Here is a 55,239-nt window from a genome sequence, read left to right as displayed (position 1 = left end):
ATCGTTTTCGACGAGGGCATCGCAGCCGGCAAGCCCCAGCGCCGATGCCGTCATGGTCGCGCCGATCAGGAAGCGACGCCTGGTGATGATGCGGCTCATGACTTTCCTCCCTGCCCGATGTCGTAATAGCCTGTGACCATCGAACGCAAATTGTTGAACACGCCCGAGACCAGCACCATCGCCACATGCACGGCGACGAAGGCGACGAGCGAGAAGGCGGTCAGGAAATGCAGCGTGCGGGCCGATTGCCGGCCGCCGAACAGATCGAGCAGCCAGGGCGCGACCGCGTTGAAGCCCGGCGACATGGTAAGCCCTGTCCCGATCATCAGCGGCAGCAGCACGAAGATCACGGCGACATAGGCGAGTTTCTGCAGCGTATTATAGTGGCGGGCCTCGGCCCCCTTGGGAAAGCGCAGCCGGGCGTGACTGACGATCTCATGGCCGAGATGCGAAGGCTTCAGCTCTTCGGCCGCCGGCAGCAGATCGCGGCGGAAATGCCGGCTGACGAAACCATAGGCGAGATAGATGAAGCCGTTGATGACGAACAGCCAGGCAAAGAAGAAATGCCAGCGCCGGCCCGATGCCAGATCCTGGTAGCTCGGCAAGGTCAGCCAGTTCGGAAAACCGCGCACCGCGGCCTCGCCGTCGACATTCGAAACCCCGAGAATGCCCGTCGTGTTGAAACTTAATCCGCCCAAGCGCGTCACGCCCTTCAGCGCATCGCCCTCCTGTTCCGCCTCCATGGAAATGAAGGACGGATCGTCGTCGGCGCCGTACTGGCCCCAATAGAGCGCCGGATGGGCGTTGAATATCTGCAGGCCGCTGTACAGCAGCACCGTCATGCACAGCACGTTTACCCAGTGCGACAGGCGCACCAGCGGGCCATGGCGGTAGAAAAGCGTACGTCCGCTCGCCATGCCAGCATCGGTCGTGGCCATTGTAGTTCCTCCGGATCGACATGAAAGGTCTTCGCGAGAAAGGACGCGGCCGCCGGCCAAATAGTTTCAGCGGCCGCGGCCAGAGCTTACTTCATCGCCTCGCAGGCCTTCATCATCGTGTCCTTCTTCATCGTGTCCTTCTCCATGCCGGCATTGTGCATGCGGTCGGCCTTGGTGCTGCCGGTCGCCATTGTGTCCTTCGACATCGCATCCTTGGACATGGCGTCCTTCGACATCGTGCCGGTCTTCATGCTGTCTTTCTTCATGGCATCGCTGCTTTGGGCGCTGGCGGCGCCGGCAAGCGACAGGCCGATGACGAAGGTGCAGGCGGCAAGGCTGGAAAGGATCTTGATCATGAGAGTCTCCTCGGATCGATTGACATGTCCGCCGGCACCAGCGGACGGCTCACAGTCCTGAATTCGATCCCCTTGCGAAGGCGGTTACAGCCTCACTCTTATGTGATAGCGCTACAGCGCCGCGTGTCTTTTGGAGACGCGCAAGGGAGGCTGTACACTTTAAATTGCCGCCGGAAGATTTATTGAACCTGCCTGTAACCAAAGCGTCATCCACCCGAATGATATTGCAGACGACATGACGAGCGCCCATTCGGAACAAGCACTGAAGATGCTGATGCTTCTTTCCCTCGACGGGGACGAGGCAGCCTACCGGCGTCTGCTCGTGACGTTGCGAACCCTGCTCGTCGGTTATTACGGCGGGCGGATCGGCACTACCGCGAAATCCGACACGGAAGATCTCGTGCAGGAGACGTTGCTGGCGCTGCATTCGCGCCGGGCGACCTATGACAGGGAGCGGCCGTTCACCGCGTGGTTCTTCTCGATTGCCCGCTACAAGCTGATCGACCATCACCGGAAGCATGGCGGCCGGTACAAGGCGGAAATAGAACTGGACGAGGATATCGAAGACGATTTCAGGGAGGATGCGATTTCAGCGCACATGGATGTCGAACGCCTGTTGAACGGCCTGCCGCAGCGCCAGCAGGATCTGATCCGTCAGGTCAAGCTCGAGGGGCAGTCGGTGGCCGACACGGCAAGCCGCACCGGACAATCGGAATCGGCGGTCAAGGTCGGCGTTCACAGGGGTATCAAGGCGCTGGCGGCAAGATTGCGAGGTGGAATGTGAGAGAGACTGAGGACGTGATCGACAGCCTTGTGCGGGATCTGAAGCCGGTGCCGAGACATGCGCTCGAACGCCGCTTCGCGCTCGCCATCCTGCCTGCTCTGGCAGTCTCGCTGCTGCTGATGCTTATCGTCCTAGGCCATCGCACCGATATGGCGCAGGCGCTGATGCTGCCGGTCTTCTGGATCAAGTCCGCCTACAATGCCCTGCTTGCAGTCGCCGCCTTCGCAGCCGTTTACCGCCTATCCCGGCCGGATGGCTCGGAGGGGCGCTTTTTCGGGATTGCCGCGGCCATCATACTCGCCCTCGCCGTCATGGCGGTCATCCAGCTCGCTTTGTCGCCGGCTGCAAGCTATCCCGTGCTGGTGCTCGGCTCCTCCGCCCTGCATTGCCCGCTGCTGATCTTTGCCTTTGCCATGCCGATCCTGATCGCAAATACCTGGGTTCTCCGTGGCGGCGCCCCGAGCAACCTCGGCGTCACAGGCTTCATCGCCGGCATTGCCGCCGGCGCATCCGGTGCCTGGGTCTATTCCTGGTTCTGCACGGAAAACGGCCTGCCCTTCGTCACCCTCTGGTATTCGCTCGGCATCCTCTTGACCGGCGCAATCGGCGCACTGCTCGGCCCCCGCCTGCTGCGCTGGTAGCACCGGCTGTTTGCAGCACTGCGCCACTAGAGCCTTTCCGGGTTAGATTGCAGCATTCTGTTGGCTCAAACGGAGTCGGATGGTCGACCGGCCGGCGCGCGTCGTAGCCCAGCTCTACGACCAAGCCGGCCGGTCGATCAGCCGGCCCGTTTCAGCCAACCCGAAGGGCCGGGCATATTTCCGCCAGGACAAAGGCGATCGGCTCGGACGTACCTAGGGGTATGACCGTCGCCAATCGCCTTTGCCCTGACGAAAACCTGCTCCGGCAGAATGCTGCAATCTAACCCGGAAAGGCTCTAATCCTTCATCCGGCATGAAACCAGATGCAGCATTCCTGCGTACTACTCGGGGGATGAGTATTGCGTACCCCCCTGGATCGGAAAACACAGGCAGCGAGGAATGACGGCATGGTCAGGAAAGAAGGCGTAGCCCACCTCACCCGGCAAGCCGCGGAACAGGGGCTGGCCAGGCTGATGATGAGGCTGCCTGCGACGCGGGCAACGATCAGAGCAGTTGCGGCGAGCCAGCCCCATTTTTATGAATTATGCGGCGCCTACGGCGAAGCCTGCGCCGTCCTCGATCGCCTGCGCCGGGATAGATCGGGCGATCCCGCAATCATCACCGAATACGAGATCATCTGCGCGGAAATCGAAGTCGACGTCATCAGGATCCTGCTCGGCGATCAATGAGACTTCGCAAGTGCTGGGCGGACTGCCGCCGCGACAATGCAACGCCATTTTGCTCCCGGCATCCCTATCAGCCCAGCAGGTCATCCACATGGATGGAGACGCTCAACGTATCCGTGTCGAAATGCAGCGAAGTCCCGTCGGAAATCTTGTAGTGGAAGGTGTCGCTCACGTCTCCGCTGAGCCCGGCGAGCTTTGCCGCGTCGGCCGTATAGGTGTAACCGCCGTCACTATCGACATGGATGGAGCCGTATTGGCCGGTCAGCGTCACGCCGTCCTTATCGACGAATTCGCCCTCGAAGCGGCGAAGCAGCAGGGTTCCATTGGCCGAGCTGTCGTTTTCGAGGAGATTGCCGTAATGGGCGGCGTCCAGGTCGGAGGTGATTTTCAGGCTGTCATGGGTTGCGACAAGAGCAGGCGCCGTGTCCGCGTGCGTCGTATCGCCGACCGCGAGACTATCGCTACTAGCAAGCAACGTCGCCTGGGCTTCGTCGAGCGTCGTGTTGTTGCTGACGGGAAAGGTGTTCGCGGCGATGATGGCAGGCGATATGCTGTAGGGCGTCACATCGCTGGCAATGACATTGTCGTGGAAGGAGCCCGATGCAGGCCTGTCGACCTTCAGCGCTGCCTGCGACAAGTCGTCGAAGACGTTGCCGTAAATATTGATATCTTCGCGAACGTAACTGGTCGTGCCGGCGGCACTGATCGCCACGCCCCATACGCCGTCATGGATGTAATTGCCTGATATATCGTAGTCCCGCGTGTTGCCCTGGTCGCCGAGGCCGATGGCATAGGACCAGCTGTAGCCGCCATAACCTGAAATATCGTTGTCGTGAATGGCGACATTGGTGCCGGCTTGTGCGCCGATCCCGAAGCCGCCACCGATAATCGCGTTGTCCTCGACTAGGGCATTTACCGGCCGAACGAGCGCGATGACGCCCTTCGGCGTAGCGGCGCCCGTCTGGTCGAGATAATTGCCGCTGATCACGATATTGCTGCTGTCGTTCATCTGGACGGCATCTGCCGCCGTGCCGTGAGCATTGGTGACGGTGTTGTTGAGAAAATTGACGCCGTTGACTTTTTCGATCCAGACGCCATCGCCGTTCACGTCGTTGATCGTGCTGTTTTCGATGGTGATGTTCGAGCCGGTCCGGAAGGTGATCGAACCTGACTTGCCCGCCAGACCGGTGTGATCGACCTCGACGTTGCGGACCGTCCAGTTCGAAACATATCCGCCATAGATGGCCGCGCCGCCGGTGTCGGAGATCTTGATGTTCTCGATGACGATGTTCGATGCATAGAGGCTGTGGATGCCATCGTTGGGGCTATGGATGACCGGCGCATCGCCGATACCGTAACTGCCGATGGTGATCGGGGCACTCACCGTGCCGGAATATTTCAGGTCGAGCTGGTCGTTGAACACGCTTCCGGCGGCGAGCAGCACGCTGTCGCCCGGCTGCAGTTTCAAGTTTTCCACCGCCCAGAACGAAGAAAACGGCGTGTCCTCGCTCGTTCCGCTGTTGCCGTTGGAGCCTATCGCCGGATTCACATAATAGATTGTCATATTCGCCTTGTTCTCGAATTGCCGCGCAGCCGTCTGGATCGGCTGCGACGCGTGGATCGGATGCGGTCGGGGCTAAAGGCCATGTCAAAAGGCCTTCGATATTGCCCTCACGACGGTCGGCAGACCCTGTGGGCCTGCCTTGGTCCCGAGAACGCCTGGCGGAGGCGGTATCCTGGAAATGACAACTTATACGAAGATAATCTACTAAATAACGACCGAAAGGTGAATGAACGGTAATCGTCTCCCTCGGCGACGTATGGTCGCAGAGGTGTAGATGTCCCGTTTCAGGTCAGTCGCAAGCCGGAAAGGTTGAGGCCGCATTGCAGCCCCTTACCCTCACCCGGCGGCAGCCGGATGAGGGACGCTGCGGAGCCATGTGGTGGCGAGAGCAACGCCTCCCCGGGGGAGCCACGCCTCCCCGGAAGGACGCCTCCGCCACCCTCACCTCAGCTCAGCAAGCCATCCAGGTGGATGAAGACGGTCAGCGTATCCCCGTCGCTATGATGCGAGCTTCCATCGTTGATCCCGTAGCTGAACGACTCGCTCACATGTCCGCTATGGCCAGGAAGCTTCGTTTCATCGAGCGTGTAGGCATAGTTGCCTTCGCGGTCCACGTGGATGTCGCCGTATTCCCCGGTCAGCGTCAGGCCGTGCTTGCCGACGGTTTCATCCCCGAAGCGGCGAAGCACCAGGGTGTCGTTGTCCGAGCTGTCGTTTTCGAGGAGATTGCCGCGATGGGCGTCGCCCGTATCGGTGAAGATCTTCAAATTGTCATGGACGGCGACAACCGCCGGATCCGCGGGGGCCTCCGTGACTGCCGCGGTCTTGGCAACCGGGCTTGCCAGCGCCGTCTCGACATTGGCGACCGTATGGTTGCCGTTGACCGTGAAGGTATGCGCGTCGGCAATGGCCGGCGATATGCTGGTGGCCTTGGTGCCGGTCTCGATCGTATTGTTATAGAAGGAGCCGGATGCTGGCCTGTCGACCTTCAGCGCCGCCTGCGAGAGGTCGTCGAAGACGTTGTCGTGGACCTTGATATTCGTGCGCGTATAGCTGGCGCCGCTGGGGCCACTGACGGCAACGCCCCATGCGCCGTCATGAATATGGTTGCCTGAAATATCATAGTCCCGCGCATTGCCCTGGTCGCCGAGACCGACGGCGAAGGACCAGCTGTAACCGTGATATCCGGATATGTCGTTGTCGCGGATGGCGACGTTCTTGCCAGCGGGCGCGCTGATGCCGAAGCCGCCGCCGGTGAGCACATTGTCTTCGACCACGGCATTCGTTGCCCGCACCAGCGCTATCACCCCCTTCGGGGTGCTGGCGTCGGTCTGGTCGAGATGATTGCCCTTTATCAGAATATTGCTGCTGTCGTTCACTTGCACGGCATCGGCCGTCGAACCGTTCGCGCTGGTGACGGTGTTGTTGAGAATCTTGACGCCGTTGACCTTTTCGATCCAGAAGCCGTCGCCTTTGACGCCCGATATCTTGCTGTCTTCGACCGTGACGTTCTTGCTGCTCCGGAAGGTGACGGCGCCTGCGTTTTCCGACAATCCCGTCTTGGCGATCTCGACGTCGCGGACCGTCCAATTCGTGACACTGCCGCCATAAATGCCCGAACCGCCGATATTCGATATCTTCAGGTTCTCGATGACAATGTTCGAGGCATAGAGACTGTGGATACCGTCGCCGCTGCTGTGGATGACGGGTGCCGCACCCGTCCCGTAACTGCCGATCTTGATCGGCGCACTCTCGCTGCCGGAATATTTGATATCGAACTGCTCGTTGAACACGCTCCCCTTGGCAAGAAGCACGCTGTCGCCGGGTTTCAGTTTCAAGGATTCCACTTTGGACAAAGTCGCAAAAGCCGAGTTCTGGCCCGTTCCACCGTTGCGGTCGGAGCCAGTCGCTGAGTTCACATAGTAGACTGTCATATCGCCATGTTGCCCTGTTCGTCGGATCGCTAAGTCGCCGCCGGAATCGCCCAGGATCGGCCGATCGGATGCGGCGGTGGGCAACCGGCCACGGCAAGAAGGCGATAAGATGTTGTCAATGGGGCAGCGGGCGAGTTCGCGCGCCTCATTCCACAGGCAATTGTCTGGTGTGACCAAAGTTACAACTTGGGCCGAGAAATCGGCGACTTCGAGGTGAATAAATCGCGGCGTCTTTGCGCGAGGCACACGTCGCCTTCCGGCTGTGCGCCATGTGATTCTTGCCTTCGCTTGCGCTCAGGGGGTGAGGAGCGCCAGCGACGAACGCCTTGAGCGTAAGCGAAAGGCGCACTCCAAGGTGAAACCCTACCCCCTCGCCCTCAAAGCCGAGGTTAGCGGCAACCATGTCGCAGCGATGGGGAGACCTCAGGCCCTACAGCGCCGCGCGTCTTTCCAGACGCGCAAAGGACGCTGTAGCACTTTGAATTGCTGCATAATTCCTTAAATCGATCCCGATTTAAGGAATTATGCAGTAGCCGCTTCGGCCTTGATCTTCGGCTTCAGCAGGATGATGAGAAGCAAGCCGGCGATGATGAGTGCCGCGCCTTCGAGGTGATAGCGTTGCAACTGCTCGCCGAGGATCAGATAGGCGAGCACGGCTATGAAGATGGTCTGAATGTAGAGGAGGACGCCCGCTCGAGCCGCGCCCAGTGCCTCGATGCTGCGATTGAAGAGGTAGTACATGACCGCCCCGCCAGGGATCGCAACATAGGCGAGCGCGATGAGCCCGCTGCCGTTGAGCGTCGAGCGTTCGTCTGAGAATAGCTCGGACAGGTAGAAGGGCAACGCCGTCAGCACCGCCGCACCGAGCAGCAGCACCAGGAGCGCAAGGCGATTCATATCGAATTTCGCGCGGCGGAGCAGGACGGTATAGAGACTGAAACAGAACGCGCCGGCGACGATCCACAGTTCACCCGGGTTGAAGTCGAGCCGCATCAGCGCGGCCGGACTGCCCTTGATGATGATGACCACGATCCCGAGAAAGGCCAGGATCGATCCGATCACCTGCCAGCGTCCCATCGGCTCGGCCAGCATCAAACGGGCAAGGATCATGGTGATGATCGGGATCAGGGCGATAATGATGCCGGCAGTGGTGGCATCGGCATGTTCGAGGCCGACGAAAATCATGCCCTGGCAGATCGCCAGTCCCACACCGCCAATCGCAAGCAGTTCGAGGGCGCGAGCCCGCACCAGCGCGACCATGTCGCCGAAATGCCGGCGCACGATCGGCATCAGGATCGCGAAGGCGATCAGCACGCGCCAGAAGCAGAGCGCCCAGGGCGGCATCTCAGTAGAAACCCATTTCGCCGCGATATAGACGCCGGCCGACAGCAGCCAGCAGAGAACGCCCACGGAATAAGCGGCGGCAAGCGAATTGCCTGCCGCCTGTTCCGTCCCGACCGTGTCGCGATGGACCGCCAAGACATTCATTGCCATGGCTGAGTTATGCCACAGTTTCCGTGGGCTGCACAGATGAGGCGGCGCGGATGTCTCCTTCGGGCCGATCAGGACGGTCGCCGTGTTGATGTGACCCGCCCGGAAGATTTAGACAGCCAGCCTCTACCCTCTCGCCCGCAAAGCCGAGGTCAGCGGCAGCCGTGTCGCCGCAAGTGCCGGCAACGCGCCGCCGATTATGCCGATGGCAAGTCCCAGCAAGCCCGCGGTGAGCGCGACGTCGGCGGTGACGTCGAGCTGGAAGGCCATCTTGGTATTGTTGGCGCCCATCGTGCTGGCCTGCCAGCCGTTGAAGGCGAGCCATGAGGCGAGGATGCCGAGGGCGGCGCCGGTGATCGAGAGAGCCATGGCCTCGACCCAGGTGGCAGTGAAGGCCGGCAGGCGGCCGAAGCCGAGCAGGCGCAGCGTTGAGATTTCGACGGTGCGGTCGGAGACCGAGCTCATCATCGTATTCAGCGCGCCAGCGGTGGCGCCGACGGCCATCAAAAGCGCCAGCGGCCAGCCGAACAGGCGGATGAGGCTCGCGGTGCGTTCAGATTGCGCGGCATAAAGACCGGCTTCGGAGACGGCGGTGAGCCGCGCACCGGGAAATGCGGAGAGATGCTCCTGCAACACAGGCAACCCGCCTGCCCCATCGAGACGCACGCGCAGGCTCTGCACCTGTCCCTGCCGGTCGAAGGCCGATTGCACTGCCTCCAGATCCGCCCAGATCTCGGATTCGAAGGCGCTGCCGCCGGAGGTGAAATGCCCGACGACCGTCCAGTCCACAGCGCCGAGCCGCACCTTGTCGCCGACGGCAAAGCCGGAGAATTCATCGGCGATGCGCCCGCCGACGACGATCTCGCTGGCGCCCGGCGAAAACAGCCGCCCTTGGGAGAGCGATACGCGACCGCGCAAACCCGGCCCCGTAGTGTCCATGCCGCGCAACGACAGTGTCTGTTCCGCCCCGTCGCTTGCCCTGAGGACATCGACGGGAACAACGATCTCGCGCGACAGCCCCAGGCCGCCCGCGCCATTCCGCGCCACGCCGATCCCGCCGGTTGCGGCGGTCAGGCCGCGGATCGCTTCGGCCGGCACATCCGAGCCGGTCTCCTGATTGGTGCCGCCGCCGAGAATGACGGCGATGCCGGTCGAACCCGCGCCTTGAAGGGCTGCCTCAAAGCCCCTGGCCATGGCGAGAAAACCCGCAAGCACCGCCACCACGAGCGCCACCGATAGCACCATCGACAGCGAGATCCATAGCCGCCGCGGCAGGCTGCCGAGATTGACTCTGATCATGAGAAAGATCTGCTTGAGCGCTGATGACATTCGACTATCTCGTTCTGAAGGCGTTGATGATGGGCAGGCGCATGGCGCTGAAGGCGGGCAACAGCCCGGTCAGGAGGCCGAGACCGGCAATGATCGCGACGGATTTCAGCAGCACCTCGGCGCTGAAGACGAGGCCGAATGCCGGCCCGATCGAAAGCGTCGCGAGCTTGGCGAGAATGAGCCCGCCCGCGCCGCCGACGGCGAAGATGAACAGCGTCTCGCCGAGGATGAGCGCTATGATCCGCCCGCCGGAAAAGCCGAGCACTTTCATGACACCGATTTCGAAGCGGCGTTCCCGCACGGCAAAGAGCATGGTGTTCACCGCGATCATCAGGATCGTTACGAAGGCGGCGCCGACGACGAGGCTGACGATCAGGCCGACATCGGCGAATTGCCGGAGAAAGGCCTCGAGAAACTGCTTTTCGGATTGCGTCCTGGTCTGAGCCGCCGAATTGGCGAACAGCGCGTCGATTCGCGCCGCGAGCACGGCGGATGAAACGCCCGGTCGCCGTCGCACTACGAAGCCATCGACTGTATCCTTGCCGCGGGCGCGCGCCGCATTGACGGCATCATAGCGGGCGATCATGAAATAGGTGTCGGTGCTGGCGTCGGCCCCCTCGAAGATGCCGGCGATCTCAAAACTCCAGTTGCGGCTGCCGTCTTCCCTTGTCAGGTGGCTGGTGACCCCGATGCGCTGGCCGACCGACCAGCCCTGCGCCTCCGCCAGCGCCCGGCCGACCAGCACCCGGTCACGGCCCTCTTCCAGCGCTGATATCAGCTGCGGCGTCAGCCCGAGCTCGTCGCCATTGGCCGCGGCGATCAATCGTGGATCGACCGCGCTCGTCATCACGACATTCTTCTCGACATCGACGAAGCCCCGCATGCGCGTCATGTAGGCGACGGCGGCGACATCGCTATCGGCAGCGATCCTGTTGAGATAGGCAAGCGGCAGCGGCTGCGCCCGCCCCGATCTGTTGAAGACGCCGAGCAGCGTATCGCTCGCCCCGGCCGCCCCTTGCGAGCCGCTGAGGAAGCTCGCCGTCAGCCCATAGATCAGGAAGGCGACGCCGACCGAGAACATCAGAAGCGTAGCCCTGAGCGGCTTGCGCCAGGCATTGCGGCGCATCAGCTGGAAGAAGGTCATTGGGCCAACCTTTCCTGCTCGACGAATTCGCCCTTGTTGAGATGCAGCGTGCGCCGAGCGAAGGCGGCGGCCTCGGGATCATGCGTGACCATGATGATGGTTTTCCGAAGCTCGCGATTGAGAAAGCCCAGCATCTCGAGAATATCATTGGCGGATTTCCGGTCGAGATCGCCGGTCGGTTCGTCGCAGAGCAAGAGGTCGGGATCGCCGACGATGGCGCGGGCAATACCGACGCGTTGCTGCTGCCCGCCGGACATGCTGGATGGAAACTGACGCTGCCGCCCGGAGAGCCCGACCAGATCCATGACGGTCTCAACGCGCGTCCGCCGCTCCTTGCGCTTGAGCGGTTTCAACAGCAGCGGCAGCTCGATATTCTCGCCCGCATTCAGCATCGGCAGCAGGTTGTAGAACTGGAAAACGATGCCCATGCTGTGTGCCCGCCAGGCGGCCCTGGCGCCTTCGCCCATCTGCTCGAGATGGCTGCGGCCGATCCCGATCTCCCCTCCGTCGGGGCTGTCGATACCACCGAGCATGTTGAGCAGCGTCGATTTCCCCGAGCCCGACGGCCCCATGATGGCGACGAAATCGCCGCGTGCTATGGAAAGGTCGAGCCCGGAAAAGATCGGGATCGTCTCCGCGCCGATCCTGAATGCCTTCCTGACGCCGCGAAGTGCGATATAGGGTTCTTGAGTGTCGGTCATCGCTCTGCTCCTTGCTGATGGTCTGTGCTATCCCCGGCCTCACCCACCAGAAGGCGGATGCGCGCGGCCATGGCGGGGCGCATGTCTGGCGGCGGCGAGGAGAGCGACAGGCGAAGCGTCACCGTCCCCTTCTCCCGCGAAATCATCGGCGCGATCTTCGATACTTCGACCGCAAAAGGCCGGTCGGGAAAGCCGTCGAGCACCGCCTCGCCACGCAAGCCCGGCCGGATCAAGGCGATATTCGCCTCGGCCACATCGGCATCGATGACCATGGTTGCCATGTCGGCAATCGCAAGCAGGCTTTCATTCTCCCGGACGCTGTCCTCGCGCGACAGCACGGTGTCGCCGACATGTGCGGTAAGCCGCGTGACGGTGCCTGATATCGGCGCCCGGACGGTCAGCGCCTCCACCTGCTCGCGCGCCCTGTCGATATCGAGATCGGCCTTGGCCACGTCCTGCCGTGCCTGCAGGGCGGCATTTTCGGCGGTGTCGAACGCCGTCTTCGCCTCCTCCAGTGTCTGCGCCGACATCGCATCGCGCCCGGCAAGCCGCTCGGTGCGCGTGAGGGAAGACCGCGCCTGCGCCAATTCAATCATCTTCGCCGTCAGCGCCAGCTCCGCCGATTGCCGGGCGATCTCAGCCCCCTGAAGCGCAAAGCGGGCGCCGGCATCATCGAGCCGCACCAGCACCTGGCCTGTTACGACCCTGTCGCCCGCCTCAACCTCGACGGCGACGATCCGGCCCTCATATTTGGAGAAGACAGTGGCGATATCAGGTGCCACGACGTAGCCGGAGCCGGTGACTTCCCGGGACGGCAATGCTCTGTCCGCTGGGTTATTGGAGGGCAGAGCCCGGATAGGACCGGCGGCGGGCACGTCTGTTCCATCGACGGATATTGCGGCCTCGTCCTTGCCTATGAGACCCGCAAGCACAGTCTCGATGCGCTCCAGCGTATCGGGCCGATAGAGAAGCGCCACCGCCAGCAATGCCGTCGCGACGAGGGCCAGCATTGCTCTTCGGATCACCCACCGCCGGGTCTGACGATCCGGCGGCTCTGTCTTGAAGGCCGCGGGCTCGATCGAAAGCGATCTCAGCTTGGCGGCAAGGTCTCGGTCATGTTCTGATGTCATGTTCATGCCGCCAGAATGACCAATGGCAACAAAACCGCGACCTCGAACGCGTTTCTGACAGTCCTCGATCGCGATTGTGTACGTGGCGCGGCAAGGCACCCGGTCAGCCCTCATGCTGAGGAGGCCCGAAGGGCCGTCTCGAACCACGAGGGCGGGTGATTGCGCGGGTGCAGACTGGGTGGATGAAGCCCCGGTTGCCAGCCTCCTTCGAGGGCCCTACGGGGCGCTCAGGATGAGGCTGGAGAGAGGACAGGCGTCACTTCAGGACGAAGCCGAAGAGACACCGGATCCGCCCTTCCTCTCACGCCAGGCAAGCGGCGTCATATCCGTGACGCGGCGGAATTCGCGGTTGAAGTTGGACTTGGTCTGGAAGCCGACCTCGAACATCACCTCGGTTACCGATTTCTCCGTACTGATAAGCAGCCGGCAGGCCTCGCCGATCCTGTAGTCGTTGACATATTGCGAGACGTTCTTGTCCATCGCCCGGTTGATCGCCGCCGAGATCTGCCGGGCGGGAATGCCGGCCTTGCGGGCCAACCGGTCGAGATTGAGATTGGCATCGCGATAGAGTTTTTTTGCCTCCATCAGCGCATCGACCGTGGCGATCGTATCCTTATCCTCCGTCGTTTCGGACTTCAGCGCCGCCTCCACCGTCTCGACCGGCGCCCGGCTTCGGCTGGCGGCCGCCGCTGCGATGCCGAGGATGACGAGGACAGCGAGATTGCTGACGCTGATCAGCGTCAGCGCATGCTCGCCATGCGCCCATGTGAAATCGAAAAAGACGAAAATATCGACTGCCGCCGACAGGCACAGCGCCGCCGCCGCGAAGATGATCGCCCGATAGGCCGGCACCGCCCCCTCGAAGGGCGCAAGCCGAAGCGCATCCGTGCCCGGCCGCATCAGCAGCAGGATCGCCAGGGCATAACCGACGAAAACAAGCACCAGCGCGAGATCGATAGCATCCCGCCGGAACACCATCAACAAGAGCATGACAGCAGCGGGCACGGCATGCAGCGCAATCCGCGTCGGCAGCGGCCGCCGGCTCGTCCTCACCAGCCTGGAAACCCCGGCATAGGCAAGCGGCGGCACCATCGCCGCGGTGACAGGCGCGATCACGCCCACCGCCTGCACCCCGTAGCCCCAGCGCAGGCCGGAGAGGACGGATTGCAGCACCGCGAGCAGGATCAGCGCCAGAAACGGTCGGTTGGGCTGCGCCTCCTCGTCCCGCCTGAGGACGGTGACGAAGAGGATGAGCAGCAGCAGGGCAACGACGAAAGGAAGCGGAATGAACAGCATGGCCTGATAGGATCGGAGTGGCGAATGGATGGCCATCATTGCCGAGATCCTCAGCCGGCGCGACCTCCATCATGTTTTAGGACGCGTTTTAGGCTGGGATTTTTTGTGAGCGGCATGCCGTGAAGTTGCTCTACTGCGAGCTGCCTAGCCGAGAGCGCTTTGTGCTGCGCAGATCCGATCGACCAAAGCATCGAGATCGCCCCTTGGCGGGCGGTTCTTGGCCAGGCGCTGCTTGAGATGCATGATCGGCTCCGCCAGAATTTCATCAAGGCTCTCGGCGCAGGTGAAGTCGCCCACCACGCTTTTGACCTTTGAATTGTCAAAGATCGCCGACCATGCCTTGTCGCCCCGGAGCGGCCCAACCCACTCCGGATTGTACCGGACCAGGGTGTCCGTCGGCACGTGTACGATCCTGGCCTCGACATCAAGCAATCTGGCGATCGTCTTTTGAATATCGTCCCAGATATGGGCGCGGTCGGAGGTGATGTGGAAGATCTCGTTCAACGCCGCCGGCTTGCCGAAAAGCCCGACAAAGGGCACCGCGAAATCAACCGAGCGGGTCAGTGTCCAGGGCGTGTGGCCATCGCCCGCCACGATGGTGGGCTCGCCGTCCAGCATGCGTCTCGCCATGACATCGCTGTCGCCCATCATGATCGGCAGGCCGGTGCGAACGGTGTGACTGGGGCGGACGATGGTCCAGGCGAGATTCTTGGAATTCTTGAGCAGCGCTTCGCAGGCAATCTTGTCCTGGCTATAGCGCCAGTAGGGGTTGATCGCCGGTGTCTGCTCGGTAATCACATAATGGCGCGGCGGCTTTTCATAGACCGAAGCCGAAGAGATGAAGATGTACTGGCCGCAGTGCCCGGCAAACACATCGATGTCACGCGCGACTTGATCGGGCGTAAAGGCAATGAACTGGCACACGACGTCATAATTGGCCTTGGCCAAGTCCGCATAGGCGGGTGCCGCGAGATCGCCGACGATCGAGGTAACCCCCGCAGGTAATGGGTCGCCTCTCAAGCTGCGGTTATAGACGCTGACATCGTGGCCCTGAACCACGGCGCGTTCGACGCATGGATATGAAATCTGGCCGGTACCGCCAACGAAAAGGATTTTCAAAGCCATGGGAAGGACCTCGGTGTCGGATGTGGCGGGATATGCGGTAGTCTTCATAGCGCGAAAGAAATCGGTCGTCTCCTGCAAAACACCTGCACCGGCTCACGTCGTTTGGGTCGACCTGTCCCCGTAAACCAACGTGGTGGCATTCCGCATAAACCGATCGGACGACGTGAGGTTCGGCCGCAACCAGCCATTGCCGATACCGCAAAGATCTCTATCTCAAGCCAATAATGCCCCTTCTGTTTGAGATCAGCACAAGACGGAGGCTTTCTTGAAGGATTATCTGCCCTATGCAGCCGGGGTGCTGGCAGGATTATTGGTCGCCTTCCTCATGTCTGGCCTGTTGGCGCTGACGGAGACACCGCAGCTCGTGCTTTTCGCATTGCTGCCGGCCGTCGGTGGCGCTCTCGTCGAACGCGTTTGCCGTCGCCGGCCCAACAATTCTTGAAGGGTTCCATGGCAAGGCTGAAAGAAATCGTCATTGATTGCGACATTCCCTCGCGTGTCGCCCGGTTCTGGGCGGAGGCGCTCGATGGCTACGAGGTGATGTCATATGACGAAGAAGAACTGGCCCGTCTTGCCGCCCTCGGGTTGACACCCGAGACTGACCCGACCGTGATGGTCGAAGGTCCTGGAACACGCCTTTGCTTCCACCTTCGCCAAGGGGAACGCCCCGCCCGCAACCGGCTTCATCTCGATATTGCCACCCCCGATCGGGCCAGGGAGGTAGACCGGCTTCTATCCCTCGGAGCGAGCTTCGTCCGCGAAGCGGATGGCTATACGGTCTTGAATGATCCCGAAGGCAATAATTTCTGCGTGGCGTCCGAATAGTTCGATCCGGGCCGGAATGTCTGGGTCAGACACGATTCAGGAACTCGATCACGCGGAGGGTGAGCAGCGCGGTCGCATCCGCATCATAGGACGGCAGCGAGCTGTCGGCAAAGTAATGCTGATCGCCTGGGTACAGGAAAAGCTCCGCGTCCTCGACCTTTTCCACGATCTCGCGGGCGGCGTCGATGTCGCCCTCGCCGACGAAAATCGGATCGTTGTCCATGCCGTGGATCTGCACCGCGACGCCGTCCGGCCAGGGTCCGAAGGCCCACTCGCCGCTGATCGGCAGGCAGGAGTAGAAGAGCAGAGCCCCGCGGGCGCCGGGCCGCGTCTGCGCCAGCTTCTGCGCCGGCAGCACACCGAAGGAGAACCCGGCATAGACGAGCCCGGCAGGCAAGGCGTCGGCGAGGCGCACGCCGCGCTCCCTGACCTCGTCGAATCCGATCTCACCGATATAGGCCAGCCCCTCTTCGATGCTCGGGAACGTGCGCCCGTCAAACAGATCGGGCGTGTGCACGATATGGCCGGCTGCCCTGATGTCATCGGCGAACGCATGCACACCTGGGGTCAGCCCCTGCGCGTGGTGAAACAACAGGACCTGAGCCATGCGGAGCCTCCATGTGGGATGGTCGGGCAAACATTCTGCAACTCTACAGCGTCATTCCCTCGCCGGGAAGACGTCAGGCCCGGGCCAGGCCGTCGATCGCCGCCGCCAGCTTCACGAGATCTGCGGCGTAGAACCCGGCGGCATTGAGACAGTTGGTCTCGAGCAGCTTCAATCCCTCTTCGGTGCGGCAGATGTCGATGACATAGGCCTGAGAATACCCAGGATTGATATCAACCATGCGCTGCCCGAAGTCCAGCGCATCGCCATCGATCTCGTGGCGGTGGACGACCCGCGATCCAGCCTTGTAGAGCGAATAGGTGACGATCCGGCCGTCGACCACCCAGAGACGCCATTCGCTGAGGATGCGGACAGGCTCGGTCAGCATTAGCAGCGTGTCGTGACGAAGCGATCCGTTCGGGATTTCATCTTCGTCGAGCGCCAGCACCCTCTCTGCCATGCGGATGATCTCGCCGGTCGACTTGACATTTCCGGGCTCCTCCTTGCTGTCGTCGACCGGACGCAGGAACCAGTCCCTGCCGTCATCCGCCAGACGCTGGGGGACATCCCGGAGTGTCAGGAACAGCGCATCGGCGCCGTTGAGGAGGTAAGGATGCCACACCTCTTCGTGAACGAAAGGACGCAGCTTGAAGACACCCGGCCGGTAACCGTTCGCCTCGGCGTTCTTCCACAGCGTGTAGGAGCCGAACATGACCACTGAACCCGGATCCGCAACGACCGGCTCGGGGATGAGCTCGCCGACGAACGGTACGACCTTGTGCCATGTGTAGCAGATTCCGAGCTGGTCGAGCGCCTCGGCCAGCTTGCTGGTATCTTCGAACTGCTGGAGAAGCCACTGCATTCTGTTCCCTGCCTTTCTTACAATCCGTCGGACTACCAAAAAGCTATTTAAAAGGGAACAGCCATAGCATTGCAGCTACATGTGGCAGCAGGAACCGTTTCCGGTGTCATCGGCCGAACGCTGCAGGCGATTGTCGACGCTCTGGCTGTTTTCTTCCGGCGGCAGGTCCATGGCGATGTTGGATGCGAAGAAGCCGTTCGGTTTCAGCGTGAAGCCGGCATATTCCACCGGCATGATTGGAAAATCCTCGGGCTTGCAGACATGGGTATGGCCGAAGGAATGCCAAAGCACGACATCGGCATTCTCGATTTCGCGGTTCTGCTTGACGTAACCCGGCAGGCCGTCGCCGCCGGCATGCACGTTCGGATAATCGCCGCTCGCATATTTTTCCCTGGCATCGAAGGCCGTGACCCAGATGTGTTTCTTGGCGAAGCCGCCGCGCTGGGCAACGGTCGAATCCGGCTGGGCAAGCATGACCGGCGACGGCATGACGACAATCTTGTAGCCCGGCGCCTTGCCGACGCTGTTCTCTATGTTGGGATTGGAGACTTTCCAGTAACGGCCGGTCTCGCCATTGGCGACTGCCGGCGAATCGAGTTCGCGCTTCAGCACACGGCTCCTGGTATCGAAGACATTGCCATACGGATTGTCCTCCCCCCAGGGACGCGGCACGAACTCATGCTCGGTCACGGTATTGTCGCCGCCATCGACATCCATGTGCAGGCGCGCATTGAAGAAATGCTGGTGGGTCGGACCGCCGAGATTGTCATCGACCATGCCGCCCCATGGATAGGTTTCGCCGGTCGCGACCGCCGCCGTCTGGATGATGCCGGTGAGCTTGGCTTCGAGCTGGATCGTGCCGTCCTGGTAGAGATACCAGTAGAAGCCGTAATCATAGTTGCCGACCGTTGCGAAGAAGGAGATGACGAGGCGGCGCGAACGGCGCACTTCGAAAATACCGTTGCGGAATTCGTAATGCTTCCAGAGGATGCCGTAATCCTCCTCATGCATGCAGATGGCGTTCTTCATGATGAAAGGCTGGCCGAGATCATCCGCCGCCGGCACGTCGAAATAGTGAATATGGCCGAGGCAGTCGCAGCCGAGTTCGAGGCAATTGGCCAGGCGTCCGAGGCCATATTCGCCGGCATCGAAGGCGCTCTTCCAATAGTGGTTCGCGGTCGGATCGGCATAGGGCACGACCATTTCGGTGACACTGGCGCGAAAGACGACGGGCCGCAGCCTGCCCTGATCCTTGATGCCGAGTTCATGCAGAACGAGGCCTTCGCGCGGGGTGAAACCGACACGGAAACTCCAGTTCTGCCATTCGACTTTCCAGCCGTCGACCGTAAAGCTCGGCCCTTGCGGCTGAACGATATGCAGCGGCGTGAGATCGGGCCGCGGTTCCGGGAAGGTTTCGCGGCCATAATTGCGCTTCTTCCTCGGGACCGGAATGATCTTCTCATCGTCGACGAGATCGACCACCCGGTTGGTGATCAGATCGACCACCGCCACCACGCCCTCGATCGGATGCGCGTAGCCGTTGTCACGGACATCCTCGCGCCAATAGGATACGGCGCGGACGATGCGCTTTCCCTTCTCGAATTCGCGGCCAAAATAGCCCGAGGAAAAAGGATCGATCTGGATGAGCGGAATATCCTCATCCGTAATGCCGCGCTTCTTGACGGCAGCGATCCAGCGCGGATCGGATTTGACGGTGCCTTCAACGGTTTCGAATTCGCACAGCATGATCGGCGGCTGACCATAGGGCAGTTCATCGAGAGGCAGCCGGATAAAGGAGGACACCGTGCCGGCAGTCAGGTTGACGATACCCTCGAAGGTTTCGCCATTGCTGATGTCGATTGCCAGGATGAAGGCGAGCCGCGGCAGCCTGTCGCCCAGGCGATAGGCGGCAAGATCCGCCTTGGTCGGCTCCTCCAGCCGGGTGATCGGAAAGCGGAAGGTGGCTGCCAGTGTCTGCGTATCCTTGAGTATGGCAATGGCAGAAGCGATCTCGTCGAGGCTCAGGGGATCGAGCGGATGGGTGACTGCGACAACGGCGTCCATGGATATACCTCTTTGGTTTTTGGCCTCTTGGTTTCGGAAGAGACGACGCAGCATGGCGCGTCGCTAGCTGCGGTGATCAGGATCGACCGGAGCAGATCTGCGTCTCGATCATCATCTGGTCTGCATGAATGCAGAACAGAGAGCAGAAGGCGTGTGCCTCGACGGCAACCAGCAATGTTGCGCCGGCGAGGATCGCGACCGCGAGAACCAGAAGGCGATCGACGGGTGAAAATTCAGCAACCGCACTCATTCGAAGACCTTTCCAAGCGAGGCGTAGAGAGCGGGCTTGGATCTCTTGACCCGGATCGCAAACAGCGCGCCAAGAATGCCCACCAGCACCATGGCATAGGGGAAAGCCTTGACGATCAGGCTTTCACTGCCGGAAAGGAGTGAAAGATTGGAGCTGACCAGCACCAGCGAACCAACGAGGCCGAGGAGTGCCAGCGCCGGAGCGATCATCGTGGTCCAGGCGCTATATCTGTTCGGCGTCTTGCGGAAGAACATGATGATCGCGACGGAGACAAGCACCTGCACCAGCAGGATACCGATACCTGCCAACGCCGCCATCCACGAGAACACGACAGTGTAGGGATCGGCACCGAAGATCACGAACAGGCCAAGGACGACGGCCGCGACCAGACTTTGCAGAAGACCTGCAGCATAGGGGGAGCCATGTTTGGCGTGAACCTTGCCAAGCACCCTGGCGGCCAGGCCTTCACGGCCGAGGGCGAAGAAATAGCGGTTGAGCGTATTGTGGAAGGACAGGATGCAGGCAAACAGGCTGGTGATCAGCAGGACGTTCATCACCTGGCTCGACCATGGGCCAAGCACGGAATTGGCGGCGGTGAAATAGAGGCCGTCGAGACTGGCAGCAGCAGAGGCCTGTACCTTGCCCGGACCGTAGAATTGCACGATTGCCCAGGTGGAGAAGGCATAGAAGAGGGTGATGAGCAGCACGGCAACATAGGTGGCGCGGGGAATGGTCTTTTCCGGATCCTCGGCTTCCTCGCCGAAAATGGCCGTCGCTTCGAAGCCGATGAAGGAACCGATGACGAAGACCAGCGCCACGCCGAGACCGGGCGCAAAGACCGACGATGGCATGAAGGAGGAGAAGCTGATGCCTTCCGGTCCGCCGCCAGAAAAGACGATGGCAAGATCCAGAACCAGCAATATGGCGATTTCGGCAATCATGCAGACGCCGAGGATCGCGCCTGAGAAGGCGATGTTGCGTTGACCGCAGACTAGCACGACGACCAGTGCCGCGAAGGCCCAGGCCCACCAGGGCAGGACCAGCCCAAGCGGCGCTATGGCATTGGCCATGAAGAAACCGAACAGGCCATAGATGGCGATCTGAACCGCGCTATAGGTGACCAGCGCCATGAAGGCGCCACCCACGCCAGCCGGCTTGCCGATGCCATGGGTGATATAGGTATAGAAGGCTCCTGCCCCGCCCACATGCCGGCTCATCGCGGTGAAGCCGACCGAGAAGAGCAGGTAGAGCAGGCCGGCAAGCACGAAAGCGCCGGGGACGCCTGCGCCATTGCCAAAGGCAAAGGCGGCCGGCGAAGCGCCGACGACAGCCGTCAGCGGCGCGGCCGCGGCAACGACGAAGAACACGATATGGGCAAGGCCCACCGAGTCCCTGGCCAGACGACGCTCCGGCAATGATGGTACGGGTATGCTTGCTTCCAGTGTCATGGAGAACCCCTCTTTGCTTGTTTGTTGCCAAGAAGGTAAGCGCGGCGATCTGGCCCCGAAATTGCAGTTTATGCCAATGAATCGATAATTCGCGCCACGAAGGTCACCGGAGACGCTGAAAATGGCAGTTGCATCGCATTTGATCAGCCGCATGCCCGCAGTTGCTTCAATTCGAGCCTCCGTCTTGATCCCGCTGGTGCAACAAATCGATAAAAGATCCGGGAAAACCGACCTTCTTCTCGCTTCGCACGGCATTCTTCGCTCGCAATTGGAAGATCCCTACGCTGTCCTGCCCATGGCGCGTTATGTCGCGCTGTTCGAAGAGGCCGCGACAATAACAAGTGAACCGGCACTGGGAGCCCGCATGGGCACCGGCTTCAAGCCCGCCGACATCGGCCCCATCGGCATGGTCTTTGCGCTCTCGCCGACCATTCGCAGCGCTTTCGAGCGGCTGTCGAAATATGTCAACGCGGTACAAGGCGCGACCAGTTCCGGCGTGTTCGAGGAAAATGGCGATTTTGTCTGGAGCTATCGGATCGTCGATCCAGCGATGTGGCCGCGCCGGCAGGACAGCGAATTCACGATCGCCGCCTCCTGTCAGCTCGTCCGTTCGTGTTTCCGCCGTGGCTGGCGGCCGATCGAAATACAGCTCGAGCATCACGCCCCGCGCGACGCCAGTGCGCTGGAACGCATCTGTGGCGCGCCCATCCTGTTCGGCCAGTCCGGCAACCGGATCGTCATGAACAAGGCGGAGGCTGACCGTGTGCACCGTGCGGAAGACAAAAGCCTGATCGAAATCCTGGAGCGGCATATCGGCGATCTGGTCAACGAGCCGGCGGCCGGCGATATCGTCACGGAAAAGGTCCAGGCTCTGATCAGCATCTATCTCGGCCGCAAGCCGGTCACGGTCGCAGCGCTTGCCGCCGAACTGAAGATGTCGCCGCGCAGCCTGCAGCGCCGGCTGTCGGAGGAAGGCGTGTCGCTTCGCGATCTCGTTCGCCAGCACCGCCAGACACTCGCCGCCCACTATCTCGGCGACCGACATGCAGCACCGATGTCCGAGATTGCGCGTCTGCTGGGTTATGCAGACAACACCGTGCTATGGCGTGCGCTGCGATCCTGGGAAAAGAAGGGGAACTACCCATCTTCGACAGGTTGATCGAAGATGCACGGCAACGGAGATCACCGATTGCTGCCACGCCAGATCGCGGCATTCTCCAACGCCCCTCATCCTGATGTGCGATCTGCAGGATCGCCTCGAAGGACACGCCGCAATGCCGCTTCTTGCGCCATTGTATCTAACGCCGGACCACCCGCCTCGCCCTTCGAGGCCCTTTCGGGGCACTTCAGGATGAAGCTCTCTTGGGCGTTGCGCCTGCCCGGTGGCGGCGCTCGACGCCCTTTGCCGCCAGGATGTCATCAACGGCCGTCGACGTCAGAAAATCCGACAGCTGCCTGGCTGCTTCTGCGTCCGTTGAATCGGCGCTGATGCCAATAGCGAAGTCAATGTAACTTTGGAGTTCTGCCGGAAACCGACCGACAAGCATGACCTCGGGAGCGGCGGCGAGAATCGAAGTCACGGGAACGACGCCCAACTCGGCCTCCCCGCGGCCTACGGCCGGCGCTGTCTGCCCTCCTGATATGGCCACCAGCTTGGGCTTCACCTCATCGGCTATTCCCAAGCGTTCCAGCAAACCGGAGAAGTAGCCGCCGCTGCTTCCTTCACTGGCGTAGGCGATCGATCTGGCGCTCTTCAACGCATGTTTGAATGCTTCCACCGACCCGATGTCGAGCGGCCGACCGCCTGCCTTGGCCGCCACCCCCATTGCTATCCGGCCGAACGCGACCTCGCTCCCCGCCTTGACTTTTCCCAAGACGGCCAGATCCTCAACCAGGTTCGGATTGGTGATGACGAGGTCAAAAGGCTCCCCAGCTTCAATCTGCTTCTTGACGACAGGATTGAGCTCCCACTTGACCTCAACTGTGAATCCTGTGTCCGTTTCGAACTGGGATATGAGAGCAAGGACGGCGGGTCGGACCGCAATAGCGCCAAAAAGGCGGATTTCCTGGGTCATGGCCGAAGTCCGCTCCGATCTGTCCATCCTGTCCAACAGACCCTACGGCCCAGCCCCAAAGAACGCCAGCCGGGTGAAGATCGTGTAGTCCGCTTCCGATACCATCAGCGCCACGAAGACCAGCACCAGCAGCGGCGGCAGCAGGATGGCGTAGACGAGCGCCAGCCGTTCCCAGGCCATGTGCATGAAGATGGCAACGATCAGCCCCGCCTTCAGCATCATGAAGATGAGGATCAACGTCCACCTGAGATAACCCTGGATGCCGAGATAGTCGACCATGTAGGAAAAGGCGCTGAGCACGAAGAGCAGGCCCCAGACGAAGAGATAGAGCCGGATCGGGTGCTGCTGTCCGGTGTGTGTTTGTGCATGCACCGTTTGGCTTTGTGCATGCGCCGCTGTCTCGTTCATGACGACCTCACTACAGATAGAAGCCCTACCACAGATAAAAAAACGCGAAGATGAAGACCCAGACTAGGTCGACGAAGTGCCAGTAGAGGCCCATGATCTCGACGGCCTCGTAGCGGCCTCTCCGGCTGGTGAAGAAGCCGCGCCGTTCTACGTCGAAATCGCCCCGCCAGACCTTGCGGGCGACGATCAGCAGAAAGATGACGCCGATCGTGACATGGGTGCCGTGAAAGCCTGTTATCATGAAGAAGGTCGATCCGAACTGTGCCGCGCCCCACGGGTTTTCCCAGGGGCGCACTCCTTCAGTGATCAGCTTCGTCCATTCGAAGGCCTGCATGCCGACGAAGCCTGCGCCGAGAACCGCCGTGAGCAGCATCAGCATGGCAGTCATGCGGCGGTCGCGGCGATAGCCGAAGTTGACCGCCATCGCCATGGTGCCGCTGCTCGAGATCAGCACGAAAGTCATGATCGCGATCAGGATCAGCGGAACGTCCTGGCCGCCGATATGCAGCGCGAAGACCTCGCTCGGATTGGGCCATGGAACAGGCGTCGACATCCGGGCGGTCATATAGGCGATCAGGAAACAGCCGAAGACGAAGGTGTCGCTCAAGAGGAAGATCCACATCATCGCCTTGCCCCAGGAGGCGGTCTTGAAGGCGCGCTGATCCGAGCTGAAATCGGCGGCGACACCGCGCAGGCCGACCGGGCTGAGGCCTGGCTCGCCGTGTGTCTGGACAGGATGTGCCATCTGCAAATCTCCTAACTGAGCAGTGTGCGGCAGAGATCGACGAAATCATTCGCCCATCCGGCAAAGAGCGCGAAGAGCAACAGCCAAACGGCGAGCATGAAATGCGAGTAGATGGCGGAAAGATCGACGCTGAGGCGCAGCCTGTCCGTCGCCACAGCCGTTGAAAAAGCCCTGACCGTCGTGTGTGCGAGCACAGCAAGCCCGCCGAGGATATGCAGGCCGTGCAGGCCGGTCAGCATGTAGAAGAAACTGTTGGAAGGATTATCGGCCAGCACGTACCCGGCCGCCGTCAGCTCCCGCCATGCCTGGATTTGTCCGACGAGGAAGAAGATGGCAAGCGCAAGCCCTGCAGCAAGCGCCGGTCGCAGCACCTCCATGCGACCATGCCCTGCTTCTCTTTTCGCCCATTGCAAGGCAGTGCTGCTTAAGGCCAGTGCCGCAGTGTTCACCCAGAGCAGCCGGGGAACAGGTGTCGCCCACCAGTCGGTCGACGCCATGCGCATGAAATAGGCGCTGACGGCAAGGCTGAAGACGGCGCCGACGACGCCGAGAAACACGAAGAGCCCGATTTTCACCGCCGGCGCCGGCAGCCTTTGCCGCTCGGCACCGTCATGACCCGGCAGCTGCACCGACCCGGTTTCGAGCCAGGGCTTCGAGGTCAACCGCTGCCCGGAAAGCCACCAGAAGATAATGGCGGCGACTGCGGCAAGGAAGATCAGCATGACGTTCATGCGTGGACCTCCCGTGTGACGCCGCCGCCTGACGGCACGGTCTGCGGAATGAAGTCCTCGGCCGCCCCGGGCACGCTGTAGTCATAGGCCCAGCGGTAGACGACAGGCAGATCCTTTCCCCAGTTGCCGTGGGCTGGCGGCGTCTGCGGCGTCTGCCATTCGAGCGTCGTCGCCCGCCACGGATTACCGCCGGACTCCTTGCCCCGGAAAAGGCTCCAGACCAGATTGAACAGGAAGACCATCTGTCCGGCCCCGACGATCAGCGCCATGACGGTGATGAAGATGTTCAGCGTATGGGCCGAAGGCGGAACGAAGGCCGTCTCTCCCATCTCGAAGTAGCGGCGCGGCACGCCGAGCAGGCCGAGATAGTGCATCGGAAAGAAGATCGCATAGGTGCCGAGGAAGGTGATCCAGAAGTGGATATGGCCGAGCACGTCGTTCAGCATGCGTCCCGTCACCTTCGGATACCAGTGATAGATCGCCCCGAAGATGACGAGGATCGGCGCGACCCCCATGACCATGTGGAAATGCGCGACGACGAACATCGTATCCGACAGCGGCACGTCGACGACGACGTTGCCGAGGAACAGGCCCGTCAACCCGCCATTGACGAAGGTGACGATGAAGGCGAGCGCGAAGAGCATCGGCAGGGTCAGGTGGATGTCGCCGCGCCACAGCGTCAGCACCCAGTTGTAGACCTTGATCGCCGTCGGGACGGCGATGATCAGCGTCGTCGTGGCGAAGAAGAAGCCGAAGGCCGGGTTCATGCCGCTGACATACATGTGATGCGCCCAGACGACGAAGCTGAGCGCGCCGATGATGACGATCGCCCAGACCATCATGCGGTAGCCGAAGATGTTCTTGCGCGCATGCGTGCTGATCAGGTCGGAAACGATGCCGAAGGCCGGCAATGCGACGATATAGACCTCCGGATGCCCGAAGAACCAGAAGAGGTGCTGGAAGAGGATCGGGCTGCCGCCGCCATGTTGCAGCTGCGTGCCCATTTCGACGATGGCAGGCATGAAGAAGCTCGTGCCGAGCAGGCGATCGAACATCATCATGACGCAGGCGACGAAGAGGGCGGGAAAGGCGAGCAGCGCCATCACGGTCGCGGTGAAGATGCCCCAGACGGTGAGCGGCATGCGCATCAGTGTCATGCCGCGCGCCCGCCCCTGCAGCACAGTCACCACATAGTTCAGCCCACCCATGGTGAAGCCGATGATGAAGACAATCAGCGAGGAGAGCATCAGCAGGATACCCCAGTCCTTGCCGCCAGGCGTGCCTGACAGAACCGCCTGTGGCGGATAGAGCGTCCAGCCGGCCCCCGTCGGGCCGCCGGGGGCGAAGAAGCCCGCAGCGAGGATCAGCACTGCGAGCAGGTAAATCCAATAGCTCAGCATGTTGGCGTATGGAAACACCATATCGCGCGCGCCGACCATCAGAGGAATGAGGTAATTGCCGAAGCCGCCGAGGAACAGTGCGGTCAGCAGATAGATCACCATGATCATGCCGTGCATGGTGATGAACTGATAATAGTGATCGGCATCGATGAAGGTGAAATAGCCGGGAAAGGCGAGCTGAATCCGCATCAGCCAGGAGAGCACCAGCGCTACCAGGCCGATTGCGATCGCCGTCAGCGAATATTGCACGGCGATGATCTTGGCATCCTGGCTGAAGACATATTTCGTCCACCAGCTTTTCGGATGATAGAGTTCGACATCCTCGACTTCGGCAGAGGGGATGGCGCCTGCGCTGTCGGATGGAATCTCGACCATGATCTCTCTTCCCTTCCTCTCCCAGCGGTCTGCGACCGCTGCGGGTTCACTGAACCGGCAGCGTTTTTCCCGATGACGCCGTAAGCTGGGTGAATGTCTGCTGCTGCCCGAGCCAGGTCTGGTAGTCCGCATCCTCCTCGACAACGACGGTGCCGCGCATTTGCCCATGGCCGACGCCACAGAGTTCGGCGCAGAGGATGTCGAAGGTCCCTGTCCGCGTCGGCGTGAACCAGAAATAGGTGATCATGCCGGGTATCATGTCCATCTTGGCGCGGAATTCCGGCACGTAGAAATCATGGAGCACATCGACCGAGCGCAGCAATATGTGCACCGGCTTGCCGATCGGCAGATGCAGTTCGCCGCCCTCGATGATGACGTCGTCAAGGCCGCTTGCGTCGTTTTTATCAAGGCCGAGCGGGTTTTCGGGGGTCACGTCGCCGGTTTCGGCGCGGCCGAGCTTTCCGTCGGCTCCGGGCAGCCGGAAACTCCACAGCCACTGCTGGCTGACGACCTCGACCGATGCGGCATCGACAGGCACCGTGATGAACTGGTTCCACACAATCAGGCCGGGCGCCAGCATCGCCGCAACGCCGAGCGCCGTTCCCCCTCCCAGCAGCAATTCCAGCCTGCGGTTCTCGGGCTCGTAATGTGCACGGTTGCCCGGCTTGTGCCGGAAGCGGAAGACGCAATAGGCCATGAACAAAACCACCGCCACGAAGACGATGCCGGTGATCCAGAAGGTGATGACGAGGGTGGTGTCGATATAGGTCCAGTTGGACGCGATCGGCGTCCACCACCACGGGCTCAGCACATGGAACAGCACGGAGCCGACGACAATCAGGACGAGGATCAGCACGACAGCCATGTCCGCTCCTCCTCGAGCAGGTCGACCCGTGAAACCGCATTCCGCAAAAAGTCCGTGTTTATTATCGCACAGATAGAAAATATCGGCAATTACGGCAATTTAGGCATGCGCCCGGCCGCGAGCCGCCATTTGGCGTATTACCCATCACTTAGAATATTGCTTGAGATAGGCGATGAGATTGGTGATTTCCTGGTCGTCCTTCACCCCGACGAAGGCCATCTTCGTACCCTTCACCTTCCCCTTCGGATTGTGCAGATAGTCGCGCAGCACCGTCTCGTCCCAGACGAGACCGCCCTCGCCGGCCGCCTTCATCCCGGCCGAATAGGCGTAATTGGGATGCGTTCCGGCCTTCCGGCCGAACAGCCCGTTCAACGACGGGCCGACCTTGTTCGTATCGGAATCGGCGACATGACAGGTCACGCATTTCTTAAAAACGGCAGCACCCGCCGTCGCATCGCCCTCCTGCGCCCCGGCGTTACCAGGACAAAGAGCAATGACGGATGTGGCGATCAGCAGAACAACACGGTAATCCACGGCAAACCTCATCCTCCTCAAGGTCGCCAGCCACTCGCCCCCTCCGTTATCTCTCGCGTGTGGGTGGTGGTTGCTATGGCATAAAGCTTAGTCTTTCGCCGGTGCAAGTCAATCGGTTCCACAATTTGGGCGCGGCCGGGCCTGTTCCAGTCCTCCCAGGAGGGTCCGTCAGCCTCGAAGATTGGATATTGACGCCGGTATCGGCGACGACATACTTGCTCGAAGCCCCGATAGTCGAAACCGGGCCCAGGAAAGGCGCGCAATGTCGATTGCTGAAATTCTGTCTTTTGCTTTCGTCGCCGCGTTGCTCATCATTTCCCCCGGCCCCAACGGCGTCCTCATCGCCAAGACGGTGCCGACCTCGGGGCGTGGCGCCGGTTTCGCCAATATTGCCGGCTTCGTCGCCGCCTTCTATGTGCACGGCACCCTGTCGATCTGCGGCATCTCCCTGCTGCTGGCGCAGTCGGCGCAGGCCTTCCTCCTCGTCAAGATGATTGGCGCCGCCTATCTCTGCTGGATCGGTATCAAGGCGCTGGTCGGCGCCTGGCGCGGTTATGCTGCCGTAACGTCAGTAACCCCTTCCCGTAAGGTAAGGCACCTCCCACGTGCCTTCCTCGAGGGTTTCCTCACCAACGCCCTGAATCCGAAGGTGTCGATGTTCTACCTCGCGGTCTTCCCGCAGTTCATCCATCACGACGCCAATGGCCGGGCCGCGATCGGCGAGGCTTTCGTTCTGGTCACCGTCCATGCCAGCCTCAACGTCATCTGGTTCGGCTCGATGGTTATGATCTTTGCGAGGCTCGCCAGAGCTGCGCGCAACCAGCGCTTCCAGCGCTGGCTGAAAGCCGCGACAGGCGTGGTCTTCATCGGCTTCGGCGCCAAGATGGCAACATTGCAGGCCGGATAGCGAAGACGGCAAACCGCCTTCGTCACGGAAAGGCAGGCCGAACGTCCGCAGGGGCGGCAACAGGATCAGCGACCTGCCGCCAGGGCTTCGCATCTCAGCATGAGGCTCTCCTGGGCCATCGAGGCTCCAGCCTTTGGCCCGAGCATCTCAGGATCGGCCTCCCCCGGATGCGGCTCATTCCATAACCAACCCTTTCACGATCTCTAGGAAGCGCTCGCCGCTCGCCGACAAAGCCGGCGGGCGCCATGCGGCGGCGATCGGCAGGGATGGTGGCGGCGGCAGGACGGGGCGGTAGGCGACACCCGGCCGGGCGGCTCTCGCGATGCCCGAGGTGACGAAGCCGAGACCGGTTCCGGCCGCAACGAGGCCAACCAGCGTCGTCATCGGCGTCACCTCCTGGACAATCCGGGGGCTGATGCCCTCGCCCCTGAAAAGGGCGATCACACGGTCGTATATGCTGGGGCCGATCGCCCGCGGCGCAAGCAGCAGGGGCTCGCCGGCAAGATCGGCGACGCGAATGACCGGCTGCTTCGCCAGCCGGTGCGTCGCCGGAAGCGCCAGCACGAATGGCTCGTCCGGCAGGCAGTGGATGATCAGATCCCGCGAAAGCGGTGGATGCAACACGCCGAGGTCGATGTCGCCCGATGCAAGGGCGGCTTCCAGCAAAGGCGAATTCATCTCGATGAGATCGACCTCGACCTGCGCGTAGCGGGCCCCAAATGCCTGCACTGCCTCTGGCAGGAAACCGTAAAAGGCGATCGGCGTGAAGCCGAGCCGCAGGCGCCCGACCTCGCCGCGCACCGCCCGCAGGGCTTCGGCCTTCGCCATCCCGGCATGCAGCACCGCCTCGCGGGCCGGGCCGAGGAAGGCCACGCCCGCCGGCGTCAGCGCCACGCCGCGACGGTCGCGCTCGAAGAGATCGGTCCCGACCTCGCCTTCCAGCACCCGGATCCGCTGGCTGAGCGCCGGCTGGGTCAGGTTCATCCGTTCCGCCGCGCGGTGGAAATGCAGGTCTTCGGCAACGGCCACGAAACAGGCGAGCGAGCGGATGTCCAGGACAGCCTCCTGATGCGAAATATCTATCACAGGCGACAGGATTACGATTGGAAAATTATCAGCATCGACGGCATTTTCAAAGGACCGCCAACAAGGGAGCAGGATCATGAACGGACCAGTCCTCACCGCCGCGACGCTCGCCATCGCCTTCAGCCTCGCCGCGCCCCAGAGCACGCAAGCCACCGAAGGCGCGCAAGCAGCGTCCGAGATTCTCGGCCGCATCTCGGCGAGCCGGATCGCCGTCATCTCCGACGGTGATTTTCTCGCCCGGACCTACGGCACCGCTGAGCTTGCGCCGCGAAATGCCGGTTATCGCGATCTGCTGACGATCATGTCGCCAGCCGGGGACAGGATCGTCACCGGTTCGATACCGGTCTCCAATTCGGTGACCTCGGCGCCAGAAATCCTAGCCCTCAGCGAAGACGGGCAAACCGCCTTCGTCACGGAAAGGCTGGGCGAACGTCCGGAGGACGGCAACCGGATCAGCGACCTGCCGCCGGGCCGGCGGCTCTTCGCGGTCGACCTTTCGGACGGCGCAGCACTCCGCCTCTCCGACACGGTGGAGATCGAAGCCTTCCCCGAGGCCTTGTCACTCAGCCCTGATGGGGAGAGCATCGCCGTCGTCTCCAACACGCCGGAGGCGGCCTTCGTCCAGATCGTCACCTATCGCGATGGCCGCTTCAGCCGCCTCGCCCGGTTCGACCTCGCCGACCTCGGGGTGAGAGGATCTGAGCCGGTCCCGCGCGGCGGCGTAACCGCGACCAACGTCCACTGGCATCCCTCCGGCCGCTTCCTGGCAGTCAACATCAACACGCAAAACCGGGTCGCCTTCTTCGAGGTCACCGGGGCCGACGACGCGCCAATCCTGCGCCCCTGGGGCAATGTCGTGGAGGTTGGCGCCGATCCCTTCGTCGGCCGTTTCACACCCGACGGGCGCCATTATCTCACCGCCAACTGGGGCCGAAACTTCGCCGCCAAGAACCTGGAGGGCCGTATTCCGCAGACACCGTCGACGATCAGCGTCATCAGGCTCGCCGATCCCGCGACATCGCCACAATCGGCTCGCCACGATCTCCTCGGCGGTGCCGAGACCGGTCTCTCCTCCGAGGGCATCGCCATCAGCCCGGACGGCCGGCTCGTCGCCACCGTCAACATGCGCGGCACCGCCTTCCTGCCGGGCTCTGCCCGCTTCCACCGCGACGCCAGCATCACGCTTCTGAGTTTTGATCCGGCAACCGGCGCCATCTCCAGGCTCGCCGAATATCCCTTCGAAGGTTCCCTGCCGGAAGGCGGCGCCTTCGATCGGACAGGAGACCACTTCCTCGCCACCGTGTTCCAAGGCCATGACGAGGCCGGGCCCGAGGCCGGCCCGGGACTCGAGGTCTTCCGCGTCGCAAAAGGCGACCGGCCGGCGCTTAAGCGGCTCGGTCGCGTGCCGCTGCCGCATGGCGCCCACCATGTCGATCTCGCACCGTAGGGCGCCAGCAGATTCGCGCAGACGGCGAAGCTGAGGAAATATCATTCAATGTCGGACTGATGACCTCAATGCGACCTCAGCTGCCGCCATTTGACTGCGCCCCGATCGAAAGCGCCTCCTTTACCGCCAGCTCGGCCATGGCGAGAGCGGCTTCGCGGGTCCTGGCAGCGGCAATGAAGCGGCCGTTGTGGCAGAAGCTTGCGCCCTCAATGCCGCAAACCGCCTCCAGTGCACCATTGGTGAGCCCGGCCCAGGCCGCCGGCAGGTCGGCCCTGAGCTCGAACCCGTCCTCGGCGCGGCGGATGCCGGTCACGCACCAATCCTTTTCGCGCGGGTGAACGACGAACAGCAGCTGATCGGCGCCCGCCTTGACGATGGCGGGACGGAAGGGCATGCCCCTCGGCAATTCCAAAACACGCCCCTGCCCCGCAGCCTCGATTGCCCGATGCACGATCGCCTCGGCCCGCAACTTCGCGGCACTCTGGGCGATCCTGGCCTCGATGAAACTGCGGGCAATAGCAAGGGCCGCATGGAAGGCACGATCGTCGGCCTCTGGGTCCGTCTCGTCGAAAACCGGTTTCAGGGTCTCCAGCAGCGCCGGCAGCGTCAGCCCGGCCAGCGGCCCGGATGGGCTGAGCGCGCCATTATCAGTCAGATCGACCGGCAGCACGAAGCCGGCGTCGAAAGAGCCATGCATCGCCTCGACATGTGCTTCGGGAAGGTCGGAGGCTGCGAGATAATCACGGCCGTAATGCTTCCAGATCAGCCCGAAGGAGCTGTAAGGCTGGCCATCGTCGCGCAGCGGCGCTCCGCGCTGGTGGTGATCGAATATCCCGGCAGCTGGGTCATAGGCTCCGCCGACATCGTAGATGATCCGGTCTTCGCCCGGCGTGATCCACTCCGGCGCCCGGCTCCGAACGATACGCGCCTGCGGGAAAAGCCGGGTCAGGATGACGCTCGACAGCAATTCGTCGGCATGAAAGCCACCGGAATGGGTGACGAGGAAATCGGGGATCATGGGAACTATGCGCCTTGTCGTTCGCGGACGAACCGCCTGCAGGTCGGCTGGAGATAGCCGTTGCCGGCAGCTATCTCAACCCATACCTTAAACCGGAGTCGATTTAATGATAAAATTATGCAGCAATCCAATGTGTTATAGCGTCCTTTCGCACGTCGCCAAAATACCGGTCTCTAGCTGGTTTCATCGAAGCCCCTGAAGGTGCATCGGGAGTACGAGGCAGTCCATGGAGATCCCTCAGCATTTTCACGTTGTCGAGACGGCCGGATGGCTTGTGAACCACCGCATGAACTCCGCCCTTCCCGGTTACCTCATGATCAGTTCCAAGACCGACACCAACGATCTGTCGGATCTGCCCGAAGACGCTTTGGCCGAATTCGGCCCATTGCTCGCAAGGGCTCAGAGTACGCTGAAACGGCAATTGAATGCTCAGCGCGTCTATATCGGCCGGTATGGACACGCGCCCGGTTATCCGATCCATTTCCATGTGATCCCGATATATGGCTGGGTGGAGGAGTTGTTCTGGAAGGACGCTCGATATCGCCTGCTCGAGAAATTTGCAGAGGGACCGGGGGAAACCGCAACGGATGGCGCAGAACTGACGCTGTTTGTCTGGCGAGAGTTCTGTGAACACGCAGAGCCGCCGCCGATCAGAGGGCCTTCTGTCTCAGAGGCTATCAAGTTGCTGCGGGAGGCAATGCGGTTTCCGCCACTTTAGATCTTTGTACTCATGCATGTCGCCGGAAAGGGGCCTAAGGCAGCGTGGGCCTCGTGACCCCTGGCGATCCTATGGCCGAAAGCGAGGTTGAAGGTCTCCGACCGTTTCGACCAACAATCCCGGATCTCCTCCTTGAGATCGAAATTCCCGACCATCCGTCAATCCATGACGTACTGGATATGATGCCGGCCGTGCACGGCCGATTTCTGGACATGGGCGCGAACGCCGAAGACCCGGCCGATCATATCCTCGGTCAGCACCTCCTCCGGCGCGCCGGAGGCGACGATCTCGCCTTTCTGAAGTACCGCCAGCCTATCGCAGAACATCGCCGCCAGATTAAGATCGTGCAGCGCGACGATGCAGGTGATGCCGAGCTTGGAGATCAGCGAGAGAATGTCGAGCTGATGCTGGATATCGAGATGGTTGGTCGGCTCGTCGAGCAGCAGTTCGCTCGGCGCCTGCGCCAGCGATCTGGCAATATGGACGCGCTGACGCTCGCCGCCCGACAGCGTCTGCCAGAGCTGGCCCGCCCTCTCCTGCATGCCCACCCGCGACAGGGCCTCGTCGACAGCGGCGTCGTCTCCCGCGCCCCAGGACGACAACAGCCCGCGATGTGGCGTCCGGCCGAGCCGCACCACGTCGCGCACGGTCAATTGCGTATCGGTCGTCGACTGCTGCTCGACGAAGGCGACGCGACGCGCAAGGGCGGCGCGCGGCAGCGAGGAAATGTCGTCGTCACCCAGCCGGATGATGCCGCTGCGAACCCTGCGCAGCCGGCAGATCAATCTGAGAAGGCTCGATTTGCCGGAACCATTCGGTCCGAGCAGGCCGAGCACCTTGCCCTTTTCCACCGTCAGGCTGACGCCGTTGACGATGACGATATTACCGGCGGCAAAGCTCACCTCATCGATGCTGATGCTCATGTCTTTCCCCGCACACGATAGAGGATGACAGCGAAGGCCGGTGCGCCGAAGAGCGCGGTGACGACCCCGATCGGCAGGATCTGCTGCGGGATAATGATGCGCGAAATGATATCGGCTCCGACCATGTAGATCGCGCCGCCGAGCGCCGTTGCCGGCAGCAGCCGCCTATGCGCCGGCCCGACGAGGAAGCGGGCGGCATGGGGGATGACGAGGCCGACGAAGCCGATCGAACCCACCATGCTGACGACGCTTGCCGTCATCGCCGCCGTCATGGCGAACAGCACGATCTGGACGCGGCGTACGGCAATGCCGAGCGAGGCGGCGGCATCCGTACCGAAGGCGAAGGCGTCGAGCGCCCGCACATGGGCCATGCAGATGAGGAAGCCGGCAAGAGCGATCGGCACCGACAGATAGACATCGGGCCAGCGCACGCCGCTGAGCGAACCCAAAAGCCAGAACAGGATGCCGCGCGCCTGCTCGGCATTGGCCGATGTCGTGACGATGTAGGAGGTCAGTGCATTGAAGAGCTGCGAACCGGCGACACCGCACAGGATGATGCGCTCACCGGTTCCCCCCGCACCCGTCGCCAGGATGCCGACCAGCAAAAAGGCAATGACCGCACCGATGAAGGCGCCGCTCGACAGGCCGAGAACACCGTAGCCGAAGCCCAGGATCATCACGCAGACGGCCCCCGTCGAGGCGCCGGCGGAGATGCCGAGCACGTAGGGTTCGGCCAGCGGATTGCGCAGCAGCGCCTGCAGGATCGCGCCCGAAAGCGAGAGCGATGCGCCGGCGCTGGCAGCGACGAGCGCGCGGCTCAGACGATAATCCCAGACGATGCCCTGGTGGATGCGGCTGAGCTCGAAATCCGTTCCGAACAGGCGGTTCGAAACCGTCTCCGCCGTCGTCGCTAGCGGGATCGCGATCTCGCCGATCGAAACGGCAAGACTGATCATCAGCCCGAGCAGGAGAAGTGCCGCAATGGTGAGCGCGGAAAGCGCCCACCATCCCTGTTGCCGGACCGACACCGCCTTCACTGCGCCAGGCCGAAGGACTTGATGCCGTTCGCCAATGTCTCGATACCGTCGATCGTGCGGATCGTCGGGTTCATCGACTGCGCGTCCATCATCACGAAGTGCTTGTTCTTGACCGCGCCCAACTCCTTGGTCACAGGATCGCTCTCGAGGAAATCGACCTTGACCTTGGGATCGTCAGCGGCGTAACGGCGGCGGTCCATGGTTGCGATCACGATCACGGCAGGGTTCGCCTGGGCGATGGTTTCCCAACCGACCAGCGGCCATTCCTCTTCCGTCGTGACGACGTTCTTCGCGCCGATCGTCTTCAGAATATAGGCGGGCGCGCTGTTTTTACCGGCGATGAAGGCGTCGCCATTGACCTCCTTGCTGGAGAACCAGAAGACGATGGGCAGGTTCTTGCCCGAGGCGCCTGATATCGAAGCGACGGCATCCGCCTCGCGCTTCTTCAGCTCCGAAATCAGCGCATCGCCGCGCTCCTTCACGTCGAAAATCTCTGAGAGCTCGGCGATCTCTCGGTAGATCAGCTCCATCGTGAACAGTTCCCCGCGCACGCCGTCGCCGCCATCGGTGTTGACCTTGGCAAAGCAATCGGCCGGCGCGAGATAGGTCTTGATCCCGAGATCCTTGAACTGCTCCCGCTTGCCGACCGAGCCCTGTGCGCCGACATGCCATTCGAACTCGGCCGCGACCAGGTCAGGCTCCTGCCCGACGACGGATTCGAAGCTCGGATCGTTGTCGGCGAGACGTTTGATCTTGCTGTTGGCCTCGGCATATTGCGGCAGGACGGGGCCGACCCAGACGGCCGTTCCGGCGATCTTGTCGGCAAGGCCGAGCGAGAAGAGAACTTCGGTCATGCCCTGGCCGATCGAAACGACTTTGGACGGCGCCTTTTCGAAGGTCACCTGCTGGCCGCAATTGGTGATGGTCAAGGGATATCGGGTCGCGGCAAGGCTTGGTGCCGCAAGGCCGGCGAGCCCGAAGGCAAATGTCATGGTGGCGAGAATCTGGCGCATGGAAAACCTCGATGAAGGGAAAAAGCACGGCCGTTCCGCGCCTATGCGCGAACCGAAAGCACGCTGAGACGCGCTAGCCGCAGGAGGCCCAATCGAGACGGATGCATGCCGGAATTCGGCGAAGGTTCAGCAGGTCAATCATATCTGTTCCTTGTCCGGGCATCCCCGCCCGGTTGATTGGATCGTGATTGACGGCAGGTCTCCTGGCTTGCGGATATCCGTCGTTTCATCCTCCTTCCCGCGATATCTCGCAGTGGCAGGGCCATGAGCCCTTCAGAAATGGCCAGTCGCTGGCCACTCCTGAGATGATCGACAATCCGCTTACAGTTGCGGGGGCAGCCACGGTCTCGGTCCCTACTGGGTCGTCCTCACCGTGTTCCCTATTAATCCCCTTGGAGTCATCTTCAGGGAACCGTCACGCCCAGTTACGTCGCCTGCCCATGTGCCGTCAATGACTATTCCGAAGGCGCCATGCCGCCAGCGGATAAATATATCGCACATAGCTTCATGCCGCCGTTCGGTGCGCGAACTGTCCCCGCGCCGTCCGTGACCTGTGAAAATTATCCGTTGATATGGTCCAGCGAATGGTCTAATTTTCTAGAAGAAACTGGGCTGCACTGGTCCTGGAGAGTGCGAACGATGCGAGTGTCTGTGACGGATGCCAAGGGGCAATTGACCGAACTGGTCCGGCGTGCCGAAGCCGGGGACGAGGTCATCCTCACCCGGCACGGTCATGCCGCCGTGAAGCTGGTTCCGATAAGGGCAGCGCCCGATCGGAAATCCCGCCGGACGCTGATGGAATCGGTGCGGGCCTCCGCCATTGCCAGAGCCGCAGATGGGCCGCCGGCCGCACGCAGCCAGGATTTCCTCTATGGCGATGACGGCCTGCCTGAATGATCGCCGTCGACACCTCCGCCCTGATGGCGATCGTGCTTGGTGAACCGCAGGCCGATGCCCTGATTGCCGTCCTCGAAGCCGAAGACGATCTCCTGATCTCCGCCGGCACGGTCGCCGAAGCCTTGATCGTCTCGGCCCGTCGCAACGTCGGCGATGAGATGGAACAACTGATCAACGGCCTCGGCTTCGAAATCGTCGCCGTCACCCCTGCCTCCGCCCGCCGCATTGCCGAAGCCTACCGCACCTGGGGCAAAGGCGCCCACCCCGCCAGCCTGAACTTCGGCGACTGCTTCGCCTATGAGGTGGCCAGGGAACATGGGTGCCGGCTGCTATTTGTGGGGGATGATTTCGTAAGGACCGATGTGGAAAACGCGCTTTGAACGATCCGGCGGTTGCCAGCACCGGCCGCCCCTCACAACGCATCCAACGGGATCTTCAAATACCGCCGGCCATTCCCCTCCGGCTCGGGCAGCCGCCCGCCGCGGATATTCACCTGCAGCGCGTGCAGCATCAGCTTCGGCTTCGGCAGCGTGCGGTCGCGCGCCTGGCGCAGCGCCACGAAGCCGGCCTTGTCGATGCCTGATATATGCGGGTTGGCGCGCTTCTGCGCCGCCACCCTGCTTTCCCAGCGCGGGTGCCGGCCGCCGGGCTGGTAGTCGTGGCCGGAAAAGAGGCGGGTCTCCTCGGGCAGCGACAGGATGGCCTGGATCGAGTGCCAGAGGGCGGCAGCGCTGCCGCCCGGGAAATCCGTGCGCGCCGTGCCGGAATCCGGCGTGAATACAGTGTCGTGCACGAAGGCGGCATCACCGATCACATAAGTGATCGAGGCGAGCGTGTGCCCGGGCGAAAACATCACGCGGGCTTTAAGCGCACCGATTTCGAACGTGTCGCCATCGGCAAACAGCTGGTCCCATTGCGAGCCGTCGGTTTTAAGCGCCGGCCAGTTGTAGATCTCCTTCCAGAGCTTCTGCACGTCGGTGACATGGGCGCTGATCGCCGTCGGCGCGCCGGTCTTCTCATGCAGATAATGCGCGGCGGAGAAATGATCGGCATGCGGATGGGTGTCGAGGATCCACTCAACCGTCAGCCCTTCGCTTTCGATGTGAGCGAGGATGGCATCGGCATTGGCCGTTGCCGTCGCCCCCGACATCTCGTCGAAATCGAGCACCGGGTCGATGATCGCACAGCGTTTGGTCGCCGGGTCGGAAACCACATATTGCACACTGCAGGTACGGGGCTCGAAGAAGGCCTTCACATGAGGCGCCTGCCCTGCCCGCTTCTCCAGAAAGCGCCTCGCGCCGGCAAGATCGAAGCCGAGGTTTTGACCGAAGGCCTCGACATCCCCGGGCTTCATTCGCCCGTCGAGCACCTCGCCCAGCGCATGGAGCGTCAGCGCCCGCGTGCCGCTCTTGCAATGAGCGACGACCGGCCCCTTGGCCTCGGCCATCGCCGCCTGGAAGGCACGGATATCGGCTTCGGTGATCTCGGTCCCCTTCACCGGCACGAAGCTGTAGGCGAGCCCGGCGGCGGCGGCGGAAGCTTTTTCCGCCGTATTACCCGGCTGGCCCGGCTCCTCGCCATCAGGTCGGGCATTGATGACGGCGGCAAAGCCGTCTGCGGCGAAAGCGGCGAAGGCTGCGGCGTCGGGCTGCCCCGCCACCGATAGCAGTTCATTGACCTTCACGCATGTCATCGAAGCCCCCGCGCTGCCCGCACCAGGCATTATCGCACGTATATCGATACAATCTCACAAGTATATTGGTGAACGCAAGAATAAGCGCTTGGTATTCCTCCGTGCCTGTCGCCGGCCTGAAAAGCCTGACGACGCCGGCGGCGGGAGACGCCGCCCAAACTCCCACTCGGCCCAGCCGTGCATCGTCAAAACGACAGCGTCGCAGCACCCTCCTTGATCTCGGCATGCATGGCGCTGGCACCGACGATGACGACGCCGTCGAGCAAATCTTCCTTGTTGTAGCCGCGGGAAGTCACGCAGGGTGGGCAGGCCCAGATAGTGCCGCCGCGCTGCTGGAAATTCTCGATCAGACTAGACAGTGGATCAAGCGGCGGCACATGCGTCATCCGCTGGCTGCCCTTGCGCACCAGGTCGATCCCAGTGCTGGTGAGGAATACCGAGACCTTCAGCCCGGCGGTGATGCCGCCATTGGCAATAGTGAAGGCGACGGAGGACAGTTCGGATTCGATGCCCTTGGTGACGAGCACGACCAGTTTGTCGCATTGAGTTTGCATAGTATTCTCCTTCAGTGGGTTTGAACGCACTGATGATAGGAGGACGCGCGGCGCGCGTATTTGGCCGGAATGCGTGAAGCCTTGTCCGAAAATCCAGCCGCTGCGGGTGTTGCGCGTGACGACGTGCTGTCGGCGCTGCTGTCGACCATCCGCCTTTCGGGATCGCTGCAGTTCTGCTTCATGCCGACGGGTGACTGGCAGACCGATGCCACGCCGGCCTTAGCGAGCCTTTCGGCCAAGGCCTCGGGCACGATGCCATTTCACATCGTTGTGGAGGGCCGCTGCTGGCTGAAGACGGAAGGCGAAGAGAGCGAGCTGGAGGCCGGCGACGTACTGGTCTTCCCCTTCGGCACCGGCCATCAGCTCGGTGCAGGCAGAGACGGCATGCTGGTGCTGCCGACACGCGATCTGCCGCAGAAGCCATGGCGTGAGATTCCCGTGCTGCGCTACGGCGACGAGACACAGTGCGTGCGTCTGCTCTGCGGCTATCTGCAGTGGGATGGGCTGAGCTTCGCACCGCTTCGACAGTCCCTGCCGAGCCTTATCCATGTCAGGACGCGGGCCGCCAATGATGGCGACTGGCTGCGCGCCACCATCCGCCAGATGGTCGAGGAGGTCGACAGGCCACGCGCCGGCGGCGTCTCGATGCTGCCGCGACTGACGGAAATTATCTTCATCGAGATTCTGAGGCACCAGATCATGATGGCCGAGCCGCATGCGATCGGTTGGCTGGCAGCACTCGCCGATCCGGCGCTGTCACGCTGCCTCTCCCTCATCCACGACGACCCCAAACGCGACTGGTCGCTGGAGCAACTGGCCGCGGCATCGGGAATGTCGCGTAGTGCGCTGGCCGAACGCTTCCAGGCGATGCTTTCGACATCGCCGATCCGCTATATCAGGGACTGGCGGCTCTACCTCGCAAGCGTGGCACTCGCCACCTCGGGCCAGCCGATCGCGGCGATCGCCTACGAGGCCGGCTATGCCACCGAAGCCGCCTTCAACCGCGCCTTCTCCCGCGCCTTCGCCACCCCGCCGGCGGCTTGGCGGGCGACGGCGCGGGAATAGCCTTTAGTGCGCACCCTTTGGCCGAAAACCGGCCCTGAAACGGCCGCTGTTACCTCACTGTAACCGTAACGTACTTCCACTCGGCCTCTGTTTCTGGCCCAGTCTTCGCAGATGGTTGGAGCTACAACAGATGCGCGCCGGCGCGGGCTTTTCACTCAAACGCACATGCTGCGCTTTCCTGCCCCGGTCGCACCATCCGCCATCGACAAGGGTGAATGGGAGAACCACCATGAACATCACCAAGCGCGACTTCACCAGATGTCTGGTTCTCGCTGCAGGACTGGCAGGGCTGAGCCCGCTCAAGGTCAGGGCGGCTGATGTCGTCGAGGACGAGGCGCGCACGATCGCCAAGGAGGCCTATATCTACGGCTTTCCGATGGTCGACAACTATCGCATCCAGCACGCCTATTTCGTCGATACCGCGAACCCGGAATACAAGGGTCCGTGGAACCAGCTCGTCAACATTCCGCGCGTCTATACGCCTGCCGACACGGCAGTGCAGACGCCGAACTCGGACACCCCCTATTCGATGCTCGGCCTCGACCTTCGCGCCGAGCCGATGGTACTGACGGTGCCGCCGATCGAGAAGGAGCGCTATTTCAGCATCCAACTGATCGATGCCTATACCTTCAACTTCGATTATATCGGCAGCCGCGCCACCGGCAATGATGGCGGCAGCTTCCTGATCGCCGGGCCGAACTGGAAGGGCGAGATGCCGAAGGGCATCACCAGGGTGATGCGGTCGGAGACCGAGCTGGCGCTCGCCGTTTACAGAACGCAGCTCTTCAACCCAGGCGACCTCGACAATGTCAAGAAGATCCAGGCCGGGTACAAAGCGGAGCCGCTGTCGAAATTCCTCGGTCAGCCAGCACCGGCGGCAGCGCCTGCGATCGATTTCATCAAGCCGCTGACGCCCGCCGACCAGAAGACTTCGCCCGAATTTTTCAACATTCTCAATTTCATCCTGCAATTTTGCCCGACCGATCCCTCCGAGACTGAACTGATGCAGCGTTTCACCACGATCGGCATCGGCGCCCGCAAGACATTCGACGCCGGCACGCTTTCACCCACAACGGAGACCGCCATCGAACAGGGAATGGCCGACGCCTGGGCGGATCTTGAGGCCTTGCGCAAACGCATCGATGCGGGCGACGTAACGTCAGGCGACATGTTCGGCACGCGCGCCTACCTGAAAAACAACTACCTCTACCGGATGGGAGCCGCCGTGCTCGGCATCTACGGCAATTCCAAAGAGGAGGCGATGTATCCGGCCTACGCACTCGATTCTGACGGCAAGAAGCTCGACGGGTCAGGCAAATACACGGTGCATTTTGCGCCGGACGCGCTGCCGCCGGTCAATGCCTTCTGGTCGCTCACCATGTATGAGCTGCCGCAGAGCCTGCTCGTCGCCAACCCGATCGACCGCTACCTCCTGAATTCGCCGATGCTGCCGCAATTCGTCAGGGATGCCGACGGCGGGCTGACCTTCTACATCCAGAACGAATCCCCAGGGAAGGACAAGGAGCCGAACTGGCTGCCCGCGCCGAAGGGGCCTTTCATCGTTGCGATGCGCCTCTATTGGCCGAAGCCGGAAGCACTCGATGGCACATGGAAGCAGCCGCCTATGACGAAGGCAGGATGAGGATTCTGAGGGGGAGCTCAGGAGCGGCCGGTCATCGTTGCCGGACGCTGGCCCGTTGAGGGAACCCGCAGCAACAGCAAAGAGCTCAGTCATCGCTCACCGCCCCGGATCGTTTTCGATCACGCTTCAGGTATTTTGGGGGATCGTGGTCGATGACGCGGGCGTCGCCGGCACGTCGATCATCGCTTCGATATTGTATCCATCGGGATCGAGAACGAAGCAGGCATAGTAGTTCTCGCTATATTGCGGCCGCGGGCCGGGCACGCCGTTGTCCTCGGCGCCGGCTTCGAGCGCGGCCCGATAAAACGCCTCGACCTCCACCCTGCTCCGGACCCGGAAGGCAACGTGTACACGCGTCAGAGGCGGCTTATCGTCGGTGTGCTGGATCTCGAACAGGCTGCCGCCGACATCGAAGGCCCAGAACACGCCCTCCTTCCCGAAGGAGAGGCGATAACCCAGAGGTTCGAAAGCGCGTTCGTAGAACAGCTTGCTCTTCTCAAGGTCACTCGCTGCAATGGTGATATGATCGATCATGCCGTGCCGTCTCCATCCTTCCTGCGTCCCATCATAATTGATGTTCCTTCCGCGTTTTTCCAGCGGCCAGACCGATCGGCGCCGCCGGCCAGCAAAAGCCCCGCCAATCATTGCCGGGGCTGTGCTTGCTGAAAATCGGTCGGCATGACGTCCTCGGAGGCATCAATACTGCCTTCTGCCAATCGCGAACCTAGCGCCTTGGATCCTCGCCTTGTCGACCAGCAGCAGCCACGTCCGCACCTCGCTTTTTTGATCACCGCATCGACATCAACTTCGTCATCAGACCTGCTTTGATTTCGAGCACGGGTCGATTATCCCCGGGATGACCGATATCATCCCGGGGATAACCGATGTCCCTTAGTTGATCGGGGGTCAACTCTGCCAGTGCCTTCCGTCCAACCACGGCCCGCCGCCACGCCCTCAGGGCGGCGACGATGGTTGCCACGCTGTTCAACCCGAACCCGAACACCTGTCTTTCCGGCGCGCTGATGCCGGCATGAGTTTGCGTGTGAGCCATTTTCAGTCTCCCATCTGTGAGATTTGCAAGTGGGAGCCTGCCACGCGGGTGTTTTCGCGCTGTTCGGCCCAGCGTGAATGGCCGGGAAAACTTCGACAAGCCGCCGCTAAATCGGTGTTAAATCTCTTTGCCGAAATGCTATTCTGCGGCGGCAGTCGAAATCTGGGGGACGATCTGTGCGCATCAGGTTGCTGGGTGGCCTCGAAGTGACTTCGCCGGAGCACCGGCAGGTTCGCTTCACCACGCGCAAAACCTCGCTTCTCTTCGCAGCCCTCATCCTCGGTGGCCGCCGCGGTCATCGCAGGGAACTGCTTTCCGAAGCCTTCTGGCCAGGACGAAGCAATGAGCAAGCCCGCAACAGCCTGCGCCAGGCGCTGGTCGATATCAGGCGATCGTTCCCGGCAGGCGGAGATGCCACCGTCTACATCGACGGGGATCAGGAGACCGTCGCGCTGATAACAGGTCCTGATGAAACCGACATTTCGATCTTCGACCGCAAACTGGAGGCCGGCCGGACGGCCGATCTCGCCTTCGCCGCCGATCTCTACCGCGGTGAGGTGCTTGCAGGCGAGACCATTCCGGACGGGCTGGATGAGTGGTTTGGACCTTACCAGAGCACATATCAACGCAAGGCGCTGCAGCTGGTGGAGCGGTTGAGCCTCGCTCTCTCCGAGCCGGGCTCGGCGGAAGAATCGGCTTGCGAAGGGCTCGCCGAAAGGCTGCTGGCTGCGGACCCGACCGTGGAGGCCGCCCATCGAGCGCTGATGCAGATCCACGCTCTGAGGGGCCACGAGAACGCAGCTCTGCGCCAGTTCGAAGCCTGTCGGGCGCTCTTGAGGAAGCATCTTCAGGCCGAACCCGAGGCAGAGACCTCCTCCCTGGCCGCTTCGCTGCAATCGCGCCAGGGATCCGAACATCGGCGGACCACACCAGGCCCCGACCCCGTGCCGCAGCCGCAGGCCTTCTCAGCCCCGGCGAAACATCACGATCGGCCATCGGTTGCCGTATTGCCGTTTCAGAATTTGAGCGGCGATGCGGAGCAGGAATATTTTGCCGACGGCATCGTCGAGGACATCACCATCGCGCTTGCTCAATTCCGCCACCTCTACGTCATCGCCCGGAATTCGAGCTTCACCTACAAAGGTCAGGCGGTCGACATAAAGCAGGTCGGGCGCGAGCTGGACGTCCGCTATGTTGTCGAAGGAAGCGTGCGCCGCACGGGTGACCGCCTGCGCATTGCCGGCCAGCTCATCGACACGTCGACGGGTGTACACCTCTGGGCCGATCGTTTTGACGGAACCCTGGCGAATGTCTTCGATCTCCAGGATCAGGTCGCCTCGAGCATCGTCGGCGCCATAACGCCGAAAGTGGAGGAGGCTGAGATCGAGCGTGCCAAACGCAAGCCGACCGAGAGCCTCGACGCCTACGACTACTATCTCCGCGGCCTGGCGGCCTTCGACCGGACGGTCACCAACCGATCGGTCATCGACGAGGCCCTGCGGCTTTTCAGGGAGGCGATCGAGCGTGACCCGGAATTCGCCGTAGCGCATGCCCGGGCGGCACGCTGCTACGCCACACGAAAGAGCAACGGCTGGATGCTCAATCCCGCGGACGAGACTGCCGAAGCGACCCGGCTGGCGAGGAGAGCGGTCGAACTCGGCTGGGACGATGCGGTTGCGCTCACCTACGGCGGATATGTCATCGGTTATGTCGGCGGCGACCTCGACGACAGTGCGGCCTGCATCGATCGCGCAGTCTTTCTCAACCCGAACCTGGCCGCTGCGCTCGGCGTCAGCAGTTGGGTGAAGGCGTGCCTCGGCGAGCCTGATAAGGCCATTGAACACGCAACACTTGCCATGCGTCTCAGCCCTTTGGATCCGCGCCTGTTTGCCTGGCAGTTCAACATCGGTCTCGCGCATTTTTGCGCCGGCCACTATGACGATGCTGTCGCCTGGGCAGGAAAATCGCTACGCCACCAGCTGAACTACCCGAGCGCGATGCGCGTGATGGCGGCGGGCCAGGCCATGGCCGGGCGGCTTGCGCAGGCCCGGGAAACAATCGCCCGCCTGTGCCTGATGGACCCAGCCCTCCGACTTTCCAATCTCGCCGACGTGCTGCCACCATTCCGGCGACCGGACGATCGCAATCGATATATCGAGGCTCTCAGGATGGCGGGACTGCCGGAGTAGCTGCCGCTTCAGCGGCTTCTTCAGAACGAGGGGTCATGCCGGGCTATTGCCGACCCCCTATCGGCTAATTGCGAAACGATGCTGCTTCGTGCGAAAATGCCGCGCGATGGATCACACGGGCGAAGTTCTCATTCTCACCGGGCCACCGGGCTCGGGAAAAACCACGACGGCCGAGGCGCTCGCCCGCGAGCCCGGCTCGCCGAAGGTTCATCTTCATTGCGACGACTTCTGGCACTTCATCAAGAACGGCGTGATCCCGCCCTATCTGCCGGAAGCGCATGAACAGAATGTCGTCGTCGTCGATGTCTTGACCAAGGCGGCGACAGGCTATGCCGGCGGCGGCTACTTCGTCGTCGTCGACGGCATCGTCGGGCCTTGGTTCCTGGAACCGTTCCGGAAAATCGCGGCCCCCCTCCACTACGTGATTTTGCGTCCGCCGCTCGATGTCGCCATCCGGCGCTGCCGGGAGCGCGGCGGCGACACGCTGACCGATCCCGGCCCTATTGCCGCGCTCCATCAGCAATTCTCGTCACTGGGCCCGTTCGAGCAACATGTCGTCTCGACGGAGGGGCACGACAGGGAAGACACGTTGCGCACGGTGATCGAGGCTATGCGCAGCGGCATGTTTCGCCTGGCGTCATAACGCAAGCCCCTCAACTTTTGGCGCAAGCGGCAGACACTGTCGGGATCCTCTCACCCGATCCCGGTTCGTCCTCTCCGAGCGAGCCGGGAAACTCATGAGCGGACCTCATAAGTTCATGCCGGTATCTCCGGCTAATCGCCGCCGGGCTTTGCCCTATCTTGGGATCAAACCTGGGAAGGAGGACTTGAAATGATCAAGCGCAAGCTCGGCCAAAGAGGCCCTGACGTATCGGCGATCGGCTTCGGCTGCATGGGGCTGAACTACCATCGCGGGCCGGCGATGGAGCGTGGCGATGCCATTGCGCTCCTGCGGGCGGCCCACGACCGGGGTGTCACCTTCTTCGACACTGCCGAAGCCTACGGACCGTTCACCAACGAGGATCTCGTCGGCGAGGCGCTGGCGCCGATCCGTGATGAGCTGGTGATCGCAACGAAATTCGGCTTTAGGGATGGCCGGCCGGAAGTCGGCCTGGATAGCCGGCCGGAACGCATCCGTGTGGTCGTCGAAGAAGCTCTCAGGCGGCTTCGCACCGATCGCATCGATATCTTCTACCAGCATCGGGTCGACCCTGCCGTACCGATCGAAGAGGTGGCCGGCACGGTGAAGGATCTGATTGGCGCCGGCAAAGTGCTGCATTTCGGCCTGTCAGAAGCGGGCGTCGAAGCCACCCGCCGCGCCCATGCCGTCCAGCCGGTCACCGTGTTGCAAAGCGAATATTCGCTGTGGTGGCGCAACCCAGAAAAGGAAATCCTGCCCGTCGTCGAAGAACTCGGCATCGGCTTCGTGCCCTATAGCCCGCTCGGCCGCGGCTTCCTCACCGGCAAGATGGACGAGAACACCAGTTTCGAAGGCGGCAACGACCACCGCAAGACCAATCCACGTCTTTCAGCCGAAAACCGCAAGGCGAACCAGCCGGTGGTGGATGCGATCGAGGAAATCGCCGCCCGCAGAAACGCCACCGCAGCCCAGGTCGCCATCGCCTGGCTGATGGCCCGCAAACCCTGGATCGTCCCCATTCCCGGCACCACCAAGCTGCACCGGCTGGAAGAGAATATCGCCGCCGCCGACATCATCTTCACATCGGAGGAACTGGCCGAGATCGACGCGGTTTTCTCAGGCATCGAGATCCACGGCGACCGCTACTCGGGAACATCGGCAGCCCGCGTCACGCGGTGAACCGACGCCTCTCAGTCGCCAACCGTAAAGCCCCATGGCGAGGGATCGACCAATCCGAGCGGCGGCATCATTCCTTGAGGTCTACGGGGCGGCGTTTGACTTCGACGGCGGTGTCACGGCCCCGAGAAGCCCGCAAAACCGCCCACGAGAAAACGCGGGCGGTTGCATCATCGTGTGGCACCCGCCTCAGGCGCGGATGATCAGTCCTGCCCCTGCAGGCGGTCCATCACCTGGAGCAGCAGATCGGCGCAGGCCTTCATCGGTTCGTCCTCGGCGCATTTGAGATCAATCCGGGTATTCCCGTCCTCGATCCGGAAATGCGCTGCCTTGGACGGCGGTGGCGGCGGGCGATGACCGCGGAAACCACGGAAGCCCATGTCGCCTCTCCGACCATGCCAGCGGTAATCGGGGCGATCTCCCGGCCGCGCATCCGGCCGGTCCGTCATCCGCTCATCGTCATCAGGAGTGGACGGAGACGGCGGAGGAGGAGGCGAGCCGGGTTCGGCCGCTACGGGCGGAGTCCCGGCGGATGGCGGAGCGGGCGGCTGTTGGGCGAAGGCGGTGCCGGCGAATGCTGCAAGGGCAAGGCCTGATAGGAGAAGTCTTTGCATGGAAGCGTTCCTTTCGGAGTTATGAGGCGTGTCTGTAAACACCGCAGCGCGGCTTTGGTTCACGCCCGTCACGGCCTGTGATCAAAATCTGCAAATCGTCTGTGCGGCGGACCTTTCGGCGGACGCAGCGCTTCGGTTCGTCCATCCTGGCGAACGAGGTAGCTCGCATGCACGAAGCCGTCGTCGAAGCGTCCCTGGATGGTGACGACTTCATCCTTCGCGACAAGATCTCCATCCTCGCCGGCCCGGCCGGTTTCAACAAGCGCCTTGCCGCTCTCGTCCTGCAACACGAACTTGTTGCCGTAGATCTCGGCAACCTTGCCCTTGATGGTGACGAGGCTCGAAACCGGCATGGCCGAAATCGCCACCGGCGTCAGCGGCGCCATTTCGGGCATGGGACGCATCATCTTCACGGCGCTCGCGCCCCCGGCAGCGCCGATAACAAGCGTCACGGCGGCCGCGATCACGGGGATCGCCAGCCGGCGCCGGCGCTGTCCTGGCGGCACGGGCGTGGCTGCGCCCTCGGAATGCGCGTTGTCCTGGTGTTCATCAGGCATATATCTGCTCCTTGCTTCAGTAATGGCTGCAATCTAGCCGCCACACCCCCTCGCCTGCCTGAACCTCTCCGTTCAGATTGAGTTAAGCTCGGCCCGATAGTTTTGGGCCGTTCCCGTAGATGAAAGCCCTGCCCCATGCGCGTACTGCTCGTCGAAGATGACGAAGACCTGAGCGGCCGGATCGCTGCCGTGCTGCGATCGGAAAACTTCGTCGTCGATATCGCTCGCAACGGCGAGGACGCTCTCCATGCGGGTCTGACCGAACTCTTCGATGTCGCAATCCTCGACCTCGGCCTGCCGAAGATCGACGGGGTCAGCGTGCTGAAGGGCTGGCGCGAGGGCGACCGCAACCTGCCGGTTCTGGTGCTGACGGCGCGCGATGGCTGGCCGGACAAGGTCTCGAGCTTCAAGGCCGGCGCCGACGATTTCCTTGCCAAACCCTTCAAGGTGGAGGAACTGGTGCTGCGCCTGCGCGCCCTGGTGCGCCGGGCGTCCGGTCACGCCGCCTCGCGGCTCGTCTGCGGCGCGCTGGTCTTCGACGCCCAGCTCGGCACCTTCGAGCTCGACGGCCTGCCGCTGAAGCTGACGGCGCTGGAATGGCGGGTGCTCTCCTGCCTGATGCTGCGCAAGGAGATGATCGTCGACCGGCGCGAACTCACCGAGCGCGTCTATGACGGCGATGCCGAAGTCGACTCCAATTCCATCGAGGTCATCATCGCCCGCCTGCGCAAGAAGCTCGGGGGTGAACGCATCGAGACGATGCGTGGCCGTATCGAGACGGTGCGCGGTCGCGGCTATATGCTGACGTCGGCAGTGGCGCCATGAAGGCTCCCTCCCTCAAACCGAGATCGATCGCCGGCCGGCTGCTGATGTTCTCCGGCATCTTCGTGACACTGGCGCTCCTCGTCGCCGCCATCGTGCTCTGGCTGGCGCTGAAGACGGTGGTGCGCGAGCAGGTCGACCAGCGTTTGGACACCCAGATCAACGCGCTTGCTGGCGCGGTGACGCGTGACGCTGAGGGACGGATCGCCCTCTCCGCACCGCTCGATGCACCGCCCTTCGACCGCCCCTCCTCCGGCTGGTACTGGCAGATCGACGGCGCCGGGCAGCGCCTGACCTCGCGCTCCCTGATGAACGGCACGATAGACGCGCCGCCGCCCCGGCAGGATCTGCGCCATGTGCTGATGGGCATGCCGACATCAGGCAGGGGCGGTGATCGCGGAAGAGGGCCGCTCTACCTGCGCCAGGCAGTGCGCAGCATTGACGGCATGACGCTGACGATCACCGCGACCGCGCCGATGATCGCCCTCGTCGGCCCGGCGCTGCGCGCGCTCTTCTGGCTGGTGCCCTGCATGCTGCTGCTCGGCCTTGTGTTGATGGCCGGCACGCTCTGGCAGATCCGCTTCGGCCTGCGCCCGCTGAAATCCATGGCCGCCAATATCGACGCCATCAACCGCGGAGAACGCGCCCGCCTGCCCGACGAGGCGACCAAGGAGCTTGCGCCGCTCTCGGCGAAGACCAATGCGCTTCTGGCGGTCAACGAAGAGCGGCTCGCCGCAACCCGCATGCAGTTCGCCAACCTCGCCCACGGCCTCAAGACCCCGGTGGCGAGCCTGCTGCTGGCGCTCGACGAGCAAAACGATCCCAAAGGCGCATTGCGCAGCCTCGCCGCCCGCATCGACAACCGGATCAAACACCACCTCGCCGCCGCCCGCCGCGTGATGGCCTCATTTGACAATGTCGCCAGCACGGACCTCGCGGCATCCGTCGCCGATCTCCACCGCGCGATCGGCCAGATTCATGCCGAGCGCAACATCGCCTTCGACACCGATATCGCCCCGGGCCTGCGCGTCGCCTGCGACGAAAGAGATGTCGAGGAAATGCTCGGAAACCTGATCGACAATGCCTTCAAATGGGCCTCCTCGCGCGTCACCGTCCGCGCCCGCCGCGACGGCCCAACCGCCCGCATCACCATTGGGGACGATGGGCCGGGAATTCCGCCGGATCGGCTGGATGCTGTGCTGCTCCCCGGCGTGCGGGAGGATGAGCATGTGCCGGGCAACGGGTTTGGGCTGAGTATCGTGAGCGAGCTGGCGGGGCTTTACGGCGGGTCGCTGGTGCTGGAGGCGAATGGGGCGGTAGGGTTGCGGAGTGTGCTGTGCCTGCCGGTAGCGGTGGGGTTGGTTCCTGCGTGATGACGACAAATAACAAATGGCATCATTCGTTCAGATGAGTTCCACCCGTGACAATGCTGTGGAGGAAGATCGGGTTCAGCTTGGCCGCGATCAGCTGGCCGTTTCAGATAGGTCATCAGTGCCACCCCTCTTCCTCAAATCGCCATCTATCCTGCGTGTTGTTGTTGATCAGGGAATCAATAAATGACCGGTAGCTAAACGTGTCAGAGTCGGAAAAACGTGATGACAAGTTTACGTGGACATACGCAATCTGGTTTTTGCCGTACCTGGCGCAATATTGGCTATGGTGGCTGGCCCCCAAATGGGACTGGTGGTTCATCGGCCTTATCACTTTCGCGGTGACCGTGATCGCCATCGCCGGTTCTATCTGCATCAACTTGGCGCGGCGGCGCTGGTGGCGTGTCGTGTCGCTCTTGATCACACCCCTTCCGTGGCTAGTAATTATTTACATCGTTGCTGTTACCGGCATAACGCCCGACAGCGTTCGATTTGCTTTGAACAAGCAAGCGTATCTGGCAGAGATCGAACGAACCCATGTGACGGGCGGTGAGCCACGATTCAGGACATTTGCATGGGACAGTATGTTCAAGGCGATAACTTCTACGACGCTTGTGTACGATGAGAGTGATGAGATTGCCCTGCCCAGCGGCGAGCAATCCGCCGCCTGGCAACAGCGAACCCAAAAATTGTGCTCGGAAAAGAAAGAATGCGTCAATCTCTATCCTGGTTCGGACTGGCCTTTCAGCGTCAGCAAGGTTGGCGAACACTTCTACATTGTGGATCAAAGCATCATTGACGCGTTTCCCTAGCGAATTCCTTTTTCGTCATGCTCGGGCTTGAGCAGATCCTCGGCTCAAGGCAGCTCAAGGCCAAGGATGACGCCGAGTGAAGAGCGACGGTTGCCGGCAAACTGAGGGCATGTTTGAAGGAAGCAGCCCTCTTGTTGACACTCGGACAGCAAGAAATTACCTCTCGCAGGGGTTGAGGGAAAGCATCATGTCCGAACAGGACAATCCAGAGATTCCGCGCAGAAACAACGTGATTGGCATTTGGTTCTCGTCGCTGCTGCTTCTGTCAGTGGCGACTTGTGTGCTGATTCCGCACCTTCCGACAAAAGGCGTTTGCTACTTTCGGGACATTTGGTTTTTGAGATCGCTCTGGTACCAGAACCTTACCGTCTTTGACCAATTCAAGCAGCTTTGGCATTCGAACAGTCAGCAATGCGTATTTTTTGCCACGCGATCCATGCTGTCTTTATACTTTGCGACCATCGCATCTATCACGGCTCTAATATCGCGTCCCGAGGGAAGGCGGCCAGCTTGGAGGGGCTGGCCATGGATGGCGATAATCACCGTTCTGCTCGTTGGCAAACAGATTTTTTTCGACGGTTTCGATGATCAATCTCAAGGATATTACAAGTCGATGACCTACCGGACCTATGACTCCATTAATTCACTTATATTGAAGTCGGTCTATCGCATGGTCCTCTTTTACGCTCTGCTGACTTTTTGGTTGCTCATCGCGATCGATCGGCGTCGCAACAGAGTTCACGGCGACCGTGAAGCGTAATCGTCAGCTCCTGACGTAATACTCCTCTCAAAGCCACACCCAGCCCCCTTCCCCATCATCGCCGCTCTCGCCCAGACGTCTTTCGCCTCGCCTCTGCCTTGTTGCTCGCGTATCCTGACGGACGATTCGCCGTCCGCAAACGAGGGTGGGCATGAACGAAGCATCAAAGGAGAGCGCGATGACGGACGCCAAGGGCGGCATTTCTGGACTACGGCCGCATATTACAGTCATTGGCGTCGGCGGCGGTGGCGGCAATGCGATCAACAATATGATCGCGGAAAAGCTGGCCGGCGTTGAATTCGTCGCTGCAAACACCGACGCGCAGGTGCTGGCCACCTCCAAGGCGACACGCCGCATCCAGCTTGGCGCCAATGTGACGGAAGGTCTCGGCGCCGGTTCGCTGCCGGAGGTCGGCCATGCGGCTGCCGAAGAGTCGCTCGATGAGATCATGGATCACCTGGCCGGCTCTCACATGTGCTTCGTCACCGCCGGCATGGGCGGCGGCACGGGCACGGGTGCTGCACCCGTCATCGCCCGCGCTGCACGTGCAGCCGGCATACTGACGGTCGGCGTCGTTACCAAACCCTTTACCTTCGAAGGCAACCGCCGCATGCGGATGGCGGAAATCGGCATCGAGGCGCTTCGCCAGGCGGCCGATACGGTCATCGTCATTCCCAATCAGAACCTCTTCCGCATCGCTGATGCAAAAACGACGTTCGCCGATGCCTTCATGACGGCCGACCGCGTGCTTTATGCCGGCGTCGGCTGCATTACCGACCTGATCGTCAAGGAAGGCCTGATCAACCTCGATTTTGCCGACGTGAAGTCGGTCATGTCAGGCATGGGCCGCGCCATGATGGGCACTGGCGAAGCCTCCGGTGAGAGCCGCGCGATGAAAGCAGCGGAAGCGGCGATTGCCAACCCGCTTCTCGACGATATCTCGATGCGGGGCGCCAGGGGCGTGCTGATCTCGATCTCCGGTGGTTCGGATATGACGCTGTTCGAAGTGGATGAGGCGGCAAGCCGCATTCGTGACGAAGTCCAGGAAGACGCCGATATCGTCGTCGGCGCGATCTTCGACCGCAGCCTCGACGGGAAGTTCCGTGTCTCGGTGGTGGCGACCGGCCTCGAAGGCAGCCCGCTGCCCGCATCCGCCCCTCACGCCGCCGAGCAGATCCAGACGCGCACGCTGCAGTAAGCGCAGCGGCGCGACATATCCGAGCACGGCAGCCTGCGGCGTCTTTTCAGACGCGCGGCGCTGTCGTGCGCTCCGGGAAATCGCCGCGATCACCGGTCGTTGATTCGCGATCACCTGTCGTTGATCGTGGGAAGGTGCGTTACGACCTCTACGCGGCGCTTGTCATCCAGCGGCTCAATGTGCTTCTGCCAGAAGGCCTCGGCCTCCGACGTGTCATCCTCCCAGTGGCGGATTTTAACAATATTGTCATCGATCTTCGCCAGCCGTTTGCCGCCAAGCCGCAGGTATTCGTCCGCCAGTTCTTTCGATCGGGTCGTTTGCATGTCGTGTTCCTCCATAGGCGAACCGAAAGGCCGATCGTCACTACCGGGTTGGCCGGCAATCGGCATCCCCGTTATCGGCGCTTCCGCGCCTTCCAGTTAAACAGTACGGCGGGATCATGGTTCCAGATCATCGGCCGAAACCCGTCCACGCGGCCGGCTGAAGGCGTCGGCCGCCATCCATGTTTCGCACGGCCCGCCGCTCTTGCTGCCGGGACACCCGGAGACGCCTCGTACTGGCTGGAGAGCGGCCTTGTCCGGAACGGCAAGACTGCATACGTCGGGGCGATCTCGACGGCAGCCTCGACGACAAGTCCCGCGTCTCGGTAGTAGCGACCGGCCTGGAAGGCAGCCCGCTGCCCGCATCCGCGCCTCACGCCACCGTTAAACGCCCCGCCGTGAAGAGAACGGGCGGGGCGGCGTCGTCATTCCCGCGGTAAGGCCCAATAGAGCGTCGTGCGTCCTTTCGGATGCACAAAGGACGCTCTAACACTTTCAATCCTCGCATCGTGCTTTCCGAAAATCGATTCCGATTTTCGGGCCGATGCGCTAGACGAACAGGACGTCCGAGATATTGTGCACCACGGAGATTTCGTCGATCCCGGTGTTGGTGATGTAGAGATTATCCGCAGCTGAGTCATAGACCACGTTGGTAACCAGGTCGTCTCCCGGTATGGCGATGTTGACGTCAACCGTTGTCTTGACCCCGGTTTCGAAGTCGAAGGCCGTGCCGATATGCTCGCTGCTGGAGGAATCGCCGAAGAAGAACGTGCCGTCGACGGCAAAGCCGTAGCCGAGCCCGCCGGCGGCGAAGGTCTTGGACTCGATCGGGCTCAGCGTTTCGGGATCGATCTTGGAGACCTGCCAGGTGGAATCATTGATGCGGCCGACGACGTAAATGCCGGTCGAATCCTGCATCGTATTGACGGCCGTGAATCCACCCCAGTCGAACGTACCCGCCCCATTCTCGCCGATAAGGCCCGGGATTGGGTCGCCCCGCTGATCGGACGATCCGTCTGCGGCATCCCACTTTGCGAGATAGGTCTGATCGGGGAAAGGGTCCTCCTCGCCTCTCGCCTCGTTGGTTCGGCCGATGATCTCGCCGCCGCGGACCGAAAAATAGGTTCCGCCGATGTCATATTCGCCCTTGTCATAGTCGCCAAGAGAGATGGCGCCGCTGGCGTTGTCGGCTTCAAATGCCGCGGCGTTGTCATAAATGCTCACCATGGAATCATCTGGGAAACCATGGCCGGAGCTGACGTAATACTTGCCCGTTAGCGGATCGACCGCGACCCCCTGGAGCTCGTAATGGTCCAGGAAGGGGCGCACCACATCCGCCTGGGCCTCGACATGATTGGTGTTCAACGACTTCCCGTCCGTCACGCCGTCGACGGTCAGGGTGATCACGCCGGCATCCGCGTGACC

At 61.9% G+C, this 55,239-nt stretch carries 58 protein-coding genes and 1 riboswitch (2 of these 59 only partly in view); of the genes, 21 read left to right on the top strand and 37 right to left on the bottom strand.

The window, feature by feature from the left end; all coding sequences use genetic code 11:
* The 3 genes from OLZ32_RS30240 to OLZ32_RS30230 all read right to left on the bottom strand — a co-directional run.
* Positions 1-99, bottom strand: the 5' portion of a protein-coding gene (locus tag OLZ32_RS30240) for a molybdopterin-binding protein (RefSeq protein WP_264399965.1). The gene continues 678 nt to the left of window position 1, outside the view; only the first 99 of its 777 coding nucleotides appear in the window; its start codon is at positions 97-99; its stop codon lies beyond the left edge, outside the window.
* Entirely contained in the window at positions 96-938 is an 843-nt protein-coding gene (locus OLZ32_RS30235) for a cytochrome b/b6 domain-containing protein (protein ID WP_264399964.1), read from the bottom strand. The genes OLZ32_RS30240 and OLZ32_RS30235 overlap by 4 nt, the downstream gene beginning before the upstream one ends.
* Before the next feature lie 86 nt (positions 939-1,024).
* Entirely contained in the window at positions 1,025-1,294 is a 270-nt protein-coding gene (locus tag OLZ32_RS30230; protein ID WP_264399963.1) for a pentapeptide MXKDX repeat protein, read from the bottom strand.
* Positions 1,295-1,529: 235 nt separating this feature from the next.
* Here OLZ32_RS30230 and OLZ32_RS30225 point away from each other — a divergent pair, with 235 nt between their 5' ends.
* From OLZ32_RS30225 to OLZ32_RS30215, 3 genes are all read left to right on the top strand, one after another.
* The gene (locus tag OLZ32_RS30225; protein WP_264399962.1) at positions 1,530-2,078 is read left to right on the top strand and encodes a sigma-70 family RNA polymerase sigma factor; all 549 of its coding nucleotides are present in this window, start codon (positions 1,530-1,532) and stop codon (positions 2,076-2,078) included.
* On the top strand, positions 2,075-2,719 hold the full coding sequence (locus OLZ32_RS30220) for a DUF1109 domain-containing protein (protein ID WP_264399961.1): 645 nt from the start codon (positions 2,075-2,077) through the stop codon (positions 2,717-2,719). The genes OLZ32_RS30225 and OLZ32_RS30220 overlap by 4 nt, the downstream gene beginning before the upstream one ends.
* Before the next feature lie 407 nt (positions 2,720-3,126).
* The gene (locus tag OLZ32_RS30215; protein ID WP_003540890.1) at positions 3,127-3,408 is read left to right on the top strand and encodes a hypothetical protein; all 282 of its coding nucleotides are present in this window, start codon (positions 3,127-3,129) and stop codon (positions 3,406-3,408) included.
* A 67-nt stretch (positions 3,409-3,475) separates the two neighbouring features.
* Here the strand turns inward: OLZ32_RS30215 and OLZ32_RS30210 are convergent, their stop codons facing one another.
* The 9 genes from OLZ32_RS30210 to OLZ32_RS30170 form a co-directional block, all read right to left on the bottom strand.
* Complete coding sequence (locus OLZ32_RS30210; protein ID WP_264399960.1) at positions 3,476-4,969, bottom strand: right-handed parallel beta-helix repeat-containing protein; 1,494 nt, start codon at positions 4,967-4,969, stop codon at positions 3,476-3,478.
* Between the two features lie 446 nt (positions 4,970-5,415).
* Entirely contained in the window at positions 5,416-6,903 is a 1,488-nt protein-coding gene (locus tag OLZ32_RS30205) for a right-handed parallel beta-helix repeat-containing protein (protein ID WP_264399959.1), read from the bottom strand.
* Positions 6,904-7,425: 522 nt separating this feature from the next.
* Positions 7,426-8,397, bottom strand: a complete 972-nt coding sequence (locus OLZ32_RS30200) for a DMT family transporter (RefSeq protein ID WP_222249604.1) — start codon at positions 8,395-8,397, stop codon at positions 7,426-7,428.
* 123 nt (positions 8,398-8,520) lie between these two features.
* Entirely contained in the window at positions 8,521-9,723 is a 1,203-nt protein-coding gene (locus OLZ32_RS30195; protein ID WP_264399958.1) for an ABC transporter permease, read from the bottom strand.
* A gap of 4 nt (positions 9,724-9,727) precedes the next feature.
* The gene (locus OLZ32_RS30190; RefSeq protein ID WP_264399957.1) at positions 9,728-10,867 is read right to left on the bottom strand and encodes an ABC transporter permease; all 1,140 of its coding nucleotides are present in this window, start codon (positions 10,865-10,867) and stop codon (positions 9,728-9,730) included.
* Positions 10,864-11,568: an ABC transporter ATP-binding protein gene (locus tag OLZ32_RS30185; protein ID WP_264399956.1), complete on the bottom strand. Its 705-nt coding sequence runs from the start codon at positions 11,566-11,568 to the stop codon at positions 10,864-10,866. The genes OLZ32_RS30190 and OLZ32_RS30185 overlap by 4 nt, the downstream gene beginning before the upstream one ends.
* Complete coding sequence (locus OLZ32_RS30180; protein ID WP_264399968.1) at positions 11,565-12,797, bottom strand: efflux RND transporter periplasmic adaptor subunit; 1,233 nt, start codon at positions 12,795-12,797, stop codon at positions 11,565-11,567. Before OLZ32_RS30180 ends, OLZ32_RS30185 begins: the two co-directional genes overlap by 4 nt.
* Positions 12,798-12,959: 162 nt before the next feature.
* Positions 12,960-14,033 (bottom strand): helix-turn-helix domain-containing protein, encoded by a 1,074-nt coding sequence (locus OLZ32_RS30175; protein WP_264399955.1) that lies wholly within the window; start codon positions 14,031-14,033, stop codon positions 12,960-12,962.
* Positions 14,034-14,138: 105 nt separating this feature from the next.
* Positions 14,139-15,119 (bottom strand): SDR family oxidoreductase, encoded by a 981-nt coding sequence (locus OLZ32_RS30170; protein ID WP_264399954.1) that lies wholly within the window; start codon positions 15,117-15,119, stop codon positions 14,139-14,141.
* Positions 15,120-15,384: 265 nt separating this feature from the next.
* Here OLZ32_RS30170 and OLZ32_RS30165 point away from each other — a divergent pair, with 265 nt between their 5' ends.
* Positions 15,385-15,561, top strand: coding sequence for a hypothetical protein (locus OLZ32_RS30165; protein WP_003540910.1), 177 nt, complete (start codon positions 15,385-15,387; stop codon positions 15,559-15,561).
* Between the two features lie 8 nt (positions 15,562-15,569).
* Positions 15,570-15,944 carry a VOC family protein gene (locus OLZ32_RS30160; protein WP_264399953.1) on the top strand — a complete coding sequence of 125 codons (375 nt, stop codon included), beginning with the start codon at positions 15,570-15,572 and terminating at the stop codon, positions 15,942-15,944.
* A gap of 25 nt (positions 15,945-15,969) precedes the next feature.
* Here the strand turns inward: OLZ32_RS30160 and OLZ32_RS30155 are convergent, their stop codons facing one another.
* The 5 genes from OLZ32_RS30155 to OLZ32_RS30135 all read right to left on the bottom strand — a co-directional run bounded on the left by OLZ32_RS30155 (position 15,970) and on the right by OLZ32_RS30135 (position 21,172).
* The gene (locus tag OLZ32_RS30155; protein ID WP_264399952.1) at positions 15,970-16,581 is read right to left on the bottom strand and encodes a dienelactone hydrolase family protein; all 612 of its coding nucleotides are present in this window, start codon (positions 16,579-16,581) and stop codon (positions 15,970-15,972) included.
* Between the two features lie 43 nt (positions 16,582-16,624).
* Positions 16,625-17,410 (bottom strand): ATP-grasp domain-containing protein, encoded by a 786-nt coding sequence (locus tag OLZ32_RS30150; RefSeq protein WP_264399951.1) that lies wholly within the window; start codon positions 17,408-17,410, stop codon positions 16,625-16,627.
* Positions 17,411-17,485: 75 nt separating this feature from the next.
* Positions 17,486-19,474 carry a primary-amine oxidase gene (locus tag OLZ32_RS30145; RefSeq protein ID WP_264399950.1) on the bottom strand — a complete coding sequence of 663 codons (1,989 nt, stop codon included), beginning with the start codon at positions 19,472-19,474 and terminating at the stop codon, positions 17,486-17,488.
* 76 nt (positions 19,475-19,550) lie between these two features.
* The gene (locus OLZ32_RS30140) at positions 19,551-19,724 is read right to left on the bottom strand and encodes a hypothetical protein (RefSeq protein ID WP_003540919.1); all 174 of its coding nucleotides are present in this window, start codon (positions 19,722-19,724) and stop codon (positions 19,551-19,553) included.
* A complete protein-coding gene (locus tag OLZ32_RS30135; RefSeq protein ID WP_264399949.1) occupies positions 19,721-21,172 on the bottom strand; it encodes an APC family permease in 1,452 nt (483 codons plus the stop codon). Before OLZ32_RS30135 ends, OLZ32_RS30140 begins: the two co-directional genes overlap by 4 nt.
* Before the next feature lie 121 nt (positions 21,173-21,293).
* Here OLZ32_RS30135 and OLZ32_RS30130 point away from each other — a divergent pair, with 121 nt between their 5' ends.
* Complete coding sequence (locus OLZ32_RS30130; RefSeq protein ID WP_264399948.1) at positions 21,294-22,331, top strand: AraC family transcriptional regulator; 1,038 nt, start codon at positions 21,294-21,296, stop codon at positions 22,329-22,331.
* 187 nt (positions 22,332-22,518) lie between these two features.
* Here OLZ32_RS30130 and modA read toward each other — a convergent pair whose 3' ends face one another.
* The 7 genes from modA to OLZ32_RS30095 form a co-directional block, all read right to left on the bottom strand.
* Entirely contained in the window at positions 22,519-23,247 is a 729-nt protein-coding gene (gene modA / locus OLZ32_RS30125; protein ID WP_003540925.1) for a molybdate ABC transporter substrate-binding protein, read from the bottom strand.
* Positions 23,248-23,289: 42 nt separating this feature from the next.
* Positions 23,290-23,655 carry a cytochrome C oxidase subunit IV family protein gene (locus OLZ32_RS30120; RefSeq protein WP_003540927.1) on the bottom strand — a complete coding sequence of 122 codons (366 nt, stop codon included), beginning with the start codon at positions 23,653-23,655 and terminating at the stop codon, positions 23,290-23,292.
* A gap of 25 nt (positions 23,656-23,680) precedes the next feature.
* The gene (locus OLZ32_RS30115) at positions 23,681-24,400 is read right to left on the bottom strand and encodes a heme-copper oxidase subunit III family protein (RefSeq protein WP_029870510.1); all 720 of its coding nucleotides are present in this window, start codon (positions 24,398-24,400) and stop codon (positions 23,681-23,683) included.
* A gap of 11 nt (positions 24,401-24,411) precedes the next feature.
* Complete coding sequence (locus tag OLZ32_RS30110; protein ID WP_029870509.1) at positions 24,412-25,131, bottom strand: cytochrome c oxidase subunit 3; 720 nt, start codon at positions 25,129-25,131, stop codon at positions 24,412-24,414.
* On the bottom strand, positions 25,128-26,906 hold the full coding sequence (gene ctaD, locus OLZ32_RS30105) for a cytochrome c oxidase subunit I (RefSeq protein ID WP_003540933.1): 1,779 nt from the start codon (positions 26,904-26,906) through the stop codon (positions 25,128-25,130). The genes OLZ32_RS30110 and ctaD overlap by 4 nt, the downstream gene beginning before the upstream one ends.
* A 46-nt stretch (positions 26,907-26,952) precedes the next feature.
* Entirely contained in the window at positions 26,953-27,771 is an 819-nt protein-coding gene (locus OLZ32_RS30100; protein ID WP_017988783.1) for a cytochrome c oxidase subunit II, read from the bottom strand.
* Between the two features lie 144 nt (positions 27,772-27,915).
* Positions 27,916-28,305: a c-type cytochrome gene (locus tag OLZ32_RS30095; RefSeq protein ID WP_264399409.1), complete on the bottom strand. Its 390-nt coding sequence runs from the start codon at positions 28,303-28,305 to the stop codon at positions 27,916-27,918.
* A 262-nt stretch (positions 28,306-28,567) separates the two neighbouring features.
* Between OLZ32_RS30095 and OLZ32_RS30090 the strand changes: the two genes are divergently transcribed.
* Complete coding sequence (locus OLZ32_RS30090; RefSeq protein WP_264399410.1) at positions 28,568-29,212, top strand: LysE family translocator; 645 nt, start codon at positions 28,568-28,570, stop codon at positions 29,210-29,212.
* A 174-nt stretch (positions 29,213-29,386) separates the two neighbouring features.
* Here OLZ32_RS30090 and OLZ32_RS30085 read toward each other — a convergent pair whose 3' ends face one another.
* Positions 29,387-30,376 carry a LysR family transcriptional regulator gene (locus OLZ32_RS30085; RefSeq protein ID WP_264424220.1) on the bottom strand — a complete coding sequence of 330 codons (990 nt, stop codon included), beginning with the start codon at positions 30,374-30,376 and terminating at the stop codon, positions 29,387-29,389.
* On the opposite strand from OLZ32_RS30085, the gene OLZ32_RS30080 reads away from it, so the two are divergent.
* Entirely contained in the window at positions 30,375-31,745 is a 1,371-nt protein-coding gene (locus OLZ32_RS30080) for a lactonase family protein (RefSeq protein WP_264399412.1), read from the top strand. The genes OLZ32_RS30085 and OLZ32_RS30080 overlap by 2 nt on opposite strands.
* Before the next feature lie 76 nt (positions 31,746-31,821).
* On the opposite strand, the gene OLZ32_RS30075 is transcribed toward OLZ32_RS30080, so the two are convergent.
* The gene (locus OLZ32_RS30075) at positions 31,822-32,763 is read right to left on the bottom strand and encodes an MYG1 family protein (RefSeq protein WP_011652559.1); all 942 of its coding nucleotides are present in this window, start codon (positions 32,761-32,763) and stop codon (positions 31,822-31,824) included.
* 226 nt (positions 32,764-32,989) lie between these two features.
* Between OLZ32_RS30075 and OLZ32_RS30070 the strand changes: the two genes are divergently transcribed.
* On the top strand, positions 32,990-33,481 hold the full coding sequence (locus OLZ32_RS30070; RefSeq protein ID WP_264399413.1) for an HIT family protein: 492 nt from the start codon (positions 32,990-32,992) through the stop codon (positions 33,479-33,481).
* A 158-nt stretch (positions 33,482-33,639) separates the two neighbouring features.
* Here OLZ32_RS30070 and OLZ32_RS30065 read toward each other — a convergent pair whose 3' ends face one another.
* From OLZ32_RS30065 to OLZ32_RS30055, 3 genes are read right to left on the bottom strand one after another with little or no spacing between them, the layout of a single operon-like run.
* Complete coding sequence (locus tag OLZ32_RS30065) at positions 33,640-34,404, bottom strand: ABC transporter ATP-binding protein (RefSeq protein ID WP_017988788.1); 765 nt, start codon at positions 34,402-34,404, stop codon at positions 33,640-33,642.
* On the bottom strand, positions 34,401-35,441 hold the full coding sequence (locus tag OLZ32_RS30060; RefSeq protein ID WP_264399414.1) for a FecCD family ABC transporter permease: 1,041 nt from the start codon (positions 35,439-35,441) through the stop codon (positions 34,401-34,403). Before OLZ32_RS30060 ends, OLZ32_RS30065 begins: the two co-directional genes overlap by 4 nt.
* On the bottom strand, positions 35,438-36,454 hold the full coding sequence (locus OLZ32_RS30055) for an ABC transporter substrate-binding protein (RefSeq protein WP_264399415.1): 1,017 nt from the start codon (positions 36,452-36,454) through the stop codon (positions 35,438-35,440). The genes OLZ32_RS30060 and OLZ32_RS30055 overlap by 4 nt, the downstream gene beginning before the upstream one ends.
* A gap of 176 nt (positions 36,455-36,630) precedes the next feature.
* Positions 36,631-36,886, bottom strand: a riboswitch (cobalamin riboswitch).
* A gap of 207 nt (positions 36,887-37,093) precedes the next feature.
* Here OLZ32_RS30055 and OLZ32_RS30050 point away from each other — a divergent pair.
* Together OLZ32_RS30050 and OLZ32_RS30045 are read left to right on the top strand one after the other, a co-directional pair.
* Entirely contained in the window at positions 37,094-37,351 is a 258-nt protein-coding gene (locus tag OLZ32_RS30050; protein ID WP_264399416.1) for a type II toxin-antitoxin system Phd/YefM family antitoxin, read from the top strand.
* Positions 37,348-37,731: a type II toxin-antitoxin system VapC family toxin gene (locus OLZ32_RS30045; protein WP_264399417.1), complete on the top strand. Its 384-nt coding sequence runs from the start codon at positions 37,348-37,350 to the stop codon at positions 37,729-37,731. Before OLZ32_RS30050 ends, OLZ32_RS30045 begins: the two co-directional genes overlap by 4 nt.
* A gap of 32 nt (positions 37,732-37,763) precedes the next feature.
* On the opposite strand, the gene blh is transcribed toward OLZ32_RS30045, so the two are convergent.
* On the bottom strand, positions 37,764-39,044 hold the full coding sequence (gene blh / locus OLZ32_RS30040; RefSeq protein WP_264399418.1) for a bifunctional sulfur transferase/dioxygenase Blh: 1,281 nt from the start codon (positions 39,042-39,044) through the stop codon (positions 37,764-37,766).
* A gap of 185 nt (positions 39,045-39,229) precedes the next feature.
* The gene (locus OLZ32_RS30035; protein ID WP_003540947.1) at positions 39,230-39,598 is read right to left on the bottom strand and encodes a DsrE family protein; all 369 of its coding nucleotides are present in this window, start codon (positions 39,596-39,598) and stop codon (positions 39,230-39,232) included.
* A gap of 69 nt (positions 39,599-39,667) precedes the next feature.
* Here OLZ32_RS30035 and OLZ32_RS30030 point away from each other — a divergent pair, with 69 nt between their 5' ends.
* Together OLZ32_RS30030 and OLZ32_RS30025 are read left to right on the top strand one after the other, a co-directional pair.
* Positions 39,668-40,663, top strand: a complete 996-nt coding sequence (locus OLZ32_RS30030; protein ID WP_264399460.1) for an AraC family transcriptional regulator — start codon at positions 39,668-39,670, stop codon at positions 40,661-40,663.
* Between the two features lie 229 nt (positions 40,664-40,892).
* Entirely contained in the window at positions 40,893-42,305 is a 1,413-nt protein-coding gene (locus OLZ32_RS30025) for a DUF1254 domain-containing protein (RefSeq protein WP_264399419.1), read from the top strand.
* Positions 42,306-42,431: 126 nt separating this feature from the next.
* On the opposite strand, the gene OLZ32_RS30020 is transcribed toward OLZ32_RS30025, so the two are convergent.
* Together OLZ32_RS30020 and OLZ32_RS30015 are read right to left on the bottom strand one after the other, a co-directional pair.
* Entirely contained in the window at positions 42,432-42,839 is a 408-nt protein-coding gene (locus tag OLZ32_RS30020; RefSeq protein ID WP_264399420.1) for a VOC family protein, read from the bottom strand.
* 253 nt (positions 42,840-43,092) lie between these two features.
* Positions 43,093-43,356 carry a DUF1127 domain-containing protein gene (locus OLZ32_RS30015; protein ID WP_264399421.1) on the bottom strand — a complete coding sequence of 88 codons (264 nt, stop codon included), beginning with the start codon at positions 43,354-43,356 and terminating at the stop codon, positions 43,093-43,095.
* 176 nt (positions 43,357-43,532) lie between these two features.
* Between OLZ32_RS30015 and OLZ32_RS30010 the strand changes: the two genes are divergently transcribed.
* The 3 genes from OLZ32_RS30010 (at position 43,533) to OLZ32_RS30000 (ending at position 47,364) form a co-directional block, all read left to right on the top strand.
* Positions 43,533-45,545: a BTAD domain-containing putative transcriptional regulator gene (locus OLZ32_RS30010; RefSeq protein ID WP_264399422.1), complete on the top strand. Its 2,013-nt coding sequence runs from the start codon at positions 43,533-43,535 to the stop codon at positions 45,543-45,545.
* A 106-nt stretch (positions 45,546-45,651) separates the two neighbouring features.
* Complete coding sequence (locus OLZ32_RS30005; protein WP_003540954.1) at positions 45,652-46,188, top strand: ATP-binding protein; 537 nt, start codon at positions 45,652-45,654, stop codon at positions 46,186-46,188.
* 189 nt (positions 46,189-46,377) lie between these two features.
* Positions 46,378-47,364, top strand: coding sequence for an aldo/keto reductase (locus tag OLZ32_RS30000; RefSeq protein ID WP_017988798.1), 987 nt, complete (start codon positions 46,378-46,380; stop codon positions 47,362-47,364).
* A gap of 200 nt (positions 47,365-47,564) precedes the next feature.
* On the opposite strand, the gene OLZ32_RS29995 is transcribed toward OLZ32_RS30000, so the two are convergent.
* Positions 47,565-47,975 (bottom strand): hypothetical protein, encoded by a 411-nt coding sequence (locus tag OLZ32_RS29995; protein ID WP_017988799.1) that lies wholly within the window; start codon positions 47,973-47,975, stop codon positions 47,565-47,567.
* 68 nt (positions 47,976-48,043) lie between these two features.
* The gene (locus OLZ32_RS29990) at positions 48,044-48,532 is read right to left on the bottom strand and encodes a hypothetical protein (protein ID WP_264399423.1); all 489 of its coding nucleotides are present in this window, start codon (positions 48,530-48,532) and stop codon (positions 48,044-48,046) included.
* A 135-nt stretch (positions 48,533-48,667) separates the two neighbouring features.
* Here OLZ32_RS29990 and OLZ32_RS29985 point away from each other — a divergent pair, with 135 nt between their 5' ends.
* From OLZ32_RS29985 to ftsZ, 5 genes are all read left to right on the top strand, one after another.
* On the top strand, positions 48,668-49,357 hold the full coding sequence (locus OLZ32_RS29985) for a response regulator transcription factor (RefSeq protein WP_003540968.1): 690 nt from the start codon (positions 48,668-48,670) through the stop codon (positions 49,355-49,357).
* Positions 49,354-50,727, top strand: a complete 1,374-nt coding sequence (locus tag OLZ32_RS29980; protein ID WP_003540970.1) for a sensor histidine kinase — start codon at positions 49,354-49,356, stop codon at positions 50,725-50,727. The genes OLZ32_RS29985 and OLZ32_RS29980 overlap by 4 nt, the downstream gene beginning before the upstream one ends.
* Before the next feature lie 200 nt (positions 50,728-50,927).
* On the top strand, positions 50,928-51,536 hold the full coding sequence (locus OLZ32_RS29975) for a hypothetical protein (RefSeq protein WP_264399424.1): 609 nt from the start codon (positions 50,928-50,930) through the stop codon (positions 51,534-51,536).
* Between the two features lie 187 nt (positions 51,537-51,723).
* A complete protein-coding gene (locus OLZ32_RS29970; RefSeq protein WP_264399425.1) occupies positions 51,724-52,296 on the top strand; it encodes a hypothetical protein in 573 nt (190 codons plus the stop codon).
* 178 nt (positions 52,297-52,474) lie between these two features.
* Positions 52,475-53,494, top strand: coding sequence for a cell division protein FtsZ (gene ftsZ / locus OLZ32_RS29965; protein ID WP_003540976.1), 1,020 nt, complete (start codon positions 52,475-52,477; stop codon positions 53,492-53,494).
* Between the two features lie 110 nt (positions 53,495-53,604).
* Here ftsZ and OLZ32_RS29960 read toward each other — a convergent pair whose 3' ends face one another.
* Both OLZ32_RS29960 and OLZ32_RS29955 read right to left on the bottom strand, forming a co-directional pair.
* Positions 53,605-53,817 carry a hypothetical protein gene (locus tag OLZ32_RS29960; protein WP_003540977.1) on the bottom strand — a complete coding sequence of 71 codons (213 nt, stop codon included), beginning with the start codon at positions 53,815-53,817 and terminating at the stop codon, positions 53,605-53,607.
* Positions 53,818-54,363: 546 nt separating this feature from the next.
* On the bottom strand, positions 54,364-55,239 hold the 3' portion of the coding sequence (locus OLZ32_RS29955; protein WP_264399426.1) for an Ig-like domain-containing protein. The gene runs 666 nt beyond the window's last position; only the last 876 of its 1,542 coding nucleotides appear in the window; its start codon lies off the right edge, out of view — the gene reads right to left on this strand; the stop codon is at positions 54,364-54,366.

Source organism: Rhizobium acaciae (assembly GCF_025941625.1).
In the GTDB taxonomy this organism is placed as follows: Bacteria; Pseudomonadota; Alphaproteobacteria; order Rhizobiales; family Rhizobiaceae; genus Rhizobium; species Rhizobium acaciae.
This window is presented reverse-complemented; position numbering and strand designations above follow the sequence as displayed.

Excerpts from the sequence above, each read along its gene's own strand:
- OLZ32_RS30100 (WP_017988783.1), bottom strand. The coding sequence starts at position 27,771 with ATGGCTGTCGTGCTGATCCTCGTCCTGATTGTCGTCGGCTCCGTGCTG.
- OLZ32_RS30215 (WP_003540890.1), top strand. The coding sequence starts at position 3,127 with ATGGTCAGGAAAGAAGGCGTAGCCCACCTCACCCGGCAAGCCGCGGAA.
- OLZ32_RS30185 (WP_264399956.1), bottom strand. The coding sequence starts at position 11,568 with ATGACCGACACTCAAGAACCCTATATCGCACTTCGCGGCGTCAGGAAG.
- OLZ32_RS30000 (WP_017988798.1), top strand. The coding sequence starts at position 46,378 with ATGATCAAGCGCAAGCTCGGCCAAAGAGGCCCTGACGTATCGGCGATC.
- OLZ32_RS30140 (WP_003540919.1), bottom strand. The coding sequence starts at position 19,724 with ATGAGTGCGGTTGCTGAATTTTCACCCGTCGATCGCCTTCTGGTTCTC.
- OLZ32_RS30200 (WP_222249604.1), bottom strand. The coding sequence starts at position 8,397 with ATGGCAATGAATGTCTTGGCGGTCCATCGCGACACGGTCGGGACGGAA.
- OLZ32_RS30005 (WP_003540954.1), top strand. The coding sequence starts at position 45,652 with ATGGATCACACGGGCGAAGTTCTCATTCTCACCGGGCCACCGGGCTCG.
- OLZ32_RS30135 (WP_264399949.1), bottom strand. The coding sequence starts at position 21,172 with ATGACACTGGAAGCAAGCATACCCGTACCATCATTGCCGGAGCGTCGT.
- OLZ32_RS29960 (WP_003540977.1), bottom strand. The coding sequence starts at position 53,817 with ATGCAAACGACCCGATCGAAAGAACTGGCGGACGAATACCTGCGGCTT.
- OLZ32_RS30015 (WP_264399421.1), bottom strand. The coding sequence starts at position 43,356 with ATGGCTCACACGCAAACTCATGCCGGCATCAGCGCGCCGGAAAGACAG.
- OLZ32_RS30090 (WP_264399410.1), top strand. The coding sequence starts at position 28,568 with ATGTCGATTGCTGAAATTCTGTCTTTTGCTTTCGTCGCCGCGTTGCTC.
- OLZ32_RS30080 (WP_264399412.1), top strand. The coding sequence starts at position 30,375 with ATGAACGGACCAGTCCTCACCGCCGCGACGCTCGCCATCGCCTTCAGC.
- ctaD (WP_003540933.1), bottom strand. The coding sequence starts at position 26,906 with ATGGTCGAGATTCCATCCGACAGCGCAGGCGCCATCCCCTCTGCCGAA.
- OLZ32_RS30130 (WP_264399948.1), top strand. The coding sequence starts at position 21,294 with ATGGCAGTTGCATCGCATTTGATCAGCCGCATGCCCGCAGTTGCTTCA.
- OLZ32_RS30065 (WP_017988788.1), bottom strand. The coding sequence starts at position 34,404 with ATGAGCATCAGCATCGATGAGGTGAGCTTTGCCGCCGGTAATATCGTC.
- OLZ32_RS30050 (WP_264399416.1), top strand. The coding sequence starts at position 37,094 with ATGCGAGTGTCTGTGACGGATGCCAAGGGGCAATTGACCGAACTGGTC.
- OLZ32_RS30030 (WP_264399460.1), top strand. The coding sequence starts at position 39,668 with ATGCGTGAAGCCTTGTCCGAAAATCCAGCCGCTGCGGGTGTTGCGCGT.
- blh (WP_264399418.1), bottom strand. The coding sequence starts at position 39,044 with ATGACATGCGTGAAGGTCAATGAACTGCTATCGGTGGCGGGGCAGCCC.
- OLZ32_RS30035 (WP_003540947.1), bottom strand. The coding sequence starts at position 39,598 with ATGCAAACTCAATGCGACAAACTGGTCGTGCTCGTCACCAAGGGCATC.
- OLZ32_RS30020 (WP_264399420.1), bottom strand. The coding sequence starts at position 42,839 with ATGATCGATCATATCACCATTGCAGCGAGTGACCTTGAGAAGAGCAAG.
- OLZ32_RS30225 (WP_264399962.1), top strand. The coding sequence starts at position 1,530 with ATGACGAGCGCCCATTCGGAACAAGCACTGAAGATGCTGATGCTTCTT.
- OLZ32_RS29980 (WP_003540970.1), top strand. The coding sequence starts at position 49,354 with ATGAAGGCTCCCTCCCTCAAACCGAGATCGATCGCCGGCCGGCTGCTG.
- OLZ32_RS30235 (WP_264399964.1), bottom strand. The coding sequence starts at position 938 with ATGGCCACGACCGATGCTGGCATGGCGAGCGGACGTACGCTTTTCTAC.
- OLZ32_RS30160 (WP_264399953.1), top strand. The coding sequence starts at position 15,570 with ATGGCAAGGCTGAAAGAAATCGTCATTGATTGCGACATTCCCTCGCGT.
- OLZ32_RS30195 (WP_264399958.1), bottom strand. The coding sequence starts at position 9,723 with ATGTCATCAGCGCTCAAGCAGATCTTTCTCATGATCAGAGTCAATCTC.
- OLZ32_RS30150 (WP_264399951.1), bottom strand. The coding sequence starts at position 17,410 with ATGCAGTGGCTTCTCCAGCAGTTCGAAGATACCAGCAAGCTGGCCGAG.
- OLZ32_RS29990 (WP_264399423.1), bottom strand. The coding sequence starts at position 48,532 with ATGCCTGATGAACACCAGGACAACGCGCATTCCGAGGGCGCAGCCACG.
- OLZ32_RS30110 (WP_029870509.1), bottom strand. The coding sequence starts at position 25,131 with ATGAACGTCATGCTGATCTTCCTTGCCGCAGTCGCCGCCATTATCTTC.
- ftsZ (WP_003540976.1), top strand. The coding sequence starts at position 52,475 with ATGACGGACGCCAAGGGCGGCATTTCTGGACTACGGCCGCATATTACA.
- OLZ32_RS30025 (WP_264399419.1), top strand. The coding sequence starts at position 40,893 with ATGAACATCACCAAGCGCGACTTCACCAGATGTCTGGTTCTCGCTGCA.
- OLZ32_RS29985 (WP_003540968.1), top strand. The coding sequence starts at position 48,668 with ATGCGCGTACTGCTCGTCGAAGATGACGAAGACCTGAGCGGCCGGATC.
- OLZ32_RS30230 (WP_264399963.1), bottom strand. The coding sequence starts at position 1,294 with ATGATCAAGATCCTTTCCAGCCTTGCCGCCTGCACCTTCGTCATCGGC.
- OLZ32_RS30075 (WP_011652559.1), bottom strand. The coding sequence starts at position 32,763 with ATGATCCCCGATTTCCTCGTCACCCATTCCGGTGGCTTTCATGCCGAC.
- OLZ32_RS30055 (WP_264399415.1), bottom strand. The coding sequence starts at position 36,454 with ATGCGCCAGATTCTCGCCACCATGACATTTGCCTTCGGGCTCGCCGGC.
- OLZ32_RS29970 (WP_264399425.1), top strand. The coding sequence starts at position 51,724 with ATGTCCGAACAGGACAATCCAGAGATTCCGCGCAGAAACAACGTGATT.
- OLZ32_RS29995 (WP_017988799.1), bottom strand. The coding sequence starts at position 47,975 with ATGCAAAGACTTCTCCTATCAGGCCTTGCCCTTGCAGCATTCGCCGGC.
- OLZ32_RS30120 (WP_003540927.1), bottom strand. The coding sequence starts at position 23,655 with ATGAACGAGACAGCGGCGCATGCACAAAGCCAAACGGTGCATGCACAA.
- OLZ32_RS30085 (WP_264424220.1), bottom strand. The coding sequence starts at position 30,376 with ATGATCCTGCTCCCTTGTTGGCGGTCCTTTGAAAATGCCGTCGATGCT.
- OLZ32_RS30190 (WP_264399957.1), bottom strand. The coding sequence starts at position 10,867 with ATGACCTTCTTCCAGCTGATGCGCCGCAATGCCTGGCGCAAGCCGCTC.
- modA (WP_003540925.1), bottom strand. The coding sequence starts at position 23,247 with ATGACCCAGGAAATCCGCCTTTTTGGCGCTATTGCGGTCCGACCCGCC.
- OLZ32_RS30210 (WP_264399960.1), bottom strand. The coding sequence starts at position 4,969 with ATGACAATCTATTATGTGAATCCGGCGATAGGCTCCAACGGCAACAGC.
- OLZ32_RS30170 (WP_264399954.1), bottom strand. The coding sequence starts at position 15,119 with ATGGCTTTGAAAATCCTTTTCGTTGGCGGTACCGGCCAGATTTCATAT.
- OLZ32_RS30115 (WP_029870510.1), bottom strand. The coding sequence starts at position 24,400 with ATGGCACATCCTGTCCAGACACACGGCGAGCCAGGCCTCAGCCCGGTC.
- OLZ32_RS30045 (WP_264399417.1), top strand. The coding sequence starts at position 37,348 with ATGATCGCCGTCGACACCTCCGCCCTGATGGCGATCGTGCTTGGTGAA.
- OLZ32_RS30175 (WP_264399955.1), bottom strand. The coding sequence starts at position 14,033 with ATGATGGCCATCCATTCGCCACTCCGATCCTATCAGGCCATGCTGTTC.
- OLZ32_RS30070 (WP_264399413.1), top strand. The coding sequence starts at position 32,990 with ATGGAGATCCCTCAGCATTTTCACGTTGTCGAGACGGCCGGATGGCTT.
- OLZ32_RS30205 (WP_264399959.1), bottom strand. The coding sequence starts at position 6,903 with ATGACAGTCTACTATGTGAACTCAGCGACTGGCTCCGACCGCAACGGT.
- OLZ32_RS30145 (WP_264399950.1), bottom strand. The coding sequence starts at position 19,474 with ATGGACGCCGTTGTCGCAGTCACCCATCCGCTCGATCCCCTGAGCCTC.